The 53,786-nt window shown below is 61.5% G+C and carries 49 protein-coding genes, 1 tRNA gene, 1 rRNA gene and 1 riboswitch (1 of these 52 running past the window's edge); of the genes, 24 read left to right on the forward strand and 27 right to left on the reverse strand.

Features of this window, described 5'->3' with window-relative positions; genetic code table 11:
• The 9 genes from RLEG4DRAFT_RS30230 to RLEG4DRAFT_RS30270 form a co-directional block, all read right to left on the reverse strand.
• A protein-coding gene (locus RLEG4DRAFT_RS30230) for an efflux RND transporter permease subunit (protein WP_003582474.1) crosses the window boundary here: on the reverse strand, window positions 1–1,430 show its beginning. 1,717 nt of this gene lie to the left of the window's left edge; the window shows 1,430 of its 3,147 coding nt (coding positions 1–1,430); it begins with the start codon at window positions 1,428–1,430; the stop codon falls past the left edge of the window.
• 23 nt (window positions 1,431–1,453) lie between these two features.
• Window positions 1,454–2,593, reverse strand: coding sequence for an efflux RND transporter periplasmic adaptor subunit (locus tag RLEG4DRAFT_RS30235; protein ID WP_003582475.1), 1,140 nt, complete (start codon window positions 2,591–2,593; stop codon window positions 1,454–1,456).
• A gap of 49 nt (window positions 2,594–2,642) precedes the next feature.
• Window positions 2,643–3,251, reverse strand: coding sequence for a TetR family transcriptional regulator (locus RLEG4DRAFT_RS30240; RefSeq protein WP_003582476.1), 609 nt, complete (start codon window positions 3,249–3,251; stop codon window positions 2,643–2,645).
• A 220-nt stretch (window positions 3,252–3,471) separates the two neighbouring features.
• Window positions 3,472–3,903 carry an OsmC family protein gene (locus RLEG4DRAFT_RS30245; protein WP_003582477.1) on the reverse strand — a complete coding sequence of 144 codons (432 nt, stop codon included), beginning with the start codon at window positions 3,901–3,903 and terminating at the stop codon, window positions 3,472–3,474.
• Between the two features lie 208 nt (window positions 3,904–4,111).
• Entirely contained in the window at window positions 4,112–4,891 is a 780-nt protein-coding gene (locus tag RLEG4DRAFT_RS30250) for an SDR family oxidoreductase (RefSeq protein WP_003582478.1), read from the reverse strand.
• A 3-nt stretch (window positions 4,892–4,894) separates the two neighbouring features.
• Window positions 4,895–5,782, reverse strand: coding sequence for an aldose 1-epimerase (locus tag RLEG4DRAFT_RS30255; RefSeq protein WP_003582480.1), 888 nt, complete (start codon window positions 5,780–5,782; stop codon window positions 4,895–4,897).
• Window positions 5,779–6,729, reverse strand: coding sequence for an L-arabinose ABC transporter permease AraH (gene araH / locus RLEG4DRAFT_RS30260; RefSeq protein ID WP_003582482.1), 951 nt, complete (start codon window positions 6,727–6,729; stop codon window positions 5,779–5,781). The genes RLEG4DRAFT_RS30255 and araH overlap by 4 nt, the downstream gene beginning before the upstream one ends.
• 17 nt (window positions 6,730–6,746) lie before the next feature.
• Complete coding sequence (gene araG, locus RLEG4DRAFT_RS30265; RefSeq protein ID WP_003582483.1) at window positions 6,747–8,252, reverse strand: L-arabinose ABC transporter ATP-binding protein AraG; 1,506 nt, start codon at window positions 8,250–8,252, stop codon at window positions 6,747–6,749.
• 64 nt (window positions 8,253–8,316) lie between these two features.
• The gene (locus tag RLEG4DRAFT_RS30270; protein ID WP_003582485.1) at window positions 8,317–9,300 is read right to left on the reverse strand and encodes an arabinose ABC transporter substrate-binding protein; all 984 of its coding nucleotides are present in this window, start codon (window positions 9,298–9,300) and stop codon (window positions 8,317–8,319) included.
• Between the two features lie 208 nt (window positions 9,301–9,508).
• Here RLEG4DRAFT_RS30270 and RLEG4DRAFT_RS30275 point away from each other — a divergent pair, with 208 nt between their 5' ends.
• The 4 genes from RLEG4DRAFT_RS30275 (at window position 9,509) to RLEG4DRAFT_RS30290 (ending at window position 12,845) form a co-directional block, all read left to right on the forward strand.
• Window positions 9,509–10,264, forward strand: a complete 756-nt coding sequence (locus RLEG4DRAFT_RS30275) for a FadR/GntR family transcriptional regulator (protein WP_003582487.1) — start codon at window positions 9,509–9,511, stop codon at window positions 10,262–10,264.
• A 65-nt stretch (window positions 10,265–10,329) separates the two neighbouring features.
• Window positions 10,330–11,478 carry a galactonate dehydratase gene (dgoD, locus tag RLEG4DRAFT_RS30280; RefSeq protein ID WP_003582488.1) on the forward strand — a complete coding sequence of 383 codons (1,149 nt, stop codon included), beginning with the start codon at window positions 10,330–10,332 and terminating at the stop codon, window positions 11,476–11,478.
• A 110-nt stretch (window positions 11,479–11,588) separates the two neighbouring features.
• Window positions 11,589–11,984: a DoxX family protein gene (locus tag RLEG4DRAFT_RS30285; protein ID WP_003582489.1), complete on the forward strand. Its 396-nt coding sequence runs from the start codon at window positions 11,589–11,591 to the stop codon at window positions 11,982–11,984.
• Between the two features lie 81 nt (window positions 11,985–12,065).
• The gene (locus RLEG4DRAFT_RS30290) at window positions 12,066–12,845 is read left to right on the forward strand and encodes an SDR family oxidoreductase (RefSeq protein ID WP_003582490.1); all 780 of its coding nucleotides are present in this window, start codon (window positions 12,066–12,068) and stop codon (window positions 12,843–12,845) included.
• An 18-nt stretch (window positions 12,846–12,863) separates the two neighbouring features.
• On the opposite strand, the gene RLEG4DRAFT_RS30295 is transcribed toward RLEG4DRAFT_RS30290, so the two are convergent.
• Both RLEG4DRAFT_RS30295 and RLEG4DRAFT_RS30300 read right to left on the reverse strand, forming a co-directional pair.
• The gene (locus RLEG4DRAFT_RS30295; RefSeq protein ID WP_003582491.1) at window positions 12,864–14,081 is read right to left on the reverse strand and encodes an adenylate/guanylate cyclase domain-containing protein; all 1,218 of its coding nucleotides are present in this window, start codon (window positions 14,079–14,081) and stop codon (window positions 12,864–12,866) included.
• Window positions 14,082–14,146: 65 nt separating this feature from the next.
• Window positions 14,147–15,172: a LacI family DNA-binding transcriptional regulator gene (locus RLEG4DRAFT_RS30300; protein ID WP_003582492.1), complete on the reverse strand. Its 1,026-nt coding sequence runs from the start codon at window positions 15,170–15,172 to the stop codon at window positions 14,147–14,149.
• A 93-nt stretch (window positions 15,173–15,265) separates the two neighbouring features.
• On the opposite strand from RLEG4DRAFT_RS30300, the gene RLEG4DRAFT_RS30305 reads away from it, so the two are divergent.
• The 4 genes from RLEG4DRAFT_RS30305 (at window position 15,266) to RLEG4DRAFT_RS30320 (ending at window position 21,024) form a co-directional block, all read left to right on the forward strand.
• The gene (locus RLEG4DRAFT_RS30305; protein ID WP_003582493.1) at window positions 15,266–16,453 is read left to right on the forward strand and encodes a phytanoyl-CoA dioxygenase family protein; all 1,188 of its coding nucleotides are present in this window, start codon (window positions 15,266–15,268) and stop codon (window positions 16,451–16,453) included.
• Between the two features lie 220 nt (window positions 16,454–16,673).
• Complete coding sequence (locus tag RLEG4DRAFT_RS30310) at window positions 16,674–17,495, forward strand: SDR family oxidoreductase (protein WP_003582496.1); 822 nt, start codon at window positions 16,674–16,676, stop codon at window positions 17,493–17,495.
• A 93-nt stretch (window positions 17,496–17,588) separates the two neighbouring features.
• Window positions 17,589–18,500, forward strand: a complete 912-nt coding sequence (locus RLEG4DRAFT_RS30315) for an SMP-30/gluconolactonase/LRE family protein (protein WP_003582498.1) — start codon at window positions 17,589–17,591, stop codon at window positions 18,498–18,500.
• Window positions 18,501–18,777: 277 nt separating this feature from the next.
• Window positions 18,778–21,024 (forward strand): glycoside hydrolase family 2 protein, encoded by a 2,247-nt coding sequence (locus RLEG4DRAFT_RS30320; protein ID WP_003582499.1) that lies wholly within the window; start codon window positions 18,778–18,780, stop codon window positions 21,022–21,024.
• 55 nt (window positions 21,025–21,079) lie between these two features.
• On the opposite strand, the gene RLEG4DRAFT_RS30325 is transcribed toward RLEG4DRAFT_RS30320, so the two are convergent.
• The 4 genes from RLEG4DRAFT_RS30325 to RLEG4DRAFT_RS30340 all read right to left on the reverse strand — a co-directional run bounded on the left by RLEG4DRAFT_RS30325 (window position 21,080) and on the right by RLEG4DRAFT_RS30340 (window position 25,532).
• The gene (locus RLEG4DRAFT_RS30325; RefSeq protein ID WP_003582500.1) at window positions 21,080–22,195 is read right to left on the reverse strand and encodes an ABC transporter ATP-binding protein; all 1,116 of its coding nucleotides are present in this window, start codon (window positions 22,193–22,195) and stop codon (window positions 21,080–21,082) included.
• Between the two features lie 3 nt (window positions 22,196–22,198).
• Window positions 22,199–23,170 (reverse strand): carbohydrate ABC transporter permease, encoded by a 972-nt coding sequence (locus tag RLEG4DRAFT_RS30330; RefSeq protein ID WP_003582501.1) that lies wholly within the window; start codon window positions 23,168–23,170, stop codon window positions 22,199–22,201.
• On the reverse strand, window positions 23,167–24,120 hold the full coding sequence (locus RLEG4DRAFT_RS30335; protein ID WP_003582502.1) for a carbohydrate ABC transporter permease: 954 nt from the start codon (window positions 24,118–24,120) through the stop codon (window positions 23,167–23,169). Before RLEG4DRAFT_RS30335 ends, RLEG4DRAFT_RS30330 begins: the two co-directional genes overlap by 4 nt.
• Window positions 24,121–24,272: 152 nt before the next feature.
• Window positions 24,273–25,532 (reverse strand): ABC transporter substrate-binding protein, encoded by a 1,260-nt coding sequence (locus RLEG4DRAFT_RS30340; RefSeq protein ID WP_003582503.1) that lies wholly within the window; start codon window positions 25,530–25,532, stop codon window positions 24,273–24,275.
• 428 nt (window positions 25,533–25,960) lie between these two features.
• Between RLEG4DRAFT_RS30340 and queC the strand changes: the two genes are divergently transcribed.
• From queC to queE, 3 genes are read left to right on the forward strand one after another with little or no spacing between them, the layout of a single operon-like run.
• Window positions 25,961–26,671: a 7-cyano-7-deazaguanine synthase QueC gene (gene queC / locus RLEG4DRAFT_RS30345; protein WP_003582504.1), complete on the forward strand. Its 711-nt coding sequence runs from the start codon at window positions 25,961–25,963 to the stop codon at window positions 26,669–26,671.
• Window positions 26,671–27,027, forward strand: a complete 357-nt coding sequence (gene queD, locus RLEG4DRAFT_RS30350) for a 6-carboxytetrahydropterin synthase QueD (RefSeq protein ID WP_003582505.1) — start codon at window positions 26,671–26,673, stop codon at window positions 27,025–27,027. Before queC ends, queD begins: the two co-directional genes overlap by 1 nt.
• Window positions 27,024–27,752, forward strand: coding sequence for a 7-carboxy-7-deazaguanine synthase QueE (queE, locus tag RLEG4DRAFT_RS30355; RefSeq protein WP_003582506.1), 729 nt, complete (start codon window positions 27,024–27,026; stop codon window positions 27,750–27,752). The genes queD and queE overlap by 4 nt, the downstream gene beginning before the upstream one ends.
• Window positions 27,753–27,764: 12 nt before the next feature.
• On the opposite strand, the gene RLEG4DRAFT_RS30360 is transcribed toward queE, so the two are convergent.
• The 6 genes from RLEG4DRAFT_RS30360 to RLEG4DRAFT_RS30385 form a co-directional block, all read right to left on the reverse strand.
• On the reverse strand, window positions 27,765–28,988 hold the full coding sequence (locus tag RLEG4DRAFT_RS30360; RefSeq protein ID WP_003582508.1) for an adenylate/guanylate cyclase domain-containing protein: 1,224 nt from the start codon (window positions 28,986–28,988) through the stop codon (window positions 27,765–27,767).
• A 103-nt stretch (window positions 28,989–29,091) separates the two neighbouring features.
• Entirely contained in the window at window positions 29,092–30,066 is a 975-nt protein-coding gene (nrdF, locus tag RLEG4DRAFT_RS30365) for a class 1b ribonucleoside-diphosphate reductase subunit beta (protein ID WP_003582509.1), read from the reverse strand.
• Window positions 30,067–30,260: 194 nt separating this feature from the next.
• Entirely contained in the window at window positions 30,261–32,465 is a 2,205-nt protein-coding gene (nrdE, locus tag RLEG4DRAFT_RS30370; RefSeq protein WP_003582510.1) for a class 1b ribonucleoside-diphosphate reductase subunit alpha, read from the reverse strand.
• Entirely contained in the window at window positions 32,444–32,860 is a 417-nt protein-coding gene (gene nrdI / locus RLEG4DRAFT_RS30375; protein ID WP_003582511.1) for a class Ib ribonucleoside-diphosphate reductase assembly flavoprotein NrdI, read from the reverse strand. The genes nrdE and nrdI overlap by 22 nt, the downstream gene beginning before the upstream one ends.
• A 12-nt stretch (window positions 32,861–32,872) precedes the next feature.
• Window positions 32,873–33,094, reverse strand: a complete 222-nt coding sequence (nrdH, locus tag RLEG4DRAFT_RS30380) for a glutaredoxin-like protein NrdH (protein ID WP_003582512.1) — start codon at window positions 33,092–33,094, stop codon at window positions 32,873–32,875.
• A gap of 264 nt (window positions 33,095–33,358) precedes the next feature.
• Window positions 33,359–33,581, reverse strand: a riboswitch (cobalamin riboswitch).
• A 216-nt stretch (window positions 33,582–33,797) separates the two neighbouring features.
• Complete coding sequence (locus RLEG4DRAFT_RS30385) at window positions 33,798–36,056, reverse strand: heavy metal translocating P-type ATPase (protein ID WP_003582513.1); 2,259 nt, start codon at window positions 36,054–36,056, stop codon at window positions 33,798–33,800.
• 72 nt (window positions 36,057–36,128) lie between these two features.
• On the opposite strand from RLEG4DRAFT_RS30385, the gene RLEG4DRAFT_RS30390 reads away from it, so the two are divergent.
• Together RLEG4DRAFT_RS30390 and RLEG4DRAFT_RS30395 are read left to right on the forward strand one after the other, a co-directional pair.
• On the forward strand, window positions 36,129–36,551 hold the full coding sequence (locus RLEG4DRAFT_RS30390; RefSeq protein ID WP_003582514.1) for a MerR family transcriptional regulator: 423 nt from the start codon (window positions 36,129–36,131) through the stop codon (window positions 36,549–36,551).
• Window positions 36,552–36,620: 69 nt separating this feature from the next.
• Complete coding sequence (locus tag RLEG4DRAFT_RS30395) at window positions 36,621–37,829, forward strand: TIGR03862 family flavoprotein (protein WP_003582515.1); 1,209 nt, start codon at window positions 36,621–36,623, stop codon at window positions 37,827–37,829.
• Here the strand turns inward: RLEG4DRAFT_RS30395 and msrB are convergent.
• Window positions 37,826–38,311, reverse strand: a complete 486-nt coding sequence (gene msrB / locus RLEG4DRAFT_RS30400) for a peptide-methionine (R)-S-oxide reductase MsrB (RefSeq protein ID WP_003582516.1) — start codon at window positions 38,309–38,311, stop codon at window positions 37,826–37,828. The genes RLEG4DRAFT_RS30395 and msrB overlap by 4 nt on opposite strands.
• A gap of 209 nt (window positions 38,312–38,520) precedes the next feature.
• Between msrB and RLEG4DRAFT_RS30405 the strand changes: the two genes are divergently transcribed.
• From RLEG4DRAFT_RS30405 to RLEG4DRAFT_RS30450, 10 genes are all read left to right on the forward strand, one after another.
• The gene (locus tag RLEG4DRAFT_RS30405) at window positions 38,521–39,480 is read left to right on the forward strand and encodes a helix-turn-helix domain-containing protein (protein ID WP_003582518.1); all 960 of its coding nucleotides are present in this window, start codon (window positions 38,521–38,523) and stop codon (window positions 39,478–39,480) included.
• Window positions 39,481–39,645: 165 nt separating this feature from the next.
• Window positions 39,646–41,154, forward strand: a complete 1,509-nt coding sequence (adh, locus tag RLEG4DRAFT_RS30410; RefSeq protein WP_003582520.1) for an aldehyde dehydrogenase — start codon at window positions 39,646–39,648, stop codon at window positions 41,152–41,154.
• Between the two features lie 222 nt (window positions 41,155–41,376).
• Window positions 41,377–41,769, forward strand: a complete 393-nt coding sequence (locus tag RLEG4DRAFT_RS30415) for a DUF779 domain-containing protein (RefSeq protein ID WP_003582523.1) — start codon at window positions 41,377–41,379, stop codon at window positions 41,767–41,769.
• An 88-nt stretch (window positions 41,770–41,857) separates the two neighbouring features.
• Window positions 41,858–42,454, forward strand: coding sequence for a DJ-1/PfpI family protein (locus tag RLEG4DRAFT_RS30420; protein ID WP_003582524.1), 597 nt, complete (start codon window positions 41,858–41,860; stop codon window positions 42,452–42,454).
• 24 nt (window positions 42,455–42,478) lie between these two features.
• Entirely contained in the window at window positions 42,479–42,829 is a 351-nt protein-coding gene (locus RLEG4DRAFT_RS30425) for a ribbon-helix-helix domain-containing protein (protein WP_003582526.1), read from the forward strand.
• A 275-nt stretch (window positions 42,830–43,104) separates the two neighbouring features.
• Window positions 43,105–43,812, forward strand: coding sequence for an SDR family NAD(P)-dependent oxidoreductase (locus RLEG4DRAFT_RS30430; protein ID WP_037094929.1), 708 nt, complete (start codon window positions 43,105–43,107; stop codon window positions 43,810–43,812).
• A 224-nt stretch (window positions 43,813–44,036) separates the two neighbouring features.
• Window positions 44,037–45,170, forward strand: coding sequence for a calcium:proton antiporter (locus RLEG4DRAFT_RS30435; RefSeq protein ID WP_003582529.1), 1,134 nt, complete (start codon window positions 44,037–44,039; stop codon window positions 45,168–45,170).
• Between the two features lie 131 nt (window positions 45,171–45,301).
• A complete protein-coding gene (locus tag RLEG4DRAFT_RS30440) occupies window positions 45,302–46,066 on the forward strand; it encodes a DUF4239 domain-containing protein (RefSeq protein ID WP_003582531.1) in 765 nt (254 codons plus the stop codon).
• A 157-nt stretch (window positions 46,067–46,223) separates the two neighbouring features.
• Window positions 46,224–47,420, forward strand: coding sequence for an efflux RND transporter periplasmic adaptor subunit (locus tag RLEG4DRAFT_RS30445; RefSeq protein WP_003582533.1), 1,197 nt, complete (start codon window positions 46,224–46,226; stop codon window positions 47,418–47,420).
• 41 nt (window positions 47,421–47,461) lie between these two features.
• Window positions 47,462–50,650, forward strand: a complete 3,189-nt coding sequence (locus RLEG4DRAFT_RS30450; protein ID WP_003582535.1) for an efflux RND transporter permease subunit — start codon at window positions 47,462–47,464, stop codon at window positions 50,648–50,650.
• A gap of 14 nt (window positions 50,651–50,664) precedes the next feature.
• Here RLEG4DRAFT_RS30450 and RLEG4DRAFT_RS30455 read toward each other — a convergent pair whose 3' ends face one another.
• Together RLEG4DRAFT_RS30455 and RLEG4DRAFT_RS30460 are read right to left on the reverse strand one after the other, a co-directional pair.
• Window positions 50,665–50,994: a hypothetical protein gene (locus RLEG4DRAFT_RS30455; protein WP_003582536.1), complete on the reverse strand. Its 330-nt coding sequence runs from the start codon at window positions 50,992–50,994 to the stop codon at window positions 50,665–50,667.
• The gene (locus RLEG4DRAFT_RS30460) at window positions 50,991–51,629 is read right to left on the reverse strand and encodes a DUF2092 domain-containing protein (protein WP_245277995.1); all 639 of its coding nucleotides are present in this window, start codon (window positions 51,627–51,629) and stop codon (window positions 50,991–50,993) included. The genes RLEG4DRAFT_RS30455 and RLEG4DRAFT_RS30460 overlap by 4 nt, the downstream gene beginning before the upstream one ends.
• Between RLEG4DRAFT_RS30460 and RLEG4DRAFT_RS47310 the strand changes: the two genes are divergently transcribed.
• The gene (locus RLEG4DRAFT_RS47310; protein ID WP_245277996.1) at window positions 51,619–51,861 is read left to right on the forward strand and encodes a hypothetical protein; all 243 of its coding nucleotides are present in this window, start codon (window positions 51,619–51,621) and stop codon (window positions 51,859–51,861) included. The two genes, RLEG4DRAFT_RS30460 and RLEG4DRAFT_RS47310, sit on opposite strands and share 11 nt — an antisense overlap.
• Before the next feature lie 125 nt (window positions 51,862–51,986).
• Here RLEG4DRAFT_RS47310 and RLEG4DRAFT_RS30465 read toward each other — a convergent pair whose 3' ends face one another.
• The 3 genes from RLEG4DRAFT_RS30465 to rrf all read right to left on the reverse strand — a co-directional run bounded on the left by RLEG4DRAFT_RS30465 (window position 51,987) and on the right by rrf (window position 53,466).
• On the reverse strand, window positions 51,987–52,781 hold the full coding sequence (locus tag RLEG4DRAFT_RS30465; RefSeq protein WP_003582540.1) for a hypothetical protein: 795 nt from the start codon (window positions 52,779–52,781) through the stop codon (window positions 51,987–51,989).
• A gap of 387 nt (window positions 52,782–53,168) precedes the next feature.
• A tRNA-Met gene (locus tag RLEG4DRAFT_RS30470) sits at window positions 53,169–53,245 on the reverse strand.
• 106 nt (window positions 53,246–53,351) lie between these two features.
• Window positions 53,352–53,466, reverse strand: a 5S ribosomal RNA gene (gene rrf / locus RLEG4DRAFT_RS30475).
• Between the last annotated feature and the right edge of the window lie 320 nt (window positions 53,467–53,786).

A 53,786-nucleotide genomic window follows, 5' to 3' on the forward strand; every position in this document is an offset into this window, starting at 1 on the left:
CCGACGACGTAGAACAGCGAACGCACATACTCGCCGGCCGTCGATGCGGCGAAGCCGACGGGAATGAAGCCGGCCGTGGTGATCAGCGTGCCCGTCAGCATCGGGAAGGCGGTCGAGGAATAGGCAAAGCTTGCCGCTTCGATCTTGACCAGCCCCTCCTCCAGCTTTCGCTCCATCATCTCGACGACGATCATCGCATCGTCGACCAGCAGGCCGAGCGCGATGATCAGCGCGCCAAGCGAGATGCGCTGCAGGTCGATGCCGAGTTCATACATCAGCGCGAAGGTGGCGGCGAGCACCAGCGGAATGGCGATGGCGATGACGAGGCCCGAGCGCCAGCCGATCGACAGGAACGAGACCACAAGCACGATGACAAGCGCTTCGCCGAGCGCATGCATGAATTCGCTGACCGCATCCGTCACCACGTCGGGCTGGTTGGCGATCTGGTCAACGGCGACGCCATAAGGCAGTGCTTCTTCGAAGCGCTGGTAGGTTGCCTCGACGCCCTTGCCGACATCGGTCACATTGAAGCCCTTGGCCATCACGACGCCGACCTGAACGCTGTCATGGCCGTTGAAACGATATTTGCGCTGATAGGGATCTTCGAGCCCGGAACTGACGGTGGCGATATCGCCGAGCCGTGTCACCTGGCCGCCGGCGCGAAGGCGCAACTCGCGGATATCCTCCGCCTTCTTGACGTCGCCTTCGACGGAGATGCGCACCGAACGCAGGCCGGTATCGACGGAGCCTGCCGGATCGATAGCGTTCTGGCCCTTGATGGCGTTTTGCAGATCGAGGATCGTCAGGCCGCGCTCGGCGAGCGCCTTGGACGAGACGTCGATATAGATCTTCTCAGGCTGGTCGCCGATGATCACGGCTTTCTCGACGCCCGGTGTCGTCAACAGCATGTCGCGCGCCTGGATCGCGAATTTCTTCAGTTCCGGATAGGAATAACCGTCGCCGCTGATCGAATGCAGCGTGATGAAGGTATCGCCGAATTCATCGTTGAAATAGGGGCCCAGCAGGCCCTGCGGCAGCTCGCTGGAGATGTCGCCGACCTTCTTGCGCACCTGGTAGAAGGCATCCGCCACATCCTTCGAATTGGTGTCGCCCTTGACCTGCAGGGTGATGATCGCGCTGCCGGCCCTTGTATAGGATTTGACCCAGTCGATATGCGGGGTTTCCTGCAGTTTGCGCTCGATCTTGTTGACGACCTGGTCTTCCATTTCCTGGATGGAAGCGCCCGGCCAGATCGCCTGCACGACCATGACGCGGAAGGTGAATTCGGGATCCTCACGCTGGCCCATGCGCATCAGACCGAGCACGCCGGTGATGATGATCAGCCCGAAGAGGAAGCGGGCAATGCTCGGGTGACCGATCGCCCAGCGCGACAGATTGAAGGGCCGCTTTTCGGTGGTGTTGGCGTCCATGGTTTTCTTCCTTTGCGACGCAATCAGCGGACGGTCTGGTCCGTGTCGGCCAGCGCCGACTGCTGGTCCGGCACCTTCACCTTCAGGTTTTCGCTCATGAACTGCGTGCCGGCGGAAACGACGAGATCGCCGATATCGAGGCCGTCGGTCACGTGCACGCCGTCACCGGTGAAATCGGCAACCTTGATGTCGCGGCCGTGCACGGTCGCCGTATCGCGGTCGACGGTCCAGACCATCTGCTTGCCGTCCTTCTCAGCCAGAGCGCTGAGCGGGATCGAGACATAGCTGTTGGCGTTGCTGACATCGGCTTCGATCGTCGCCGTCATGCCGAGCAATACCTGCGGATCGTTCGGCAGACTCACCCGAACTGCAAAGGTACGCGACTGCTGGTCGGCGCTGCCTGAAACCTCACGCACCTTGCCGTCGAGCACCAATTTGTCGTCGGCCCAGAAACTTGCCCTGACTGTCTTGCCAGGCTTGAATTCGGCGATATCGTTTTCCGGAACCGCAATCTGCACTTCTTTCTCACCGTCGACGGCGACGGTGACGACCGGAGTGCCTGACGCAACGACCTGGCCGACATCGGCATTGATCGTCGTGACAATCCCGTTGTAGTCGGCCTTCAGCTCCGCATAGCTCACCTGGTTCTTCGCCTGATCGAGCGCCGAGGCGGCGGCATCGCGGCTTGAAACGGCCTGATCGTAACTGAGCGACGCCTGTTCGAGCTGAGATTTCGGCGAAACATTCTTGTCGAAGAGCTGCTGATTGCGCTTGTTGACCAGATCGGCGGTTTCGACGCCCTTTTCAGCGGCTGCGAGATTGGCTTCCGCCGTCTTGACGGCGAGCTGGTAATCGGTGGAGTCCATCCGGGCGAGCACGTCGCCCGGCTTCACCTTGTCGCCGATATCGACGAGGCGCTCGGTGATCTTGCCGGCGACGCGAAACCCGAGGTTCATCTCCGTGCGCGCCTTGACCGAGCCCGAGTAGTCGAGCTTGCGCGTGTCGCCGGCCTTGGCGATCTCGACGACCTTCACCGGCCGGATGACTTGTTTGACCTCAGCCTTCTCTTCCGAGCAGGCGGAAACGCCGATGCCGATGGCGCCGACAAGCGCTAGGGTGGTGACGGACGGCATGCGATGGCTGAGGGTCTTGAGCGAAAACATCGTCCGCACTCCTGGAACGTTTCGGGGGGTCGACGGCGGCGGCCGTCCGTTATTTCTTCAGCGCCCTGATCACGTAGTCGATCAGTTCGTCGACGCTGGCGCGGTTGGTTTTGGCAAGACATTGCGCCACCATCTGCGGGTGGCAGAGATTGATCGTCGCCGCGCCGAAGCAACGCGAGGCAACGACCGGGTCCTGCTCGGCGAATTCTCCGGCTGCAATGCCTTCGGCGATGATTTCGGCAATCAGATCATGAACCCGATCGATATGTTTCTCGATGACGTGCCAGTCGCGTTCGATCGCGACGATGATCATCTCGTGCACCTTCATCTCGTCGAGCATCAGATCGAGCGTCAACTGATGCTGGGTCGCGACATAGCGACGCAACCTCTCCTCGGCGCTGACCGGCTGGTGACGAATGTCGTAGGCGATCTGATAGGCTGTGGCGAGCATGCGGCCGCAAAGCGCCTGGTGGATTTCCACCTTGGAGGCGAAGAAACGATAAATATTGGCTGGCGACATGCCGAGATCGCGGGCGATGTCGGCCACCGTCGTCTTGCTGTAGCCGTAGTGACGGAACAGCCGCTCGGCCGCATCGAGAATGCGTGTGACATTCTCCTGCCGGGTGACGTCGAGCGTGTTTTCCGCGATGTCGTTCATGAGTTTGATGCCTCGAATTACGACTGACGATTTTTGAATTTCGTCAGTCGTAAATTATCAGGCGTCATTTGTCAACACGCCGCGGAGCGGCATCAGCGCTCGGCAGAGACGATCCTGTACGTCCATCTACACGATATGAGGGATTTTCCGAAGCAATAAACGCAATTAAAAAGTGCCGCGACGAAAATTGCGCGCGGCACTTCTTCGGCGGCAGATGAGATCAGGCGAGCTTGACGTCGAGCGTGATCGGAACGGCAGCGAGCGCCTTGGAAATCGGGCAGCCGGCCTTCGCCTTGTTGGCAAGTTCGGTGAAGGTCGCCTCATCGGCGCCGGGAATGCGGCCGGAGAGCGAAAGATGGATGGCGGTGATGGCGAAGCCGCCCTCGACGCTTTCCAGCGTCACCTTGGCAGAGGTTTCCATATGCTCGGCGGTAAAGCCGGCTTCACCGAGGATCAAAGACAGCGCCATGGTGAAGCAGCCGGCATGGGCAGCACCGATCAATTCTTCCGGGTTGGTGCCGGGAATGCCTTCGAAGCGGCTTGCAAAGCCGTAGGGATAATCCTTCAGGGCGCCGCTCTGTGTCGAGATCAGCCCCTTGCCGTCTTTGAGGCCACCGGTCCAATGGGCCGAAGCCGTACGATTGATCTGCATGCCGTCCTCCTGTTTCGATTGTGCTCTCAGGGCATGATGCCGAAAAATGTCAGCGGTTTTCGGAGAGCATCATGCCTCACTATTTCCAGCAAGCGGCAGGGCGCCGCTCCATGCCTGCGGGAGATGTCTTAGCCTCCCGACAGGCAATATAATGCTCTATCCCGAGAAGACGACAGGCTTGTAAAAATCTGCTGTAATGCGGGTCTCGTCAGGCGGGATGCTGCAGTACGCTGAGACCGCCGTCGATCGTCAGGCAGGTGGCATTCATGAACGGACACTCGTCCGAGATCATGAATACCGCCGCCATGGCGATCTCCTCCGGCGCCGCGATCCGTCCGCCGGGATGCAGTTTCAACGTTTCGGCCTTTGCCGCCTCCGGATCGGCGAAGCCGGCCCAGTAGTCGATCACCTTCTGTGTCGAGACATAGCCCGGCGCCAGCGCATTCACGCGGATATTGCGGGCCGCATATTCGAGACCGAGCGATTTCGTCATCCCGAGCAGCGCGTGTTTTGCCAGCGGATAGGGAAAGGTGTGCGGGATAATGGTGAAGGCATGCGTCGAGGCGATGTTGAGGATGACGCCGCCGCCCTGTTCGATCAAGCCGGGCAGCACCGCCTTGCAACAGTTCCACGCACCCTTGAGATTGATGTCGAAGCAGCGGTGCCATTCGTCGTCCGTCGTCTCGAGCGGATCGGCAAAGACGTTGACCCCGGCATTGTTGACGAGCGCGTTCAGCTGCCCGATCTCTTTGCTTGCTCGCGCCACCGCCGTCGCGATCGTTCCGGCATCGGTAATATCGGCCGGCAGATAACCAAGCCGTCCGCCGCTGCTCTCAAGCTTTTTCGCCGCCTCCGCCAGCAGCGCGCCGTCACGGTCGATGAGAAAGACAGCGGCATTTTCCCGCAGGAAAGCCTCCGCGATCGCAAGGCCGATACCCTGCGCGGCGCCGGTTATCAGGATGTTCTTGCCCTGCAGGCGGTCGCCCATCTTTCACCCCTCCGGTTGAGCCGGCAGCGCCGACATCTGGACCGTCACCTTGCCGGCAAGAACGTCCCCCGGCGCAAGCGGCGTGAGCCCACCGAAACCAGGCAGGTGGTGGCCGTTCGGCAGGTGGCTCATCGGCTCGAGACAGAAGAAGTCGCTGCGGTCGACCGGCATGTAGAGCATGAAGCGATCGAGCGCGCCGTCGGCTTCCAACGCCGCCTGAATTCCGAGTTCCGGCCAGGCGATGGCAGCCCGCCCATTCCAGCCCTCGAATGCATTGTTCATCCATTTCTGCGGCAACAGCTTGCCGGACTTGAAGTCGAAATCGCCGGGCACAGGGCCGGGCTTTTCAGGGAGATGGTCCGGCCGCTCGCTCCAATAACGATCGGCCGCAATCGTCAGTCGCGTCTTTGGCGTCCGGACGAAGAAAGGGTGTTGACCGAGCCCGAAGGGAAGCGCCGCTTCGCCGCGGTTTTCGACGGAAAGCGTCAGCACCAGTGCATCGCCGGCGAGACGGATCTCCTGCCGGGTCAGGTAGGCATAGGGTGAAACCTCGTCGGCGCTACGGGAAAAGCAGAACTGCGCATGCTCCGCGCTGGCCTCTTCAAGCTGCCAGAGGCCGAGCCAGCCGTCGCCGTGCCGATAGAGCGGATCGGACGTATTCGGCTGGAAGACATAGTCGCGTCCGGCAAAGGACATGGCGTTGCCTTCGACGCGATTGCCGAACGGCACCATCGCAAAATTCGCCATCGCACCAACCGGCCCGCCGGCCGCCACGAGAAAGGGCGTGTCCCGATAGGTCGCGGCGGTGACGGCAGCACCCCGTCGGCTCACCCGAACGGCGAGCTCGCCGTGCCTGAGTTCGATGTCGCTCCCGGTTCGTTCTTGGTTCATCCACGTCGTCCCGCAGCCGAAGATCTCAAATTGTCGAGCAGCACGGCGATCAGCAGGATCAACCCGCGCACGACATACTGATAGAATGCCTGGATATTCAGCAGATTCATAACGTTTTCGGCAATGCCCATGATCAGCACGCCGACGATGACGCCGCTCATCGCCGCCCGGCCTCCGGCAAGCGAAACGCCGCCGAGAACGCAGGCCGAAATGACCGAAAGCTCAAGTCCGGTCGCCGCATTCGGCTGGCCGGAGGTGATGCGCGAGGCAAGCAGGATGCCGGCAATGCCGCAGACGAGCCCCTGCAGCGCAAAGATCCAGATGCGCATGTTGACGACGTTGACGCCGGCAAGCCGCGACGCCTCGGGATTGCCGCCGATCGCCAGCGTGTTCTTGCCGAAAACGGTGCGATTGAGCACGAAACCGAAGAGCAGAAAAAGCATCAGCATGATCCAGATCGGCGTCGGCACGGTCAGGAAGCGCGACAGGGCAAGCTGGTAGAAGGCAGGATCGTTGATGCCGACGGCGCGGCCGTCCGAGGCGATCAGCGCCAGGCCGCGCACGATCTGCATGGTTGCAAGCGTGGTGATCAGCGCATTGATCCGGAACCGGGCAATGACGATGCCGTTGACGAAGCCGACGATAGCGCCGCAGAGCAGCGCGGCCAGCAGCCCGACGGGAATGGAGCCCGTCGCATTCGAGACCATCACGGCGATCATGCCGGAGAAGGCGACGATCGATCCGACCGAAAGGTCGAAATCGCGGGAGGCCAGGCAGAACATCATCGTGCAGGCGACGATGCCGATCGTCACGACCGATTGCAGCAGCCCCAGCATGTTTCGCTCGGTCAGAAAATTCGGAACGAAAAGCGAGACGATCACGAAAGCAGCAGCGAAGATCACCACCAGCCCCTGTTCGCCGAGAAGGATTTTTTTCAACGAATTCATCGCTTGTATTCCTGATCCTAGATGGTGCCTGCGACATTCTTGTCGGGCAGTGCTGCCGTCAGGATGGCGCGTTCGTCGAAATCCCGGCGGACGACATTGGCCGCTACCCTGCCCTGGCACATCACAATGATGCGATCGGAGATGCCCATGACCTCAGGCAGCTCGCTTGATATCACCACAATCGCCATGCCTCCTGCCGCCAGCTCATAGAGGATTTCGTAGATTTCCGATTTCGCCCCGACATCGATGCCGCGTGTCGGCTCGTCGATCACGAGAACCTTGATCCCCTGCTCGGAGAGCCAGCGGCCGAGAATGACCTTCTGCTGGTTGCCGCCGGAGAGATTGATGATGTCCTGCTTGCGCGATGGCGTTCGCACCCGAAGTCGGGCAATGAACCGATCCGCCAGCGCCGCCTCTTGTCTCGGGCTCAGAATACCGAAGGGCGAGAAATGCCGGCGCGACGAAATGGCGATATTCTCTTCGATCGATCGGCCCTGAACGATACCGTCGAATTTGCGGTCCTCGGGGCAGAGCACCATGCCGGCATTGATCGCAGCCTTCGGATTGTTCGGCGAAACCGCAACGCCGTCGATCGTGACCTGACCCTGATGCCTGGTATCGGCGCCGTAAAGCAGCCGCGCCATTTCGCTGCGGCCGGCGCCGATCAGGCCGAAGAAGCCGAGGATCTCACCCTGGCGCACGGAGAAGCTGATCGGATTGCGCAGCCGTGAGCCGGATAGGCCCTTGACCTCCAGCCTGATGTCGCCGAGCGGACGTTCGCGCCAGCCCCAGACATTGCTGATCTCGCGTCCGACCATTTCCGAGATGATCTGCTCGCGCGTCGTTTCAGCGATGTCGGGATGGTGGGCGGCAAGCTTGCCGTCGCGCAGCACCGTCAGGCTGTCGCAAAGCCGAAAAATCTCGTCGAAGCGATGCGAGACGTAGAGAATGACCGTTCCCTTCGCCTTCAGCCTGTCGATGAGTGAAAACAGGATCTCGCTTTCGCGCGAGGACAGCGACGAGGTCGGCTCATCGAGCGCGATCACCCGCGCGTCGATCATGACGGCCTTGGCGATCTCGACCATCTGCCGCGCCCCGATCGAAAGCGAGGCGACCTTGGCCGAGGGATCGACATCGATGCCGATCTCGTCGAGCTTCGCCCGCACCGTCTCGATCAGCGTCTTCGAATGGATGACGCCGCCCTTGGCCGGGAAACGCCCGAGCCAGAGATTTTCGGCGACCGTCAACTCCGGAACGAGCTGCAGTTCCTGATGGATGACGATGACGCCGGCATGGAAGGCGTCGCGAACGGAGCCGTATTTCTGCTCCTCGCCGTCGATCAGGATACGGCCGTCATCGGCCGCCTGATCGCCTGATAGCACGCGGATCAGCGTCGATTTGCCGGCGCCGTTTTCGCCCATCAGCCCGTGAACGGCGCCCTTCTCAACCGTGAAGGACACGTTCGCCAGCGCCTGTACGCCGGGATAACCCTTGGAGATATCGTTGAATTCGAGGAAAGCCATCATCGCTCCGTCGAGAAGGACCCGGCGGCGTGGCCGCCAGGCTTACATCATCCTGGGAGGATGATCATTCGATGCCAAGATCCTTGCGGACCTTCTCGTAATCGCCGCGCAGCGCCAGCGAACCGGAGGTCAGAGTCAGCTTTGCCGGCTCCTTGCCGTTGGCGATCCAGTCGTACATGTTGAGCGCCGTCTCGTAGCCGTGACGCTTCGGCGAGATGATGACCGTGCCGAAAAAGCCCGTCGCCGCCGGCTTCTTGAATTCGTTGATCGCCGATTCTGCACCGCCGATGCCGACGCCGATCACGTTGGCAGCCGGGATACCGACCGACTCGGAAGCGCGGACGGCGCCGAGAACGGCCTCATCGTTGAGACCGAAAGCGACCCAGTATTTAACATCGGCATGTTTGTTGAGAACGGTGGTTGCCGCATTGAGTGCTGCTTCCGTATCCGTCTTCGCCTGCGGCGCGTCATAGATGTTTTCGGCCGGGAAGCCGGCCGACTTCAGCACCGACATCGCGCCCTCGACGCGGTCGACGGCGGTCGGCAGCTGATCGTAGGAGATACGGACCGCGCCGACATTCTTCATGTCCCAGCCGCGCTTCTTGATCTCGTCGACGATCGCCTGGCCGACGGTCTCGCCGATCTTGGTGGCCGAGATGCCCATATGCGGCACTTCTTCCAGCGGCTTGCCATCGGCGCTGACGAGGCGGTCGTCGACCGTCATCAGCTTCAACTGGTTGGCTTCGGCCTTGGCGACGATGCCGGGACCGAGCTTGACGTCGGGCGTGCAGATGATGAAGCCCTGCGCACCCTGGGCGCCGAGATTGTCGATCGCCGACTGAACCTTCTCGCCGTCTTCGGCGCCGATCTTGACGACGGTGAAGCCTTTTTCCCTCGCGGCCTGATCGGCGAATTTCCATTCGTCCTGGAACCACGGTTCTTCGGGCTGCTTGACGATGAACCCTATCTTGACGTCTGCGGAAAATGCGGAGCCGGCTGCCAAAATGGCAAAAGTGCCAGCCAGGATGGCTGCTTTGAACAAGCGCATATCTCTCTCCCTAAACTCTAAAATCGAGCAACTGCCTCCCAGGCAGCATTCAATGAATTATGACAAATCATCATACCAGTCAATTGCCAATGTATGATGATTGGAATAATAGGATTATCGAGGAGCCCGGGAGGAACGTCGCAAAGCGAACCGAATTCGGATAATGAGATTCGATTGCCTGGCGCCGGACATAGAGCGGAGAGGTGAGTTGGAAACAATCGAGCCACAGAGCGGGGCAGCAAGCCCCGGCATCGAGCGGCGCCCGCGCGTACGCCGCAACGTCACGGCAGCGATCGCTGAGGATATCTGCGCGGACCGTTATCCCTCGGGCTCACCGTTGCCCCGCGAGAACGACCTCTGCGAACTCTACGGCGTCAGCCGAACCGTCATCCGCGAATCGCTGAAAGTGCTGGAATCAAAGGGCCTCGTCCGCGGCAAACCGCGGGTCGGGACCACCGTCTGCGACAAGGACGACTGGAATATCCTCGACGCCGACGTGCTGGAATGGATCGGCCCCTACATTAAGGATTTCGACCTGCTCGGCTGCATTCTCGAAGCCCGCCGCACGATCGAGCCGGCTGCGGCCGAATATGCCGCCGAGCGCGCCAGCGCCCAGGAGATCGCCGATCTCGACCATGCCTGGCGGCAGATGCGCGACAGTGCCGGCGATCCGGAAGGTTTTACCGATGCCGACGTCCTGTTCCACACCGTCCTGCTCACCGCCAGCCACAACCAGGTCTTCCGCCGCCTGTCGAGCGCCATCCATGCTGCCCTGAAATATGCTCTGCATGCCTCCAACATCGGCGTCGAGAATCGCGAGGATGCGGTGCTCGTTCACGGCCAGTTGGTCGAGGCCCTGCGCATGCGCGACAAGGCTGGCGCCCGCGAATGCGCCAACCGCATGCTGGATCTTGCGGTGCGCGATCTTGCCGCCGCTGAAAAGGCGATCGGCAGAACGAAATGATGAACCATCGGAAATCTGCCGACGTGCCGTCGATCGCAAACCCGAGAAGAGACTGAAGAACAGCGATGAAGATCACCAAACTCACCACCTATATCGTTCCGCCGCGCTGGCTGTTTTTGAAGGTCGAGACCGACGAAGGCATCGTCGGCTGGGGCGAACCGGTTGTCGAAGGCCGGGCGCTGACCGTCGAAGCCGCCGTCCACGAATTGGAAGACTATCTGATCGGCAAGGATCCCTTCCTGATCGAGGATCACTGGACCGTGATGTATCGCGGCGGCTTCTATCGCGGTGGCGCTGCCCATATGAGCGCGATCTCGGGCATCGACCAGGCGCTGTGGGACATCAAGGGCAAGGCACTCGGCCAGCCGATCCATTCCCTGCTCGGCGGTCAGCTGCGCGACCGCATCAAGGTCTATTCCTGGATCGGCGGCGACCGTCCTTCCGATGTCGCCAACAATGCCAGGGAGGTGGTTGCCCGCGGTTTCAAGGCGATCAAGCTCAATGGCTGCGAGGAAATGCAGATCGTCGACACCAACGAGAAGGTGGAAAAGGCGGTCGAGACCATCGCCGCCATCCGCGAGGCGATCGGCCCGCATATCGGCATCGGGGTCGATTTCCACGGCCGCGTGCACAAGCCGATGGCCAAGGTTCTTGCCAAGGAGCTCGACCCGTACAAGCTGATGTTCATCGAGGAGCCGGTGCTTTCCGAAAACAAGGAAGCGCTGCGCGATATCGTCAACCATACATCGACGCCGATCGCGCTCGGCGAACGGCTGTTTTCCCGCTGGGACTTCAAGCAGGTGCTGTCGGACGGCTATGTCGACATCATCCAGCCGGATCTTTCCCACGCCGGCGGCATCACCGAATGCCGCAAGATCGCGTCGATGGCCGAGGCCTATGATGTGGCGCTGGCGCCGCATTGCCCGCTGGGCCCGATCGCGCTCGCCGCCTGCCTGCAGGTCGATGCCGTCAGCTACAATGCCTTCATCCAGGAACAGAGCCTCGGCATCCATTACAACAAAGGCAACGATATCCTCGACTACATCTCCAACAAGGAGGTGTTCCAATATGCCGACGGTTTTGTCTCGATCCCTCAAGGGCCCGGTCTCGGCGTCGAGGTCGACGAGGCCTATGTCATCGAGCGCGCCAAGGAGGGCCATCGCTGGCGCAACCCGATCTGGCGCCATGCCGACGGCAGCTTTGCCGAGTGGTAAGAGGAAAGTGGTAAGAGGAAAGGGTCGCGCAAGCGGCCCTTTTTCATGCATCCTGTCGGGTATCGACCATCTCATCCGTCATAGGGAAAGCTCAAAGAGGAGATTTCAGAATGGCCAGAGCAATCGCAATCATTGTCGCCCGCATCATTTTCAGTTTCGTCTTCTTCATGGCCGCCGGTTTCAAGTTCGCCGATATCGGCGCGACGGCAGCCTACATCACCGCCGCCGGCTTTCCGATGGCGACATTCCTGACCTGGGTCGCCGCCTTCTTCGAGATCGCCCTGGCGCTCGCCTTCATATCGGGAGCCTTCTTCACCGAGGCCAGCCTGCTGGCGGGCATCTACGTAATCTTCCTCGCCTTCGCCTTCCACGGACCATCCCATTGGCAGCAGAACCAGGCCGAGTTCGGCTTTTTCATCGATCACTTCACCTTTCTCGCCGGCCTGCTCTTTGCCGCCGTCCATGGGCCGGAGAAATGGGCAATTCGGCATAGCCTTCTCAAATAGCGCCACCGATGCGCGCTCCTTCCGGAACCAAGAGCCGTGCCGCACATTGGCTTACCGGCAAACGGCGAGGAGAGCCCGCTGATGGAGCTCAAGGGAAAGATCGCATTGGTGACAGGTGCCGGTTCCGGCATCGGCAAGGCGGCAGCACTCAGGCTCGCCTCCGAAGGAGCAAAGGTCGCCGCGCTCAGCCGCACTGCCGACGAGGTCGAAAAGACCTGCGCCGAGATCAAGGCGGCGGGCGGTGAATCGATCGCGCTGACGGCCGACACCAGCGACGAGGCTCAAATGCGCAGTGCCGTGGAACAGCTGACCGATACGTTCCACGGCATCGACATCGTTGTCGCCAATGCGGGGATCAACGGCGTCTGGGCACCGATCGACGATCTGAAGCCGGAGGAATGGGATAAGACCATCGCCGTCAATCTGCGTGGCACCTATTTGACCCTGCATCTGACCGTGCCCTATCTGAAGCGCAACGGCGGCTCGATCGTCGTCGTCTCCTCGATCAATGGCACCCGCACGTTTACCACGCCCGGCGCCACCGCCTACACCGCAACCAAGGCCGGCCAGGTTGCCATGGTTCAGCAGCTCGCACTCGAACTCGGCCGCCATGGCATCCGCGTCAATGCCGTCTGCCCCGGCGAGATCGAGACCAATATCAGCGCCAATACCGACAGCCGCCACCGTGAGGAGACGGAGGTTCCGGTCATCTGGCCGCAAGGCGATATCCCAATAGCCGGCGGCAAGGCGGGCAAGAGTGAGGATGTCGCCGAAACCATTCTGTTCCTCGCCTCCGACCGGGCTCGACACATTACCGGGACGCCGATCTGGATCGACGGCGGCCAGGGGCTGTTGCGATAGCGCCGGATCGTGCGACGATCAGGCGTTCAGCCGGGCGCCGTCGAGCGTATAGAGTTCCTGCGCGCGCTGCACGCCGCGCAGCGCATAGCGCCCGACACAGGCAATTGCCCCGCGCTGTTCCTCCGGTATCGCCGCGGCGAAATCGGAGGAGATCAGCAGGTTGAGGTCGACCGAACGGCACATCGAGGCAATGCGGCTGACTTCGTTGACGGCAGGACCGATGACCGTGAAGTCCAGCCGGTCCTGGCTGCCGATATTGCCGTAGAACACGTCACCGATATGCAGGCCGATATAGACATCCGTCGTTGGCCGATCGCCGGCCTTGCGTTCGGCGTTCAGCTCGCCGAGTTTTTGCCGCAGAAGCGCTTCGGCCTTGAGCGCCGCCCGGCAGGTCTCCGCCGGCACCTCGCCCTTGAAGATGGCGAGCACGCCGTCGCCGATCAGCTTCAGCACGTTGCCGCCGGCCTCGTGGATCGCCGAAATGACCACCTCGCTGTAATCGTTGAGCAGCGGGATGATTTCCTCGGGTGGTACACGGTCGGAAATCTTGGTGTAGTTCAGAAGATCGGAAAACCAGAGTGCCGCCGAAATCCGCTCCGATTTGCCGCGGCTGATCTTGCCTTCCATCACTTGGCGCGCCGCATCCTCGCCAAGATAGACTTCGGCGATGGTGCGGGCGATGCGCCCGAGCGCGATGCATTTGATCGCCAGCCCCAGCACCGGCACCAGCTTGCGCAGGATGGCGAGGTCGTGGTCGGAAAACCCCTCGGGGTGCTTCGTCGAGAAATTCGAGAAGAAACAATCCATCTCGCCGATCGTGCCGGCCTCGGCGAAGCGATGCATGATCGCAATGTAATCGGTATGGCCGGCCTCGGCGATCTTGTCGAGTTGGCTGAAATCGATCGGATCGCCGAAGCCGATGCGGCGGCGCACCTCCCGCTCATTACCCGACCAGAGATAATAGAAGGACGAACGCTGCCAACTCGCAGCCGCCTCGCCCGTACCCGACGGGCCATATTCGAATTCCGTCTCGACGATTTCCTCGCTGTCCCAGCGGAAGGCGCGGCCTTCATGCACCGGATGCAGCGTATCCATCAGTGCCAGGCCGCGGTCGATCCGCAGGCCGGCGTTCCGGCAGGCCGAGCAGAACCCGGTCATGAGTTCGGATTCCGAAGCACCTTTCAGTCCCTGTTCGGTAACCCAGGCCGCAATCGTGCTGACGTCGCTGTAATCCATACCGATCAACCCTTGCTCGTATTGAAGCTGTAGCCCGAAGTCGGCATCGAAGAAAGCCAATTGGCTCAAACGCCTGCCGGCATATTGTAGGGCGTGACAATTTCGACCGATGAAAGCGAGGCCGCAACTGCCCGCCCCGATGAAGCCGTCAGGCTCATGATCGCCCTGAAGGCCGAACGCGCATCGGTTCTGAGATCGTGATGCAGCACGAAACCGATGCGGCGGGCGGCAAGCAGAGCACGATTATCCGCATCGAGATCATGAGCGACGAAAACGCGGACCGGACGTTGGGCCGCATCGAAGGCCGCCAGCACCGCCCGGTTGCCGCCGCCGATCGAATAGACGGCGTTGATGGCGGGATCGGCGGCAAGCGCTGCCGCCGCAAGTATTCCCGTCGCTGCATCGGTACCGTGCCCCTCGCTGATCTCGATGATGCCGATTGCGGGATAATGGGCGCGGATGACGCGGCGAAAGCCGATTTCGCGCTCCTCCTCGCCGCGGAACCGCCCGCTCGACAGCGTCACCAGCACCTTGCCGCCGTGGCTCCCAAGCACTTCGCCGATCAGATAGGCGGCGGTCTCTCCCGCCGCCCGGTTGTCGGCGCCGGCATAGGCGATGCGCGCCGAATGCGGCAGGTCGGTCACCAGCGTCACCACCGGAATGCCGGCCGCATCCGCGCGCGCCACGGCGGCCGCCACCTCGGCGACGTCAGGCGCCTTGAGCACGATACCATCAGTGCCGCGCAGCCGGATGCGATCGAGAAGCTGCACCATCTCGGCCGGCTTCATCACCTCGGCGAAATGGAAGCGGCAGCGGAAGACGCCGGGCAGGAAGGCCGCCATCTCCGCCTCGAAGGCTGTGCGCACCGCATCGCTGAAACGCTGAGGCGTCTCCATGACGATATCGATCGCCAGCGTGCGGCCGCTGCCCATCGCGCCTGCCTGCTGCTTTTCCAGCTCGGCGATCGCCGCCTTCACCCGCACTTCCGTCTGCTGGCGCACTCCAGGCCGGCCGTTCAGCACCCGGTCGACGGTCGCGGTGCTCAATCCTGCCTGGAAGGCAATGTCCTTGACGAGAAAGCGATGGGCCATGAAATCGATCTGATGGTTTTTTGATGGATTCCTGATCTATATCACCCGGCATCGCGGCGTATAGTGCCTTCATTCGAAAGAGGAGGAGCCGCCATGAAAACCGACAACCCGCAGAAACAGCGCGCCGACCGTGTCTGGTTGAGCGAAGACAGCTGCGATCTCGAGGATTTTCGCCGCCTTGCGGAAAAGACCACCGCGCTTGCCGATTATCCCACTGCCTCTGCAGTCGAAAAAAACGTGCTGATCTATGACAGCCGCAAGGTGATGGCGGCAGCCGCGACGCCGGAGGGCCGGCGGGCTGTCCTGGCCGAAATCTGCGAGGCCTTTGGCGAAGGCCCCGGCGTCGTCGTGTTCACGCATGCCTACGAGGATACCGGCATCATCGACCGTGCCAGCGCGATCTTCGACCAGATCATCGAGGAACAGCACCGCACCGCGACCGGCGGCGGCGATCACTTCGCCAAGCCTGGCGCCAACGATCGCATCTGGAACTCACTGGAAAAACATTGCCTCGCCGATCCGGCGAATTTCGCCGAATATTACGGCAACGCCATCGTCGCACTGGCAAGCCAAGCCTGGCTCGGTCCGAGTTACCAGATGACGGCGCAGGTCAACCGCGTCAACCCGGGCGGCGCGGCGCAGTCGGCGCATCGCGACTATCATCTCGGCTTCCAGTCGTCTGAGGTGATCGAGCAGTTTCCGGCGCATGTGCACCGGCTCTCGCCGGTGCTGACGCTACAAGGTGCGGTCGCCCACTGCGACATGCCGCTCGAAAGCGGCCCGACGCTCTTCCTGCCGCACAGCCAGACTTATGTGCCGGGTTACCTCGCGCTCAAGCACCAGGAGTTCCGGAACTATTTCGAAGCCAACCACGTCCAGCTGCCCCTCGAAAAGGGCGATGTCGTGTTCTTCAACCCCGCACTTTTCCATGCTGCCGGCACCAACCGCTCGGCCGGCATCAAACGTGTCGCCAACCTCCTGCAGGTCTCCTCCGCCTTCGGCCGGGCAATGGAAACCGTCAACCGCGAGAGAATGAGCGCCATGCTCTTTCCCGCGTTGAAGACGCTGCAAGATCGGCTCTCGCCTGATGAGATCGCCAACGCCATAGCTGCCTGCGCCGAAGGTTATTCCTTCCCGACCAACCTCGACCGCGACCCGCCGCTCGGCGGCTTGGCGCCGAAGACGCAGGCGCAGCTGATGCACGAGGCGCTCAGGGAAGGCTGGAGCGACGAGGCCTTCACCACAGCGCTTGCAGAGCAGGCGCGGAAGAAGTTGAGCTGACTAAGGAGTTGGAGCACGCTCATCCGCTTTACGGGCACGATGTCTGGGCCGAGCCACGGGTCTCGACCCGTCCTGCGAACCCAGAGGTCTCCACTTGTCCCTTCGCCCCGCAAGCGGGAGAAGGTGGCGGCAGCCGGATGAGGGGCGCCCCACGCACTGACATAATAGCCTCCCGCACCCGCGGGAGGCTATTCGCAGACCATCACCAAGGAGGAACCACATGAGCACGGACCACGGCCGCCTCGACGGCAAGATCGCCATCGTCACCGGCGGCACACAAGGATTGGGCGCCACCATTGCCCGCCTCTTTGCCGAACGCGGCGCGGAAGGCATCGTCATCTGCGGCCGCAACGAAGCCAAGGGCAAAGCGAAGGCCGCGGAGATTTCGGCCGCGACTGGCGCCAGAGTCGTCTACATCAAGGCCGATCTCGGCAAGGTCGAGGATGCACAAAATGTCGTCCACGCCTGCGATGAGGCCTTCGGCCGGGTGGACGCGCTGGTCAATGCCGCCGCCATCACCGATCGCGGCACCATTCTCGACACCAGCCCCGAGCTCTTCGACGCCATGTTCGCGGTCAATGTGAGAGCGCCGTTTTTCCTGATGCAGGAGACGGTGAAGGTGATGCGCCGCGAAAAGATCGAGGGCACGATCGTCAATATCGGCTCGATGTCGGCCAAGGCAGGCCAGCCCTTCATCGCCGCCTATTGCGCCTCCAAGGGCGCATTGGAAACGCTGACGAAGAACACCGCCTATGCGCTGCTGCGCAACCGCATCCGGGTCAACGGCCTCAACATCGGCTGGATGGCTTCCGAAGGCGAGGATCGCATCCAGCGTGAATATCACGATGCACCCGCCGACTGGCTGGAGAAGGCGGCAGCAGGCCAGCCTTTCGGCCGCCTCGTCGACCCACATGAGGTGGCGCGCGCCTGCGCCTATCTGTCATCTTCAGAATCCGGCCTGATGACCGGCTCGGTCATCTGCTTCGACCAGTCGATCTGGGGCGCGTATGACGGTTCGCCGCACCCTATCGCGGCGCTCTGATAGGTCAGGCGCCCGGCATTTCCCATGCCGGGCTCTGGCACCTCCCAGGATTTGCAGCTAGGAAGGGGCGGCAGCATTCAGGGAGAAACTGGCTTGGCCGACAATCCGCTTTATGACATCCGCGATGAACGTTTTAGCGCTCTGGTCATCGGCAGCGCCGCGCTCGAAGAGCTTTATTCCGGCTGCCGCTGGACGGAAGGCCCGGTCTGGTTTTCCGACCTGAACTGCCTTCTCTGGAGCGATATCCCGAACGAACGCATGATGCGCTGGACACCGGATGGCACGGTCTCCGTCTTCCGCTCGCCCTCCAATTACATCAACGGCAATACCCGCGACCGACAGGGCCGGCTGGTCTCCTGCGAACATGGCGGCCGCCGCGTCAGCCGCACGGAAGTCGACGGCACCATCACCATTCTGGCCGACAGCTACAAGGGCAAGCGGCTGAATTCGCCGAACGATGTCGTCGTGCATTCCGATGGCGGGGTCTGGTTCACCGACCCGACCTACGGCATCCTGTCGGACTACGAGGGCCACAAGGCCGAGCCCGAGCAGCCGACCCGCAATGTCTATCGGATCGATCCTTCAAGCGGCGCGATCGACGCCGTCGTCGAGGATTTCATCCAGCCGAACGGCCTTGCCTTCTCGCCCGACGGGACGAAGCTCTACATCGCCGATTCCGGCTCGGCAAAACATGAAGTACCGCGCCACATCCGGGTTTTCGACGTCGTCGACGGCAGGCGGATCGAAAACAGCCGCTATTTCTGCAGCCTCGATGCCGGCAATCCCGATGGCTTCCGCTTCGACGTTGCCGGCAATCTCTGGACCAGTGCCGGTGACGGCGTGCACTGCTTTTCGCCCGAGGGAACGCTGCTCGGCAAGATCAGGGTGCCGCAGACGGTCTCCAATCTCACCTTCGGCGGCCCGAAGAAGAACCGGCTCTTCATCACCGCGACGCGCTCGGTCTATTCGATCTATACGAAGACCAACGGCGCACAATATCCGTAAGGATCGCGATGCCGCATGCTCGGCAGGCATCTTACAATCACCATCGTCGGCCAAGGCGGTATGGCGCGGGCACCCGCGCTGCGGCTCGGCCGCCGGATACATGTTCCGGATGACGACATGCATGAAAAAAGCTAAAGCGCGTCCCATGAATCAAATTCAATGTGAGCGCTTGCGCGGCTCGCATCCTATTGCATCAAGGAGGAATACAAGATGACCCGATTTTCACGCGCCGAACAGCGCCGCACCGCTCCTGATGCCATGACTAGGAGGGCCTGAGATGCGGTCCGTCGTTTCCTTCAACGAAGGCTGGAGTTTCCACGAGGGTTTCGGCCAGCGCCTCCTTGAGAGCTTCGACCCCGCCAGGTCGGTCAGCCTGCCCCATACCGCCGTCGAACTGCCCTTCAACTACTTCGACGAGACCAGCTATCAGCGCGCCTTCACCTATCAGAAGGTGCTGCGCTGGCTGCCGGAATTCGAGGGCCGTGAAGTCTCGCTCGTTTTCGACGCCGCCATGGCCGACAGCGTGGTCTATCTGAACGGCGAGGAAATTATCGCCCATAAGGACGGCTACACCCCTTTCGAAGCCCGCCTCACCGGCAACCTCGTCAAGGGCGAGAACCTCGTAACGGTGAAGATCGACGGCAGCGAAAACCCCGCCATTCCGCCCTTCGGCGGCCGCATTGATTATCTCACCTATGCCGGCATCTACCGCGACGTCTGGCTGAAGGTCACCGATCCGGTGTCGATCCGCAATCTCAAGATCGAAACTGCAGACGTTCTTGCCCCGGAAAAATCGGCGACCATCCGCGTCGATATTGCCAATCCTGAGGGCCGCAGCTTCTCGGCAACCGTCACTGCCACGCTGAAGCAGGCAGACGGCACGGTGATCGCCACCGCAGCGACCGAGACGATCGGCGACCGCACCAGGCTTTCCTTCGGCGGCCTCACCGGCATCACGCTTTGGGACATCACCGATCCGACGCTCTACGAGGTCACCGTCGAGCTCAGGACCGAACACGGCTCCGACCGTATCTCCACCCGCTTCGGCTTCCGCACCGCCGAATTCACCCCGGAAGGTTTCCTCCTCAACGGCAAGCCGCTGAAACTGCGCGGCCTCAACCGCCACCAGTCCTTCCCCTATGTCGGTTATGCCGCCGGCCGCTCCGCCCAGGAGCGCGACGCCGACATCATGAAGACGGTGCTGAAGTGCAATATCGTCCGCACCTCGCATTATCCGCAGTCGAAATGGTTCCTCGATCGCTGCGACGCCATCGGCCTGCTGGTTTTCGAGGAAATCCCCGGCTGGCAGCATATCGGCGATGCCGACTGGCAGAAGGAATCGATCGAAAACGTCCGCCGCATGATCGAGCGCGACTGGAACCATCCCTCGATCATCATCTGGGGCGTGCGCATCAACGAGTCGCAGGACAATCACGATTTCTATGTCGAGACCAATCGCCTCGCCCGCGAACTCGACAGCACCCGCCAGACTGGCGGCGTGCGTTACATCACCGAAAGCGAACTCCTCGAAGACGTCTACACGATGAACGACTTCATCCTCGGCAATGAGGAACTGCCGGGCGCCAACCGCCCGCGCACCGCATTGCGCAGTCAGGAGGAAAATACCGGCCTGTCCCGGAAGGTGCCGTACCTCATCACCGAGTTCAACGGCCACATGCACCCGACGAAAATCTATGACCAGGAGCAGCGTCAGGCCGAGCACGTGCGCCGTCACCTCGAAGTGCTGAACGCCGCCTATGGCGACCCCGATATCTCGGGCGCCATCGGCTGGTGCATGTTCGATTACAATACCCATAAGGATTTCGGCTCCGGCGACCGCATCTGCTATCACGGCGTCATGGACATGTTCCGCGAGCCGAAATTCGCGGCCTATGCCTATATCAGCCAGTGCGATCCCTCCGACGAGATCGTCATGAAGCCGGTGACCTTCTGGGCGCGCGGCGAACGCAACATCGGCGGCGTGCTGCCGCTGATCGTCCTGACCAATTGCGACGAGGTAGAGCTGCAATATGGCGGGCTCAGCAAGCGCATCGGCCCGGACCGCGAGAATTATCCGCATCTGCCGCATCCGCCCGTCGTGCTCGATCATCGCCACTTCACCGCCGACGAACTCGGCACCTGGGGTCTGGAATGGATCGACGGCACCTTGACCGGCTATATTGGCGGCGAGCCGGTGGCGAGCCTGACGTTTGCGGCGGATCCGCTGCCGACGACGCTGGAAATCGTCGCCGACAGCCAGACGCTGAAGGCGCGCGAACGCGACAGCACCCGGGTCATCATCCGCGCCCTCGACCAGTGCGGCCAGCGCCTGCCCTTCATGAACGACAGTATTTCGCTGAAGGTGCATGGACCCGCAAGGATCGTCGGCCCGGCCACTGTGCCGCTGCAGGGCGGCACATCAGGCTTCTGGCTGGAGGCGACAGGTCTGGTTGGCGAGATCACCGTCGAAGCGATCTCGTCGCGGTTCGCGCCGGTGACGCTCAGCGTCACGGCCGCCGCCTAACGCATCGTGTTAGAGCGCCTCGCGTCTTACCACACGCGCGGCGCTCTGATGGCCGTCACGAAATCCGCATCTGGCTCTTGGGATCGAAGAACACGGCCTTGTCGAGATTGAAGGCAAGGCGTGTGCTTTGTCCGGGAGCAATGCCGGCATCGGCGCGCAGGCGGGCGACGACGGATTTGCCGCCGAGCTTGGTGACGGCGAAGGTATCGGAGCCGGCCGGTTCGACCACCTCGATCAGGCAGTCGCCTTCGGTCAGCGAACGCGCCTTGCGGTCGGCGCCGTCGGGATCAGTCAGCGCCTCGGGGCGGATGCCGAAGATCACCTGCTTGCCGGCATAGGAGGACAGGCCGTGATTGCCTGAGACCACCGGCAGCCGGAGCGGCGCGGCATTGGCCCGCTCCAGCGAGACCTCCAGCCCGCTGGTGCCGGTCTCGACGGTGGCGTTGAGCAGGTTCATTGCCGGCGATCCCATGAAGTCGGCAACGAAGAGATTGGCCGGGCTGTTATAGATCTCGGCCGGGGTGCCGAACTGCTGCAGCACCCCGTCTTTCAGCACGGCGATCTTGGTCGCCAGCGTCATCGCCTCGATCTGGTCGTGGGTGACATAGACGAAGGTGGTGCCCATGCGCTGGTGCAGCCGCTTGATCTCGGTGCGCATGTCGACACGCAGCTTGGCGTCGAGATTGGAGAGCGGCTCGTCGAACAGGAAGACCTGCGGATTGCGCACCAGCGCCCGGCCCATGGCGACACGCTGGCGCTGGCCGCCGGAGAGCTGGGACGGCTTGCGGTCGAGCAGATGGCCGATCTGCAGCATGTCGGAGACCTGTTTGATCGCCTTGGCGCGCTCCTCCTTCGGAACGCCGCGGATCTCCATGCCGAAGGCGATGTTGCCCGCCACCGTCATGTTCGGATAGAGCGCATAGGACTGGAACACCATGGCGATGTCGCGCTTGGAGGGATGCAGCCCGCTGATGTCGCGGCCGTCGATCCTGATATCGCCAGAGGTGATCGTCTCCAGCCCGGCAATGGTGTTGAGCAGGGTCGACTTGCCGCAGCCGGACGGGCCGACCAGCACGAGAAAGCCGCCCTTTTCGAGTTCGAGGTCGATCCCCTTGAGAATGTCGACGGCGCCGAAACGCTTTCTGAGACCGGAGATTTCGAGGAAGGCCATGGCTTACCCTTTGACTGCCCCCGCCATCAGACCGCGCACGAAGTAGCGGCCGGCGAGGATATAGACGATGAGCGTCGGAACGGCCGCGATCATCGCCGCAGCCATGTTGACATTGTATTCGACCACACCGGTCGAGGTGTTGACGACATTGTTGAGCGCCACCGTCATCGGCATGGAGTCGCCGGTGCCGGCATAGGCCGAGGCAAACAGGAAGTCGTTCCAGATATTGGTGAACTGGTAGATCACCGTGACGACGATGATCGGCAGCGAGTTCGGCAGCATGATGCGGCGGAAGATCTGGAAGAAGCTGGCGCCGTCGACCTGGGCGGCGCGCACCAGTTCGGTCGGAAAGGCCTCGTAGAAATTGCGGAAGAACAGCGTCGTGAAGCCGAGGCCGTAGACGACATGGACGAAGACCAGATTGACCGTCGGATTGCCGAAGCCGAAGCTAAAGCCGGTGGCGTTCTGCAGCGTCATGCCGAAGCGGCCGAGCGAGCCCAGGATCGTTGCCATCGGCAAGAGCACCGACTGGAACGGGATGAAGCAGGCAAACAGCATCAGCCCGAACACCAGCGTATGGCCGGGGAAGCGCCATTTGGTCAGGACATAACCGTTCAGCGCCCCCATGATGGTGGAGATTGCCACCGCCGGCACCACCATCTTGATCGAGTTCCAGAAGTAACCCTTGATGCCGGCGCAGGTCAGCCCGACGCAGGTCTCGCCCCAGGCCTTCACCCAGGGATCGAAGGTCGGTGACTGCGGCAGCGCCAGCATGTTGCCGCCCTGGATCTCGTCCATCGTCTTGAACGAGGTGGTGAGCATGACGAAGAGCGGCATCAGGTAGAGGACGGCGAAGATCGCCAGCAGGCCGTAGATGATCAGGCGGCCGATCCAGCGGCTGTTGTTATTCCGGCTGTCGCCGCTTTGCGAAAGCGTTGCGGTCGAGGCGGCAATCGGAGAGCTTACGCTGCTCATCGGGCCTTCTCCTTCAGTTCGGAATAGAGATAGGGAACGATGATGGCCGAGATCGTCATCAGCATGATGATGGCGCTGGCCGAACCGACGGCCATCTCGTTGCGTTTGAAGGTATATTCATACATGAAGTTGGACGGCAGCCAGGCCGAGCCGCCCGGCCCGCCCGAGGTCAGCGCCACCACCAGGTCGTAGGACTTGATCGCCATATGGGCGAGCACGATGAAGGCCGACAGGAAGATCGGCCGCAACAGCGGAATGACGATGCGGCGGTAGAGCTGTAAGGCGGAAGCGCCGTCGATCTGGGCGGCCTTCATGATCTCGCCGTCGATACCGCGCAGGCCGGCCAGGAACATCGCCATGACGAAGCCCGAGGCCTGCCAGACACCGGCGATGACGACGGTGTAGATGACGAAGTCCTTGTTCTTGATCCAGTCGAAGTGGAAGCTCGTCCAGCCGAAGTGGTGCAGCGTCTGCTCCAGCCCGAGGCCGGGGTCGAGGAACCATTTCCAGGCAACCCCGGTGACGATGAAGGAGAGCGCCATCGGATAGAGGAAGATCGGTCGGAGCAAGCCCTCGCCGCGGATCTTCTGGTCGAGCAGGATCGCCAGGAACAGACCGAGTGCCAGGCAGATGCCGACATAGAGGAAGCCGAAGATCGCCATGTTGGTGATCGACGTATACCAGGAGGACGGCGGATCGCTCTCGAAGGTCCAGCGCCACAGCCGCTGATAGGCGCGCGCCCCGGTCAGCGCATAGGACGGAAAGGTCTTGGAATTGGTGAACGACAGATAGGCCGTCCAGACGATGAAGCCGTAGACGAAGATGAGCGTGATGACGAAGCTCGGCGCCAGCACGATCTTCGGCAGCGCATCCTGCAGCCGGCCCCTCAGCGAGATCGCCGTCGCTTGCCGCGGCGTCAGAACCGGATCGGTGGTCGCAACTGTGCTCATGGAATGTCATCTCCTCCCCTGCATCATAGGGCCTGCATCATAGGGCCTGATGACCCTGCATGATGGTCCGCGCGTCATGTCGCACATGATCGGCGCGGAGCCTGAAGCCTCCCCGCGAAGTGCGCGGGGAAGCGTTGTCATCGGCAGCAATCTCAGCGGGCGTCGTCGATTGCCTGGACGAGCTGGGTGACGGCTTCGTCGGAGCTCTTGATCTGACCGTGGACGAACTTCGAGACGACGTCCTTATAGGCATTGGCGATTGCCGGAGGCGCGCCGTAACCTTGAGCCAGCGAACCGAACAGCGTGCCGCCCTCATTGGCGGCCTTCAGATCGGCGATGCCCTTCTTGCCGCAGGCGTCGAAGTCGGTATCGGGAACGTCGGTACGAGCAGGAACCGAACCCTTGACGACGTTGAAGGCCGACTGGAAGCTCTTCGACAGCGTGGCGGTTGCCAGTGCTGCCTGCGCCGCCTTGCGGTCGTCGGGAACATTGAACATGCCGAACATGTCGGAGTTGTAGATGACGCTGCCTTCAGTGCCGGGGAAGCGGTAGCACAGGAAGTCGGTATCCGGGGTCTTCTTGGCGGCGACGAATTCGCCCTTGGCCCAGTCGCCCATCACCTGCACCAGCGCATCGCCCTTGATCACCATGGCGGTCGCCAGGTTCCAGTCGCGGCCGGAGAAGTTCGGATCGACATATTTGACGATCTTCGCCAGGTTATCGAAGGACTTCTTCATCGTGTCGGACTTCAGCGACGCCTCGTCGAGGTCGTTGAAGGCCTTCTTGTAGAATTCCGGTCCGCCGGTCGACAGCACGATGGAATCGAACATCGTCGCTTCCTGCCAGTTCTGGCCGCCGAGCGCCAACGGGATGACGCCTGCAGCCTTCGCCTTGTCGAGCAGGGCGATCAGATCGTCGAAGGTCTTCGGCTGGGTGCCGCCGATCTTGTCCATCACCGCCTTGTTGATCCACAGCCAGTTGACCGAATGGACGTTGACCGGGGCTGCGACCCACTTGCCGTCATAGACCGAGAACTTCTGCAGCGCCGCCGGCACCGACTTGTCCCAGCCTTCCTTCTTCGCCGTCTCGGTGAGGTCACCCATGACGCCGGCCTGGGCATAATCGAGCACGGTGTAACCGAGCATCTGCGAGGCCGTCGGATAGGTGCCGGCTGCCACCATCGCCTTCAGCGCCGTCATCGCCGCATCGCCGCCACCGCCGGCAACCGGCACGTCCTTCCAGGCAAAACCTTCCTTCGACAGATCCTCTTTCAGAACGTTCAGTGCCGCAGCCTCGCCGCCTGACGTCCACCAGTGCAGCATCTGCACTTCCTTCACGTCGGCAGCCTGCGCCGCACCGAGGCCAGCCATCATCACGACGGCAATCGCCGCCGAGCTCAAAAACTTGCGCATGAATTTCCTCCCATTTGAAAATCGGCGGCGGGCCCTCCCTGCCGCCCGATGTTTTCCGCCGTTGCGGCGGTCGACATACGACCGCGCTCCTCCGCACGGTTGCTAATTTAAAACGTTATAAGACACCGATCGTCAAGCCCTTTCTCGACTCCCGAGAAAAATATGGTTACTTCGTTATACCATTGATTATTATTGATATTCTTGATTTTGCCAATAGATCGTCAAAAGGGCGGGCGAGGATCTCGGCCGCATGCTGCCGCAGGCATCATCAACCCCAACGCCGAGGACCTGCACCTGCTGCTGCTGCCGCAGATCAGCTTCCCGATCGACTAACCCCTCTGAAGCCTATTCCCAACACGCGTAATTTGTCCTAGAAGCACGCCGTAATCCGGTCGCAGCCCACCCGGTCAAAACAAGGGATCCAAAATATGAAGACTATTGTCGTCTGCTCCGGCGGACTCGACTCCGTTTCGCTTGCCCACAAGATAGCAGCGGAGCAACAGCTCATCGGCCTCGTCTCCTTCGACTACGGCCAGCGGCATCGCAAGGAACTCGACTTCGCCGCCCGGTGCGCCGCGCGCCTCGCCGTTCCCCACCATATCATCGACATCGCCGCCATCGGCGGCCATCTCAGCGGATCGGCCTTGACCGATGATATCGAGGTTCCCGACGGCCACTATGCCGAGGAGACCATGAAGGCCACCGTGGTGCCGAACCGCAATGCCATCATGCTGGCGATCGCATTCGGCTTGGCGGCCGCTCAGAAAGCGGACGCCGTTGCCGTCGCCGTGCATGGCGGCGACCACTTCATCTACCCCGACTGCCGGCCGGGCTTCATCGACGCCTTCCAGCGCATGCAGAACGAGGCGCTGGACGGTTATGCCAGCGTCAAACTGCTTGCACCCTATGTCGAGGTTTCCAAAGCAGCGATCGTCACCGACGGCGCGAAACACGCGACGCCGTTTGCAGAAACATGGTCCTGCTACAAGGGCGGCAGGCTGCACTGCGGACGCTGCGGAACCTGCGTGGAACGCCGCGAAGCTTTCCATCTTGCCGATGTTTTCGATCCCACCGAATACGAAGACCAGGATTTCTGGAAAGCGGCGGTGTCGCAATATTCAGCCGCGGAGGTGCGTTGATGTACCGCATCACCAAGGAGTTTCATCTCTCCGCCTCGCACCAGTTGAATCACCTCGCCCCCGACCATCAATGCGCCCGGTTGCACGGTCACAACTATATCGTGGTCGTCGAGCTTTCTGCCGAAAGCCTGAACGATGACGGTTTCGTTCGCGACTATCACGACCTCTCGCCGCTCAAGCGCTATATCGACGAGGCTCTCGATCATCGCCATCTGAACGACGTCTTCGGCCATTCGAAGGTCACCTCCGAATTCCTGGCCAAGCATTTCTACGACTGGTGCAAAGAGCGCTTCCCCGAGACATCGTCCGTCCGCGTCAGCGAGACGCCGAAGACCTGGGCGGAGTACCGGCCATGAGCGCAGAGACGATTCGCGTCAGCGAGATCTTCGGCCCGACCATCCAGGGCGAAGGCGCTCTGATCGGGCTGCCGACGGTTTTTGTCCGAACAGGCGGCTGTGACTACCGCTGTTCCTGGTGCGACAGCCTGCACGCGGTTGACAGCGCCTACCGCGATCAATGGATTCCGATGGCGGTCGATGCGATCTGGCAGGAGGTGACGAAGCTTTCCGGAGGCAGGCCGATGACCGTTTCGCTGTCCGGAGGCAATCCGGCGATCCAGCCTCTGGGGCCGCTGATCGAGCTCGGCCATTCCCAGGGATACCGCTTCGCGCTGGAAACGCAGGGAAGTGTGGCTCGGGACTGGTTTCGCGATCTCGACGTCCTGGTCCTGAGCCCCAAGCCGCCTTCAAGCGGAATGCTGACCGATTGGGGTGAGATCGACAACTGTCTTCGGCTCACTGCCGGCGGTCCGGAGATCGCCTTGAAAATCGTCGTCTTCGACGATGCCGACTACGCATTCGCTCAACAGGCGGGTGAGCGTTATCCCTATATTCCGTTGTTCCTCCAGCCGGGAAACCATACGCCGCCGCCGCCCGATGACGACGACGCCTGTATCGATATCGACGGCGTGATGGACCGGATGCACTGGCTCGTCGAGAAGGTGACGGCCGACCGATGGTTTGCCGCGCGCGTGCTGCCGCAACTGCATGTCTTGCTCTGGGGCAACAAACGAGGCGTCTGAGTCTGCCTGAACCTACTGCTCCGGAAAGGCGAAGACATCGACAGGCTCTCCGAGCCCGCGCAGCGGGAAGGTGCCGAGACTGTCCATGTCTTTCGCGCAGCTCGCCATTTCGACGAAGGCTCGGGACAGCAGCACCGGACGCTTGACCTCCTTGGTCAGGCTCTCCAGCCGCGATGCGACGTTGACTGCCGGGCCGATGACGGTGAAATCGAGCCGCCGGCGAGAACCGATATTGCCGTACATGACATCGCCGACATGCACGCCGACGCCGTAGCGCAGCGGATCGCGCCCCATGCGCACATGCTCCGCGTTCAGCTCGGCCATCGACGCCTGCCCTTCGCGGATCGCCTGCAGCAGATCGGCGCAGGCCGTTTCCTTGGTCAGCGGAAAGATCGCCAGCAATCCATCGCCCATAAACTTCAGAATCTCACCGCCATACCGTTCGATCGGATCGGACATGGCATCGAAATAATCGTTGAGCAGGTGGATGACATCGTCGCGCGGCCAGAGATCGGAAATCGCCGTAAAGTCGCGCAGGTCGCAGATCATGATCGCCGCGCCGACGGTGGCGCCGCTGCCGCGCGTCGTCACCCCCGACAGGATCTGCTCGCTCGCATGCGGCCCGACATAAGTCTGCAGCAGCGTGCGCGCCATGATGTTCTTCAGCCTGATTTCGCTGACAAGGGTCAGCGCCGGCAGGAGATCGCGCAGGAAATCGACATGGTCGCGCTCGAAGCCGCCCGGGCGGCTTGTGGAAAATGTCACGACATGCCGTTTGCCCAACGTATGCTCGACCGGCCAGGCGATATATTCGGTCAGGCCATCATCATGCAGTTCCTGATAGAATGCATCCAAGTCGCCGTCGGCTGTGCCTTCCAGCTGTTTGCGCACCTCCTCCGCACCCTGATGAATGGCGTTGAGGGGACTGTTCAGAAACTCCGGCGTGTTTTCGACACCATAGGCGAATGTGTTGATCTTCGCCTCCGCCAGCCCTTCCTTCCAGAGGATACGGGCACCGATCCATTGCGGATGGTTCGTCCGGAAATGCAGGGTCGCGCGTGCCACCGGCACCCCCGCCGCAAGCAGCTTCTCGCACATCTCCACCAGGATATTGTCGATGAAGCGCTCGCCGCGCGTCCCATTCACCAGCCAGTCGAGAATCCGTCGCCTGCGGATCGGCCAGATGCCCTCCTCCGCGTCGACGACAGCCCCGGCCTTGTTTGCAAAAGACGACATTAAAAAACTCCGCTGCGCCACATCATCGGCGAGGATCGAATTCGGTTTCCGCTGAATGTGGGCGATGGGGAAGCAAATGATAAGGGCCGACGGCGATAAAGCCTCAGAAATCCCAATCCTCGTCTTCGGTCGCCACCGCCTTGCCGATGACATAGGAGGAACCGGAGCCGGAGAAGAAGTCATGGTTTTCGTCGGCATTCGGCGACAGCGCAGACAGGATCGCCGGATTGACCTTGCAGGCCTCAGTCGGGAAAAGTGCCTCGTAGCCGAGATTCATCAGCGCCTTGTTGGCATTGTAATGCAGGAATTTTTTGACGTCCTCGGTCAGTCCGACACCGTCATAAAGCGCCTCGGTATATCTGGCCTCGTTGTCGTAGAGTTCGAGCAGCAGGTCGAAGGCGAAATCCTTGATCTCCTGCCGACGCTCTTCGGGAAACCGTTCCAGTCCGCGCTGGAACTTGTAGCCGATATAATAGCCGTGCACCGCCTCGTCGCGGATGATCAGCCGGATCATGTCGGCCGTGTTGGTGAGCTTGGCGCGGCTCGACCAGTACATCGGCAGGTAAAAGCCGGAATAGAACAAGAAGCTTTCGAGGAAGACGCTGGCGACTTTCTTCTTCAACGGATCGCCGGATCGATACTGCTCCATGATCAGCGCCGATTTGCGCTGCAGGAATTCGTTCTCCTCCGACCAGCGATAGGCGTCGTCGACATCAACAGTCGAGCACAGCGTCGAAAAGATCGAGGAATAGGAGCGCGCATGCACCGCCTCCATGAAGGAGACATTGGAAAGCACCGCCTCCTCATGCGGGGTGACCGCATCCTCCATCAGCCTGACGGAACCGACGCCGTTCTGGATCGTGTCGAGCAATGTCAACCCGGTGAAGACGCGAATGGTGAGCTGCTGTTCGGCCGGCGTCAGCGTCGCCCAAGAGGGGATGTCGTTGGACAGCGGCACCTTTTCCGGCAGCCAGAAATTGCCGGTGAGGCGGTTCCAGACTTCGAGATCCTTATCGTCCTCGATGCGGTTCCAGTTGATGGCGCGTACGCGGGATGCCGGTTTGATTTGTATGTTCATAGTCGTCCCTCTTGAGGAATATGTATGGATTCGCCCCTCATCCGCCTGCCGGCACCTTCTCCCCGCCTGCGGGGCGAAGGGGATATGCCGCACCCTTTCCGTCTTTATTGCCGGTTCGTGTGGCAAGTCCCCTCTCCCCGTCAAAACGGGGAGAGGGTTAGGGTGAGGGGCAAATGCTCGCGGCCGAAATCAACTCACAGCGTACAAGACACGCAGCCCTGCACCTCGGTGCCGGACAGCGCCATCTGGCGAAGGCGGATGTAGTAGATCGTCTTGATACCCTTCTTCCAGGCGTGGATCTGCGCCTTGTTGATATCGCGCGTCGTTGCCGTGTCGCGGAAGAACAAGGTCAGTGACAGGCCCTGATCGACATGCTGGGTTGCCGCCGCATAGGTGTCGATGATCTTCTCGGGCCCGATCTCATAGGCGTCCTGATAATAATCGAGATTGTCGTTGGTCATGAACGGCGCGGGATAGTAGACGCGGCCGATCTTGCCTTCCTTGCGGATCTCGATCTTCGAGACGATCGGGTGGATCGACGAGGTCGAGTGGTTGATATAGGAGATCGACCCTGTCGGCGGCACCGCCTGCAAGTTCTGGTTATAGAGGCCGGAGGTCATCACCGCCTTCTTCAGCGCCACCCAGTCTTCCTGCGTCGGAATATGAATGCGCGCTGCATCGAACAGTGTCTTCACTTTCTCAGTCGCCGGCAGCCAGAGCTGGTCGATATATTTGTCGAAATAATCGCCGGAGGCATATTTTGAATTCTCGAAGCCTTTGAAGCTCGTGCCGCGTTCGCCCGCCAAGAGGTTCGAGGCGCGGATCGCGTGATAGGTCACCGTGTAGAAGTAGATATTGGTGAAATCGACGCCTTCTTCGGAGCCGTAGAAAATGCGTTCGCGGGCGAGATAACCATGCAGGTTCATCTGGCCGAGGCCGATCGCATGGCTCTCGTCATTGCCCTTCTCGATCGAGGGAACCGAGGCGATGTGGCTCATGTCGGAGACCGCCGTCAGTGCCCGGATCGAGGTTTCGATCGTCTTGCCGAAATCGGAGGAATCCATGGCCGCGGCGATGTTCAGCGAGCCGAGATTGCAGGAAATGTCCTTGCCGAGATGTTTGTAGGAGAGGTCGTCGTTGTATTCGCTCGCCTCGCTCACCTGCAGGATTTCGGAGCAGAGATTGCTCATCGAAATGCGCCCGGCGATCGAGTTCGCCCGGTTCACCGTATCCTCGAACATGATGTAGGGATAACCGCTCTCGAACTGGATTTCGGCGAGCACCTGGAAAAACTCGCGCGCCTTGATCTTCTTCTTCGAGATGCGGGCGTCCGCTACCATCTCCCGATAGTTTTCCGTCACCGAAATCTCGGTGAAGGGCACGCCGTAGACCCGCTCCACATCGTATGGCGAGAACAGGTACATGTCCTCGTTGTTCCTCGCGAGTTCGAAGGTGATGTCGGGTACGACTACGCCGAGCGACAGCGTCTTGATGCGGATCTTCTCATCGGCATTCTCGCGCTTGGTATCGAGAAAGCGCATGATGTCGGGGTGATGGGCGTTGAGATAGACGGCGCCCGCGCCCTGGCGCGCGCCAAGCTGGTTGGCATAGGAGAAACTGTCTTCGAGCAGCTTCATCACCGGGATGATGCCCGACGACTGATTTTCGATCTGTTTGATCGGCGCGCCGGCCTCGCGGATATTGGTCAGCGACAGCGCCACCCCGCCGCCGCGCTTCGACAATTGCAGCGCCGAATTGATCGACCGGCCGATCGATTCCATATTGTCCTCGACACGCAGCAGGAAGCAGGAAACGAGCTCGCCGCGCTGTTTCTTGCCGGCATTGAGAAAGGTCGGCGTCGCCGGTTGGAAACGGCCGGAAATGATCTCGTCGACCATATCGCGGGCAAGGGCCTCGTCGCCACTCGCCAAAGCCAGCGCCACCATGCAGATGCGGTCCTCGTAGCGCTCGAGATAACGCTTTCCGTCGAAGGTCTTTAGTGTGTAGCTGGTGTAATATTTGAAGGCGCTGAGGAAGGTCGGGAAACGAAACTTCCTGGCATAGGCCTGGTCGAACAGGTCGCGGACGAAATTGAAGGAATACTGGTCGGGAACCTCCTGCTCGTAATAGCCCTCGGTCACGAGGTAATCGAGCTTTTCCCTGAGATTGTGAAAGAACACCGTGTTCTGGTTCACATGCTGCAGGAAATACTGCTTCGCCGCCATGCGGTCCTTGTCGAGCTGGATCCTGCCCTCATCGTCGTAGAGGTTCAGCATCGCGTTCAGCGCGTGGTAGTCGAGCGTTTCCGCCGCTTTCAAAGGGCGTTCGCCGGCGGGATGAGCAAAAGTGTTATGCGGTTTTGCGCCCGCATCCCGCGTCAGAGTCGTTCCCGTGTCCAAAACCGTTCCATTCCGTGTTTGACGTTGGCGACATCCGCTTCGGTGCCAAGCAGCTCGAATCTGTAGAGATACGGCACCTGGCATTTCTGCGAGATCACGTCGCCGGCGAGCCCGTATGTCTCGCCGAAATTGCTGTTGCCCGCTGCAATCACGCCCCGGATGTGTCCTCGGTTTTCCGCCTCGTTCAAGAAACGGATCACCCGCTTGGGAACGGCCCCCTTTACGATCCCTGGGCCGCCGTCGCCGCTATAGGTCGGCACAACAAGCACGAAAGGTTCGCGGATATGGAACACCTCTGCGCCGCCTGCCGGAATGCGCGCCGCGCGCAGTCCAAGCTTGGCGACGAAGCGATGGGTATTCTCGGACCGGCTGGAATAATAGACGATCAGTCCCATCGCCTGTCTCGATCAGGAAAGCGCGCTGATCATATCGGGACGGAACCCCGCCCAATGCCGCTCGCCGGCAATGACGACGGGCGCCTGCATATAGCCAAGGCTTCGGACGCGATCGAGCGCTTCGGCATCTTCGGAAATATCGACGATGTCATAATCGACGCCCAGCCGGTCGAGGGCGCGGTAGGTGGCGGTGCACTGAACGCAGGCAGGCTTGCTGTAGACGGTAATGGTCATGATATTCCTCGTAACAACGCGATGGGACGCAGGACATCGATCGGAAACCTGTCGATCTCCGTTGAAAATGCTCTGATGGTTTGCAGCTATGCGGCTGTTCAGCCGCCGGGCGTGATCCGCCCTCCACTTCCCGCGGGTGGCGGCCTGAACTGAAATACTGACATGACTTCACCCCGAAGTGGCTGATGCGGAGGTTCGGGCCGTGCGAAACGCGATGCGGATTGATCCGCAGTCATGCAACGCGACCCTCCGGTCACCCCGCCCGTGGACATCTAGTTCGAGGCAGGTCTCCTGGCTTGCGGGTCGCAGCACCTGCCCAGCCTTCCCGGAGCATCATGCTCCAGTGACCTGAAATCGGACAGTTGCTCGCCGCTTACAGTTGCGGGGGCAGCTCCGGCCTTGTTGCGCCGTCATGGCGAACGCACCGTATTCCCGTCTTAGCCCGCGATCCTGACGAATCGAGGGAACCTTGAACACTAGATATAGTACGCGAATCCAAAATCGCGTCAACGGATGGTTTGTGCATTGCGCTAGGGCAGCTTTGAAAGCACTGCGTTCCTGTGAAAAATATGGATAATAAAAAGTTAAAGAAACAGTCTGTGGGGAAGGTGCCGATGTCGAGAGCCTGCCTATAGCCGGCTCCGTGTTTTCGATTTCAGGTCAGGCCCGCATCGTCGACCTTGAGGCCATCGTCGGGAAAGATTCACACCTTTGCTCGAAGCAGCCTGAGCGCGTTGATCGTCACCAGCACGGTGGCGCCGGTATCGGCGAGGATGGCCGGCCAGAGCCCGGTGATGCCGGCAATGGTCGTCACCAGGAAGACCGCCTTCAGCCCGAGCGCGATGGTGATGTTCTGCAGAATATTCCGCATTGTCCGCTTGGAAAGTTCGATCATCCGTGCCACATCGCCGACACGTCCGTGCAGCACGGCGGCATCGGCGGTCTCCAGCGCCACATCGGTGCCGCCTCCCATGGCGATGCCGACATCGGCGGCAGCGAGCGCCGGTGCGTCGTTGATGCCGTCGCCGACCTTGGCGACGATGAAGCCCTGGCGCTTCAATTCGCCGACGACCCGCTGCTTATCCTCAGGCATCATCTCGCCGCGCCAATCGATGCCGAGCATGCCGGCAACGGCTGCCGCCGTACGTTTGTTGTCGCCCGTCAGCATCATCGCCTTGACGCCCGCTGATTTGAGCGCGGAGAGCCCGGCCCCGGCATCCTCGCGCGGCTCGTCGCGCATGGCGATCAGGCCGGCCGTCACTCCGTTGACGAGCAGCACCGACACGCTCTTGCCCTCGTCGTTCAGAACAGTGATGCGTGCATCCTGTTCCGCGCCGAGCGTCCCGCGCTCGCGGGCGGCGGACGGCGACAAAAGCTCCAGCGTCTCGCCGCCGACTTTGCCGCTGACCCCCTTGCCCGGCAGCGCCTCCAGTTCGAAAGCCGGCGGCACGGGAACGCCGTCGGCCTTGGCGCGGTTAAGGATCGCCAGCGCCAAGGGATGGCTGGAACCCTGCTCCAGCACCGCCGCGCGCGACAAGAGCTGCGCCTCGTTCAATCCGAAGGAAACGATATCGGTCACCTCTGGCTTGCCTTCTGTCAGCGTGCCTGTCTTGTCGAAGGCGACCATCGTCACCTTGCCGAGCGTTTCCAGCACCGCCCCGCCCTTCATCAGCAGCCCGCGCCGCGCGCCTGATGAAAGCGAGGCGGCAATCGCCGCCGGCGTCGAGATGACAAGCGCGCACGGGCAGCCGATCAGCAGAATGGCAAGGCCCTTATAGACCCATTCGCTCCACGCTCCGCCGAAGAGAAGCGGCGGTAAGACCGCGACCAATGCTGCGACCAGCACCACGCCGGGCGTGTAATAGCGCGAAAACCGATCGATAAAGCGTTCCGTCGGCGCCTTCGATTCCTGCGCTTCCTCCACCAGCTTGACGACGCGGGCGATGGTATTGTCGGCGGCCGCCGCCGTGACGCGAACCCTGAGCACCGCATCGCCATTCACCGTTCCGGCAAAGACGACGGCATCGACGCCCTTGCGCGCCGGCGTACTCTCGCCGGTCACCGGGGCCTCGTCGATCGCGCTCTCGCCTGAGATAATGATGCCGTCCGCCGAAATACGATCACCGGGACGGACCATTATGATGGCGCCGACGGCGAGGCTTTCAGCCGGCACTTCCCGCGTCTGACCATTGTCTTCGAGCAGTGCAGTCTTCGGCACCAGCGTCGTCAGCGACTGGATGCTTTCGCGCGCCTTGCCGGCCGCCACGCCCTCCAGCAGTTCGCCGACGAGGAACAGGAACACGACGGTGGCGGCCTCCTCGCCGGCATTGATGATGACGGCGCCGACGGCGGCAATCGTCATCAGCATCTCGATCGAGAACGGTGTGCCGGAGAGAGCCGCCATGACCGCCCGCCGCGCGATCGGCACCAGTCCGACCAGCATGGCGATGATGAAGGCATAGGAGGCGATCGCCGGAACCAGATGGCCGATGGCATAGGCGGCAACGAGTGCCGCACCCGAAAGGATGGTCAGCCGGCCCTTTTTGCTCTGCCACCAGGGACCGGTCATCGGCGCATGGTCGTGCCCGTGCAGCCCCTCGATTTCCTTCTCGCCACCTGCATGGTCATGATCGTGATCATGGCTGGCATGATCGTGATCTGCATGGTCATGGCCCGCGTGATCGCCGTGATCATGGTCGTGATGATCGTGCGAGCCGTGGCCACGCGCCGGCGCCGCGCTTCCGGCAAAGGGCGAGACGGAATATCCGAGCCCAGTCACCTTCTTCTCGATCGCCTTGAGGTCGCTGCTGTCGTCATGCCGGACGGTCATCGTGCCTGCCATTACCGAGACGGAAACATCGGCGACACCCGCCACGCGCCTGACCGCCGTATCGATCTTGCTTGCACAGGAGGCGCAATCCATGCCGCCGACCCGGTATCGTGTCTCGCTCGTTTCAGCCATGATCCGCTTCCTTGTCAAACAGAAGCATCTCTCCTACATCCTCTAGCGACTAGAGGTGCAAGAGAAAAAATCATGAAAAAGATCACGATCGGTGAAGCGGCGCGCCAGAGCGGCGTCAAGGTGCCGACAGTGCGTTATTACGAGAGTATCGGCCTGCTGGCGGCGCCGAGCCGCAGCGAAGGCAACCAGCGCTCCTTCGAACCCGCCGATATCAGCCGTCTCGCCTTCATCCGCCATGCCCGCGAACTCGGTTTCGAGATCGAGGCGATCCGCACGCTGCTCACCCTGCAGGATGATCCGCACCAATCCTGCGCCTCGGCCGATGCCATCGCCAAGGCCCGTCTCGTCGAGGTCGAGCAGCGCATCCGCAGCCTGATGGCTTTAAAGGCCGAACTGGAAACCATGGTGGAAGGCTGCGGCCACGGCCGCGTCGACCAATGCCGCGTCATCGAAGTTCTCGCCGATCACGGCCAATGCACGCATCCGCAGCATTGATCCCTGCCCTTGCGGGCGATCCGCGCCCGCGTCAAAACTGCGGGCAGAAAGAATCGGGCGAAGACATCCATGAACCAGAAGCAGATTGCGATCATCGGCGGCGGCCCGGCGGGCCTTGCGGCCGCCGAACTGCTTTCGCTCTCCGGCCATGCGGTGACGGTCTACGACGCCATGCCGACCTTCGCCCGCAAATTTCTGCTGGCCGGCAAGTCGGGTCTCAATATTACCCATTCCGAAGATTATGCCCGCTTCACCACGCACTTCGGCGCCGCTACCGCCCGGCTGCGTCCCGCTCTTGAGGCCTTTACCCCCGATGACATCAGGAAGTGGACCGCAGGACTCGGAACCGAGACCTTCATCGGCTCGTCCGGTCGGGTTTTCCCGACGGTGATGAAGGCCTCCCCTCTGCTGCGCGCCTGGCTCAAGCGACTGGAAGGCCAAGGCGTTGCACTGCGCACCCGCCACCGCTGGACCGGTTTTGCCGACAAGGGCTATGTTTTCGAAACGCCCAACGGGCGCAGCATAGTCCATTGCGACGCCGCCCTGCTGGCGCTCGGCGGCGCAAGCTGGCCGCGCCTCGGCTCCGATGCGCGCTGGCTGCCGCGGTTGTCGGAGCGGGGCGTTGAAATCGACGCCTTCCGGCCCGCCAATTGCGGCTTCGTCGTCGGCTGGAGCGAAAACTTCAGCGAGCGTTTCGCCGGCGCGCCGGTGAAGTCGGTCACCGCCACATCCGAAGCCGGCACCTTTCCCGGCGAATTCGTCATCACCGGAAGCGGCATCGAAGGCAGTCTCGTCTACGCCAATGCCGCCAGCCTCCGCGACCGGCTGCTGACCCACGGCAGCGCTGCCCTGACGCTCGACCTCACGCCGGGCCGGACGACCGAAAGGCTGGCGCGCGACCTTGCGCGGCAGGACGCCAAATCGAGCTTTTCCAACCGCCTGCGCAAGGGCGCCGGCCTCGACGGCGTCAAGGCGGCGTTGCTGCGCGAACTTGTTTCCGATCGCGACCGGACGGATCCCGAACGTCTGGCCGGCAAGATCAAGGCCCTGCCGATCCCGGTTCTCGAAACCCGGCCGATCGGCGAAGCGATTTCCTCGGCCGGCGGCATCCGCTGGAGCGGCATCGACGACGGCTTCATGTTGAAGGCGCTGCCGGGCATCTTCGTCGCCGGCGAGATGCTCGACTGGGAGGCGCCGACCGGCGGTTACCTTCTCACCGCTTGTCTGGCGACCGGCCGGGCGGCCGCGCGTGGCATCGAAGCCTGGCTGCAGCGCTAGGCCGAGGCCGGATGGAATGTCATGGCAACGCCGTTCATGCAGTAGCGAAGCCCTGTCGGCTTCGGGCCGTCATCGAAGACATGGCCGAGATGGCCGCCGCAACGGCTGCAGTGCACAGCGGTCCGCGTCATGCCGAAGGTGGTGTCATTCTGCGTGCCGACGGCATCCTTCAGCGGCGCCCAGAAACTCGGCCAACCGGTGCCGCTGTCGAATTTGGTCGCCGAGGAAAACAGATCCTGATTGCAGCCGGCGCAAGCGAAATTGCCCTTCCGCTCCTCGTGCAGCAAGGCGCTGGTGAAGGGAGATTCCGTACCCTCCTGGCGCAGGACGGTATATTGATCCGGCGTCAGCAGCTTGCGCCATTCCGCCTCGGTGTGCGTCACCGCAAAACTCTCGCCGGCGATCGCCTTGCCGGCATGGCCAAAGCGAACCGCAAGCGCTCCGAAACCGGCGCCCACCAGCAATAATCGTCTGTTCAACATGGTCGGATCTCCTCGTACGGAAAACTTTGCTTCTGCACGGAACTACGGACCAGAGCGGTCTTTTGTTACAAGATGGAAGCGCGAACACCGAAATGTGATTTCAGCCCTTTCGTCAGCAAGAGCCGCACATGAATGCCAACCGGGCGCCGGCTGATTGCAAACCCACGGCTTTTCAATCAGACTATGCTGAAATTCGGTGGGAGGAGCCGATGCACGAACACTCAGCACATGCCGAGCATGTCTACACGTCTGCTCAGCGCGATTCCGCCGCGGCCAGCTCTCCGGTGGTCGCCTCCTGGCGGCGATGCATGACCATGCACCAGCTCGCCCCCGAGGAAGAACGCACGCCGCTGCGCCTGACCGAAGATGAATTCCGCTATGCGCGCGAGCAGTCCGGACAGCTGATCGCCAGTGCTACGGAAGAGCTCGATCGCCTCTTCAGCACTGTTGGCAAAGCCGGCTGCTGCCTGCTTCTGACCGACAAGAACGGTATCGCCCTGGAGCGCCGGGGAGCTGCCGGCGACGACAAGGAATTCCGCGAACTCGGCCTCTGGACCGGCTCGGTCTGGACCGAGGCGAGCATCGGGACCAACGGCATCGGCACCGCGCTTGCTGACGAACGCGCCGTCGCCATCTTCCGCGATCAGCATTTCTTCTGCTCGAATACCAGCCTCAGCTGCACGACAACACCGATCCGCGACCATCGTGGCCGGCTGGCCGCGGCCCTCGACATCTCCACCTGCCGTGAGGACGTCAACGAGATGACCTTGGCGATCCTGACGCAGACCGTGCGCGATGCGGCGATGCGCATCGAACTCAACCTCTTCCGCTCTGTCTTTGCCGGGGCCCGCTTCCTGATGGTCCCGGCCGGCGCCAATTCCGCCGCTGCCCTGCTTGCCGTCGACCGGCACGATCTCGTGCTCGGCGCGACACGCGCCGCCCGCATTGCGCTGCAGCTGGACGACAAGCGGATTGCTGCCGGCATCCCGGCCGCCGATGCCCTGCATGAGGCCGGCGTCTCTCAGCAGGATGAGATCGTCGAGGCGGAGAAGGCCGCACTGCTTCGTGCGCTGTCGCGCGCCGGCGGCAATGTTTCACAAGCGGCAATCGCGCTCGGCATCAGCCGTGCCACCCTGCACAGGAAGATGAAAAAGCTCGATCTGCACTGATTGAATTAAGGTTCCTCTGTCGCGCCAATCGTGGCCCGATCCTGTCGCATGTCTGCGACACTGTGCACTGCGGTATAGAAGACCCACTCTGTTCCCTTCGACAAAACACGCACATTTTCCTCCCCACTGGTTCGCTTGGAACCTGGACCTTCAAGGGAGGATGACATGCTTCATCAGAAAATCGTCGAGTCGCCGTTCAAGCTGAAATACGGCAACTATATCGGCGGCGAATGGCGCGAGCCGGTCGAGGGCAAATATTTCGAAAACCTCACACCCGTCACCGGCGGCAAGCTCTGCGACATTCCCCGTTCCAATGAAAAGGACATCAATCTGGCGCTCGACGCCGCCCATGCGGCCAAGGAAAAATGGGGCCGCACCTCGGCTGCCGAGCGTTCCAATATCTTGATGAAGATCGCCCAGCGGATGGAAGACAAGCTGGAGTTGCTCGCCCAGGCCGAAACCTGGGACAACGGCAAACCGATCCGCGAGACCATGGCGGCAGATATTCCGCTGGCGATCGACCACTTCCGCTACTTCGCCTCCTGCATCCGCGCGCAGGAAGGTTCGATCGGCGAAATCGACCACGATACCGTCGCCTATCACTTCCACGAGCCGCTCGGCGTCGTCGGCCAGATCATTCCCTGGAATTTCCCCATTCTGATGGCCACCTGGAAGCTGGCGCCGGCACTTGCCGCCGGCAACTGCGTCGTGCTGAAGCCCGCCGAGCAGACCCCGGCCTCGATCCTGCTATGGGCCGAGCTCGTCGGCGATCTGCTGCCGCCCGGCGTGCTCAGCATCGTCAACGGTTTTGGCCTCGAGGCCGGCAAGCCGCTGGCCACCAGCCCCCGCGTCGCCAAGATCGCCTTCACCGGCGAGACGACGACCGGCCGGCTCATCATGCAATATGCCAGCCAGAACCTCATTCCGGTGACGCTGGAACTCGGGGGCAAATCGCCGAATATCTTCTTCGCCGATGTGATGGCCGAAGATGACGATTTCCTCGACAAGGCGCTCGAAGGCTTTGCGATGTTTGCCTTGAACCAAGGCGAAGTCTGCACCTGCCCGAGCCGCGCCCTCGTCCAGGAATCGATCTATGACCGCTTCATGGAAAAGGCCGTCAAACGCGTCGAGGCGATCAAGCAGGGCAACCCGCTCGACAGCGCGACGATGATCGGCGCCCAGGCATCGAGCGAGCAGCTGGAAAAGATCCTCGCCTATCTCGACATCGGCAAACAGGAAGGTGCTGAAGTTCTGGCCGGCGGCGCGCGCAACGATCTCGGCGGTGAACTGGCAAACGGCTACTACGTCAAGCCGACGATCTTCAAGGGCCACAACAAAATGCGTGTGTTCCAGGAAGAGATCTTCGGGCCGGTGGTATCGGTCACGACCTTCAAGGACGAGAAGGAGGCGCTCGAAATCGCCAACGATACGCTCTACGGCCTCGGCGCCGGCGTCTGGAGCCGCGACGCCAACCGCTGCTACCGTTTCGGCCGCGAGATCCAGGCCGGCCGCGTCTGGACGAACTGCTACCACGCCTATCCCGCCCATGCCGCCTTCGGCGGCTACAAGCAGTCCGGCATCGGCCGTGAAACCCACAAGATGATGCTCGAGCACTACCAGCAGACAAAGAACATGCTGGTGAGCTACAGCCCGAAGGCGCTCGGCTTCTTCTGAGAGGTTTTCGCACCGTGGGAAGGAATGTCAAAACCCCTCCCCAACCCCTCCCCACAAGGGGGAGGGGCTTAAGGCGTTGAACCGCCTCGTTCCAGAAATGACCCATCGCCTGGCTGGGACTTGGGCAAGACACGCTGGCCGAGCAGCATAGTTAAGTCCCTCCTCCTTGTGGGGAGGGGTTGGGAAGGGGAATTCCCCTCCAGAAACTTGGGAGGAAGAACCATGGAAACCACCGTCAACGGCGAACCGCGCGTGCTCGCCACCGACGCAGCCCTCGAGCTGATCGCAGAGATCAGGCGGGATCATTCCGACATCCTCTTCCATCAATCCGGCGGCTGCTGCGACGGCTCCTCGCCGATGTGTTATCCCGCCAACGAGTTCATGGTCGGCGACAATGACGTCAAGCTCGGCGAGATCGGCGGCGTGCCGGTCTATATCAGCGCCAGCCAGTTCGGGGCGTGGAAGCATACGCAGCTGATCATCGATGTCGTGCCCGGCCGCGGCGGCATGTTTTCGCTCGACAACGGCCGCGAGAAACGCTTCCTCACCCGCTCCCGCCTCTTCGGCGGCGGCGAGGCCTGCGCCGTCCCGGATGTGAAAGCCCGGCCGCATTAAACGGGAATTTCGCCTGTAGTATTCCCATAGTACCTTCTGCCTGCCGCTGTTTGCTAATCTCCTGCCGTTGGTTTCAAAGGAGGATACGATGCCAGCCTCAAAGATCCTGATGATCACCGGTGATTTCACCGAAGATTACGAAACGATGGTGCCGTTCCAGACGCTGCTCGCCTGCGGTTACACGGTCGATGCCGTCTGCCCCGGCAAGAAGGCCGGCGAGACGGTCGCCACCGCAATCCACGATTTCGAGGGCGACCAGACCTATTCGGAAAAACGCGGTCATAATTTCGCGTTGAACGCCACCTTCGACAGCGTGCGCGCCGAAGATTACGACGCCCTCGTCATTCCCGGCGGCCGTGCGCCCGAATATCTTCGCCTCAATGCCGACGTCATCAAATCCGTCCGGCATTTCTTCGACGCCGGAAAACCCGTCGCCGCCATCTGTCACGGCGCACAACTGCTAGCCGCTGCCGGCGTGCTGAAGGGCCGGACCTGCTCTGCCTATCCGGCCTGCCGGCCTGAGGTCGAGCTTGCCGGCGGCATCTATGCCGATATATCAATCAGCGATGCGGTTTCGGACGGCAACCTGGTCACCGCGCCAGCCTGGCCGGCCCACCCGTCGTGGCTGCGCCAGTTCATGGCCGTGCTCGATGCGGCAGCCCTGCTCGAAACCAACGCCGCCTGAGGAGGCCGGCACCGGGAGAACGACATGTGCGAACTGTTTATCAAGGCGGATGCACGGCTTTGGGAAAGCACCACCCGGTCGCTGCGCATCGACGGCATGGTCACCAGTGTCAGGCTGGAGAATTTCTTCTGGTCGAAGCTCGAGGAGATAGCCCGTCGCGACGGCATGAACGTCGTCCAGCTGATCACCCGGCTGCATCATGAATCGATCGATGCCGGCCATGATCTCGGAAACTTCACCTCCTTCCTGCGAGTCTGCTGCGCCCGTTATCTCGACCTGCAGCTTACCGGCGACATCCCGGCCGATGTCGCCCGTCCGATCTCTGACCTGGACGCACCCGTCATCCTCGGCCGAGAACGGGCGAAGTATCACTGACGGCCGGTCTGGCAGGACCATCAAGCACTGACGGACAACTCCCGCGAATCGCTCCGCGGGAGTTCCGCAAGGTCTCTGATTTTGTCTGGAGCAATTCCAGGCAAAGTGCGAAGTGCCGTTGGCGGGATTTGCACAACAAACAATAGGTTAGAGCGGTTCTGCGCTTCCGTGGAAAACCCAACCGCTGTCGACGGCGGGCTTGCGCTGCCGGGCGGACTGGATCAACTATGCCCGACACCACTCAACACACCACCGTCAGGAGAACGATTGTGATGATGAACGAGCAGAAAGCCGTGATCGTCACGGGAGCCGGCGGTAACCTTGGCAGCGCTGTCGTCCGCGAGCTTGCCGGCGCCGGCGCGAAACTCGTCTGCATGAACCGTTCGAGCCAGGAACTGGAAGCCTTGGCCGGCGACCTTCCCGCCTCCACCGAGTTTCTGTCGATCGCGGGGACGGATCTCACCGATTACGCCTCCTGTGCCGCCGCCGTCGCCCGGGCTGTCAAACGCTTCGGCGGCGTTGGCGCTTTGGTCAATACCGTCGGCGGCTTCCAGATGGGACCGGTCGGCCCGGATGCCCCCGCCCAATGGGACACGATGATGACCGCAAACGCCCGCACGGCGCTGACGATCAGCGCCGCGGTTCTGCCGACCATGAAGGCATCAGGCTACGGCCGCATCGTTCATATCGCTGCCGCACCCGGCCTGAAGGCCGGCCCCAATCAGGCCGCTTATGCTGCCTCGAAAGCCGCCGTCATCCGGCTGACGGAAGCGCTCGCTGCCGAATGCCGCGACGACCGCATCACCGCCAACTGCATCCTGCCCGGGACGATCGACACGCCTGAGAATCGCGCCGCCATGCCCAACGCGAAAACCGACGGCTGGGTATCACCGCAATCGATCGCCCGCCTGATCGCCTTCCTGATTTCGCCGGCCGCAGCCGTCGTCACCGGCGCGGCAATTCCGGCGACCGGACGCGAATAACGCAAGGCGTGGCGTGATCGGCTGCCTCCTTTGCTCGCATCAGTGGGGATGAAACGACAAGCCTGCAAGTTTTGGTCGGTGAAATACGATCTGACTTGAGCTTCTCCTCGCCTTGAGGCAGCCTCATCTCTGCCTGCTCAGGTGGCCGGCAGGAGATAGCGGGCGGACACGATGGTGTTGATGATCGCATTGCGGCGGCATTTGCCGGAAAGCGGGTGGTTTCGATGACGGACGGTCCCGCATTGGGCGCCGTCAGCGTCACCAGCCTGGTGCGCGAGGAATGGTTTCTCGCCGTCAGCATCGCGACGAGCTTGGCATTTCTTGTTTTCCAGGAGCAGCTCTTTGCACAGCTTTCCGATCCGCTTTGGTTCACTGTCGTTTTCGGTTGGCTGTTTGCTGTGGTGCTTGGCTCGGCTCTGTCGGTCGTGCGGCACGCAGACCACCTGGCGGAGCGGCTGAAGGAGCCCTACGGCACGCTCATTCTCACGCTTGCCATCACCTCGATTGAGGTGATGGCCATATCGGCCGTCATGCTTCATGGCGAAAACAATCCGACGCTTGCTCGCGACACGCTCTTTGCAGTCGTGATGATCATCCTGAACGGCATGGTCGGGCTGTCATTGCTGCTGGGCGCGTGGCGGCGGCCGGAACAGCAGCATAACCTGCAGGGCGCCAACGCCTATCTCGGGGTGATCGTGCCGCTGGCGACGCTCAGCCTGGTCATGCCGACATTTCTTGCAGGCCCGGGCGGACAGCATCCATCGGCAGCGAGACAACTAATACTGGGCATCATATCGGTCGGCCTTTATGCCACATTCCTGTCTCTCCAGGCTGGCCGTCATCACGATTATTTCACCACCGATGGCAAGCGCGATCAGCATCCCGGAGAACGCGCTCTTCCCAGCGGGCAGGTTTGGCCCCATACCGTCCTGCTCTTCGCCTATATGGGACCGGTCGTCTTTCTGGTCGAACAGCTTGCGCGGCCGATCGACTACATCATCGAAACCCTGCATGCGCCGACCGCATTCGGCGGCGTTGTCATGGCCATCCTTGTCGCGACGCCCGAGGCGATCAGCGCCGTGCGCGCATCCATCGCCGATAACCTTCAGCGCTCCGTCAATATCTTTTTGGGTTCGGTCTTGTCGACGATCGGGCTGACTGTGCCGGCGATGCTCGTCGTCAGCCGTCTTTACGGGCACCCGGTCACGCTCGGCCTGGAACACGGCGATCTGGTGATGCTCGTGCTCACCCTTGCCGTCAGCATTATTACCTTTGCCAGCGGCCGCACGCATCTGATGCAGGGTGCGGTCCATTTGGTGCTTTTCCTGGCTTACGTGCTGCTCATTTTCCAGCAATGATCCCCTCGCAAGAATAAAAAAGTAAAGAACTCCACGCTCCGCCGGTATTCCGCTATGATGGGGGCCGTTGTTGAACAGCTTGCAAGCATCGCACCGCTTGCAGGGTTGAAGTGACGATACGGAGACCGAACTTGAACTCGCTGTTGCTTGGCGGACTTGTATTTGTTTTTCTGTCGGCGGCAACATCGATAGGCATGACGGTGCGCGGCCGGTTGCCCGATCATCATCTCAGCTCGGAATCCAAAGACGTCATCAGGCTCGCGACCGCGGTGGTGGGGACGTTGTCTGCCTTGGCACTCGGCCTGCTGATTGCATCCGCCAAATCGGCCTATGACAATGCCGAAGTGGAAATGAGAACGGCGGCGGCGCGGGTCCTCCTGCTGGACCGCGTCATGGCGCAATACGGCCCGGAAACCGACAATGCGCGCCGGCTGCTGCGCCAACTCATCGAAAGACGGCTGAGCCACGGCTGGACTGCCGAAACCACCGACGCGGCGTCCGGCAAGGCGCTCGGAGAATATCAGGACATCGAGGCGGTTCAGGGCGACCTTCGATCCCTGTCGCCAAAGGATGCCGTGCAGCACGCTTTGCAGACACGCGCTCTCGATGTCGGCGGCATGGTGGCGGAAACCCACTGGCTGCTGGTCGAATCCGGCAGCGAGGGTCTGCCCTGGGCGTTCCTCGCGGTGCTCGTCTGTTGGCTCTCGCTGCTTTTTGCGACCTTCGGACTGCAGGCGCCGCTCAACCCGACGGTGCTATCCATTCTGTTTGTTTGCGCGCTCTCCGTGGCAGGCGCGGTCTTCCTGATCTCGGATATGGCCAATCCGTACATCGGGCTGGTCCGCGTTTCGGACGCACCCTTGCAGTCCGCTTTGGAACGGCTCGGGAAACCATAGCTGGCGCCAACCCAGTTCAATTGTGCACCAAGGCTATTGCAATTTTTTGGAATGCCGCGACATAATATCGCATGCCTTGAACCTCGGCAGGCCGATTGGGGGCCGCCGTCGAGGCACGTATGCAAACTGTGACTCTTGACCTGTCGAGGCGGCGGCAATGCGTGGGAGACTGCATCAGGCTCTGCGACTTTTTTTGACATTTGTCGGTATGGCGTTTCTTGGCGGCTGCGGGGAGAGCGGCAACAGCTATGTTCCCCCTCCGCCACCGCCGGTTCGGGTCGCGCAGCCGGTCCAGCAGCCAGTGACGCTCTATTTCGAACTCACCGGCAATACGGCGCCGCTCAATGCCGTCGATATCGAGGCGCGCGTACAGGGCTATATCCAATCCATCGACTACCAGGACGGCATGCTGGTGAAGAAGGGCACCAAGCTTTTCGGCATCGAGCGCGACACCTACCAGGCGCAATTGGATCAGGCCAAGGCATCGCTCGCCTCGCAGCAGGCCTCCCAGGTCGGCGCAAAGCAGGAATATGACCGGCAGCTCAATCTGTCGAAGCAACAGGTCACGACGCAGACCGCGGTCGACAGCGCCAAGGCGACGCTCGACGAGGCGAATGCCGCCATTCTCAACGCCCAGGCCAATGTCGAACTCGCGACGATCAATCTTGGCTATACCGAAGTGCTTGCCCCCTTCGACGGCATCGTCACGGATCACCTCGTCGATATCGGCACGCTGGTCGGCGTGTCCGGCCCCACCAAACTCGCCAGCATCGTCCAGACCGACCCGCTTTATGCCTATTTCAACGTCAGCGAAACGCAGGTGCTGATGATCAAGCAAGCCATGGCAAAGCAGGGACATACCTTCAGGCAGACGGACCTTCCGAACATACCGGCGGAGATCGGTTTGCAGACGGAAGAAGGTTACCCCCACAAAGGAAAACTCGACTACGCATCGCCTCAGCTCGACGCCTCCACCGGCACGCTTCAGGTCCGCGCCCTGTTCGACAACAAGGATCACGCCATGTTGCCCGGCCTCTTCGTCAGGGTTCGGGTGCCGGTCGGTCATGACGACAAGGCTGTGCTGGTGCGCGACGATGCGATCGGAACGAACCAGCTCGGCAGCTACGTGCTCGTTCTCGGCAAGGACGACGTCATCGAACAGAAGCAGATCAAGACGGGCCAGCGTGAAGGTTCGCTCCGGGTCATCCAATCCGGCCTCGATCCCGCCGATTGGGTGGTGACCCAGGGTATCCAGCAGGCCATTCCCGGCAGCAAGGTCACGCCCGAGAAAATGGAAATGAACCCGACGGCGAACGCTGCCGGCGATGCCAAGGCCAAAACCACCACGCAATGAATTCGCCACCACGCTTCATCTGAACGTCTGAGGACAACAGCATGATCTCGCGTTTCTTCATCGAGCGACCGGTACTCGCCAACGTCCTGGCGTTGGTCTTCGTGCTCGTCGGCGCGGTCGCCCTGTTCCAGTTGCCCGTGGCGCAATATCCGAATGTCGTCCCGCCGACGGTGCAGGTGACGACGCGCTTTCCCGGCGCCAGCGCACAGACCCTCATCGACACCGTGGCGCTGCCGATCGAGCAGCAGGTCAACGGCGTGCAGGACATGCTCTATATGCAGTCGACCAGCGCCAGCGACGGCACCTATGCGCTGACCGTAACCTTTGCGATCGGCACGGATCCGGATCAGGCGCAGGTTCTGGTGCAGAACCGTGTCGCCATCGCCATGTCGTCGCTTCCCGAAGCGGTGCAGCTTCAGGGTGTGACGACGCAGAAGAAATCGACGGCGATCCTCGGCTTCGTCAGCCTGACCTCGCCCGACAGCCGCTATGACAGCCTGTTCCTGTCGAACTACGCCGTCATCAATCTGCAGAACGAGCTCGCCCGCCTGCCCGGCGTCGGTAACGTCACCGTGTTCGGCGCCGGACAATATGCCATGCGGATCTGGATGGATCCGAACCTGCTGCAGGCACGCGGCCTGACGCCGCAGGATGTCGTCAATGTCGTGCGGCAGCAGAGCCAGGAGGTCACCGCCGGCCAGATCGGCATTCCGCCGGTACCGAAAGGCCAGGTCTTCCAATACACGCTGAACGTCAACGGCCGGCTGAATGAGGCCGCCGACTACGAGAATATCGTCGTCAAGGTCGAAAGCGGACAGGGTGGCCGCATCACCCGCGTCCGCGATATCGGCCGCGTCGAGCTCGGTGCCCAGACCTACAGCCAGTCCTTCACGCAAAACGGCCGGCCGGCCGCCGGCATCGGCATCTTCCAGCTGCCGGAAGCAAACGCCATTGCCGTGGCACAGGCGGTGAATGCGAAGATGGAGGAGCTCTCGAAGAGCTTCCCGCAGGGCCTCGAATATCATCTGCCGTTCGATACGACGAAATTCGTCAAAGCTTCCATCGACGAGGTTTACGTCACCCTGATCGAGGCGGGCGTGCTCGTTCTCATCGTCATTCTCGTTTTCCTGCAGGACTGGCGGGCAATGCTCGTGCCGGCGACCACCGTTCCCGTCACCATCATCGGCGCCTTCGCGGCCATGGCGGCCCTGGGCTTCACCGTCAATCTGTCGACGCTGTTTGCCATCGTTCTCGCCATCGGCATCGTCGTCGATGATGCCATCGTCATCGTCGAAGGCGTCGCCCGGCACATCGAGGCCGGCATGTCGGGCCGAAAGGCCGCCGAGAAGGCGATGGAGGAACTGCTCGGCCCGGTCATCGGCATCACGCTGGTGCTGATGGCCGTTTTCATTCCGGCCGCCTTCCTGCCCGGCCTGACCGGCCAGCTCTATCGGCAATTCGCCCTCGTCATCGCCGCGACCGCGCTGATCAGCGCCGTCAATGCCGTGACACTGAAACCGACGCAATGCGCCCTTTGGCTGCGAACGCCGGTGCCGCCCGAGAAACGCAATCTCTTCTATCGCGGCTTCAACAGGGGCTATGATTGGGGCGAACGCCACTATGCCGGATTGATCGGATCGATGACCCGCCACAGCGGCATGATGGCGATCGCAGCACTTGCGCTGATCGGCGTCGCCGTCTGGGGGCTGACGCGCCTGCCGACCGCATTCCTGCCCCTCGAGGATCAGGGTTATGTGCTGATCAGCGCTCAATTGCCCGACGGCGCCTCGAAGGAACGGACGGATGCTGTCATGGAGGAGGTCGGCAAGATTGCCGAGGCGGCACCCGGGGTCGATCAAGTGCTGACCATCAGCGGCCTTTCCGTCCTCGACAACAATGCCAGCCTGCAGAATGCCGGCGTCGCCTACGTCGTCCTCAAGGATTGGGACGAGCGCGGCAAGGAAAAGGGCCAGGATCTGCTGTCGATCTACCAGCATTTGAACGGCGCGCTGCAATATGTGCTGACTGCCAAAACACTGGTGGTCGTACCGCCGCCGATCCAGGGCGTCGGCAATGCCAACGGCTTTACCATGCAGGTGGAGCTCCGGAATGGCGTAGCCGACTATCCGCTGCTGCAATCGCTTGCCGACACGATCGTCAAGAACGGCAATGCCCAATCGTCGCTGCAGAGGCTGAGCACGCCATTTCGCTCGAACGTGCCGCAGCTCGCAGTCTCCGTCGATCGCATCAAGGCGGAGACCCTGGGGATTACCGTGGGGCAGGTCTTCTCCGCTCTCTCCGGCTATGTCGGATCGAGCTATGTGACCCAGTTCAATAAATTCGGCCGCACCTTCCAGGTCTATGCGCAAGCCGCTTCCGACTTCCGGGTCAGTCCTGACGACATCCGCAATCTGAAGGTCAAGGCCGGCGACGGGACGATGGTGCCGCTCGGCACGGTCGTCGACGTCACCACCACACAAGGCCCCTCGCTGATCAGCCTCTACAATCTCTATCCCACAGCCACCATCGTCGGCGGACCGGCCGCCGGCTTCAGCTCCGGCCAGTCGCTTGACGTCATGGAGCAGATTGCCGACCGGACATTGCCGCCAGGCGCCGGCTTCGAGTGGACGGCGCTGTCCTATCAGGAAAAGGCCGTGGGCGGGCAGATTTACTTCGTCTTCGCGCTCGCCATGCTGCTCGTCTATTTCGTGCTCGCCGGCCAATATGAAAGCTGGATCCTGCCGCTGGCGGTCATATCAGCCGTGCCGCTTGCCCTGCTCGGCACGGTGGCGGCGCTGATGGCAGCCGGAGTGGCCAACAATCTCTATACCCAGATCGGCCTTATCTTGCTGATTGCGCTGGCAGCCAAGAACGCCATCCTCATCGTCGAATATGCCCGCGAAATGCGGGCGGAAGGCATGGAAATTCTGGATGCGGCCGTCGAGGCAGCCCGCCTCCGTTTCCGGCCGATCCTGATGACATCCTTCGCCTTCATTCTCGGCGTCCTGCCGCTCGTGCTGGCGACGGGCGCCGGCGCATCGGCCCGCAAGTCGATCGGCATCTCGGTCTTCAGCGGCATGATCGCCTCGACCTGCCTCGCCGTCCTGTTCGTGCCGGCCTTCTACGTCCTGCTGCAGCGCCTCGAGGAATACTGGAAGCGGCGTGGAGCGACCGCAAGCACGGCCGCAATCGTGGCGGAGACGGAGCCAGAGATATCGAAAGTCAGGTAAGGCGATCGTAGCACTTACTGCACAATCACCTGCACATAGACACTCCCGCTCTTGGCGTAGTAAAGGCCCCCGCACCTGTAGTAATAGCCGCCATAATAGGAACCGTAGAGGCACCCTGAGGGGAGCACGGCAATGGTCGTCGCCGTCCGCGTGACGACCCGTCGCGTCGTCCTGCGGGCAACGCCCGCATAAGAGAGCGGCGTCAACGGCCTGCCGATGACGGCGCCAGCCGGCGTGGCGAAGCCGACCGACAGCGGCATGGAACCTTGGCCCTCGACGCGAAAATCGCTGAATGTCAGGACACCGGCCAGGCCGAGGACAAACAGCAGCTTATTATAGGTCATTTCGCCTCTCCCGCATCGGCAGCCGCCGGAAGCTCATCGAGCGATTGCAGCTCGCTGAGATCGACCGTCTTCGCACTGCCGGGAATCTCGATGTTGTAGGAAACCGCCGCGACATCTGCTCCACTCTTGAAATCGCTGATCTCAAGCGTGTACTGCGGCGCTTGGACGACATGTTTGCTGGTGATGACGTAGCGGCGCGGTATGGGTTGCGAGCCGGCCTGTATCCAGATCTGCCAGTCGATCTCGGGCGTCCGGAAGGCCAGATAATCGCATTCGACGCCATTCACAAAAGCGCTGGAAATGTGTTTGGCCTCGGTCACATCGGTCATCAACACGTCGTAGACGTTGGAAGACAACAGATCGGCGCCGGGAGCCTCAACGCCGGCGGTCATCAGCCTGTCGATCAGCTCGTCGAGCGAACCCTTGCCATCGATCTTGGCATAGGCGTCGAGGTTCTTGCCGTGCACTGTCAGCGACGAACCGTCGAAACTCACGTCGAGGTCGGCGAAGCCGCCGGTCCTGGTGACGCGCAGCTTGTCGGGTCGCGTCAGGTTGGCCGTCCCCGAGCTGACGAACTGGAGTTTCTCGAAGTCAGGCGTTACCGCTTCGAGCGACGATTGGTAGGTGAAGGACATCGTCTTCTGCGCCGTCAGAAAATCGGACATCGTCTTTACAAGTGCTTTCGCATCATCTGCCCATGCACTGGTCGGCGGCGCGAGGCTGGCGGCAAGCGAAGCGTATAGGAGGATCCGCTTCAATCGCGGCAAAGAGAAAGTCGATGACATGGCAATGCCTTTCGTTGGTGTCGTCATTGATTTTCATCGAATTGCAAATGGCGGCTGCCAGACCTACCGCAGCCGAACATGAAATGTGAGAAACGCAATGCATGCATGTGGACAGACGGCCGGCAGCCGGCCTTTACGGGATCGCACGCACCGAATTTCTCGCTGGCGCGCCGCGACCTTTCTCCGAGAGCAAGTTTCAAACGGGCGCTACAATCCCGAGGTCAACACGCGATGACAGGCCGGTGACACCCGCTGCAGATTGTCGCCCAGGCAGGCAATGCCCCGGCCTCCCCCCAAAGGCACCATGCGGCACAAGGCCCGGAAGTCCGCTCCGCAGGTTTCCCGCAGGATCATCACTTCCTCACGCGGGGAAAAGGCTGGCATCATCGGCTGAGGGGCCGGCGTGATCGCACCGGTGGCAGCCGCACCGCCGGGCGCAGCTCCGCTGGGTGCCCCCAATGCCGCAACGGCTTGCTGACATGGGGCCGATAAGGCGGCGTTATGCTGTTGCAGACAGCTGAGCGCCGCAGTACCGCCCGGCGAGACACCCGAACATTGCGCCATGAAATCACGCTGGCAGGCCGATTTGACCGCATTGCGCTGCGCCTGGGTCGGCTGATGCGCCGGCGTGCCGGTCGTAGGCGCCGGAGCGGCCGCCGCGGTATTTGCAGCTGGAGCTGGGGTTGGCTCCGCCGATGTCGATTTCGGTTTGACGTTCACCGCCGAAACCGCTTTCTGGCAGCCGGCCGAAAGCGTAGCGCTATGCTGCTGCAGGCAGGTGAGCGCCTCGATACCTCCCGGCGTCACCCCGGAGCATTTCGCGATAAAATCGGAGCGGCACTCTGCCCTGATCGCATCGCGCTGCTCTTCGGTCGGCGCTTGCGCTGCGGCCACCCCGGCGAAGAACACCACCGCGCAGAACGCGGACAACCCGGAGATGACCGATAGAAGACGACGCCTCCGAGACGGAGACGGCAGTAGAGAAGATCCCCATTTTCGCATGATTCCCCCCTATAAATCGCTGATCTACTTCATGAAATCGAACTACCCTCTGAATAGGATAATAGGCGCCGCCGAATGGACGGACGTTGCTTACCGCTATAGAAATATAAAAAGCACCCTGGTCTACGTATATTAGAATATTATCTCTTTAGCAACTATCTAGTCGCCGCTCGTATCGACCGCAACATCGTTCTGACGCCCAGAAACGCCAAAAGCCCCTTGCGGGGCTTTTTGGAATAAGGAAGGAAAGTTTGGTTTCTGGTTCAGGGTTTGGAGTTTTCTGTCCCGCTGCGTCGGCTTTGCCTGCTTGCGGGCCCCTGAGGAGGCGTTAAATTCTCGACCCGTTACCAAATACAAAAAGCCCGCACGAGGCGGGCTTTTTGTATTTGGTTGCGGGGGCAGGATTTGAACCTGCGGCCTTCAGGTTATGAGCCTGACGAGCTACCGGGCTGCTCCACCCCGCGATATTATTTTACAGCAGAAAGGGCCGCTTGCGCGACCCTTTTGTATCGGCATGGGCCGTAGAGTTTTGTGATGAGAAGATTGTTTTATTTCAGTTGCGTTTTGCAGACCTGGCAGCGACCTACTCTCCCGCGTCTTAAGACGAAGTACCATGGGCGCAGGGGCGTTTCACGGCCGTGTTCGGAAAGGGAACGGGTGCAGCCACCCCGCCATAACCACCAGGTCGGCAAAGCGCAACTTTAATGTTTGAGAAGCTGGCAGGCGTTAGCCTGTTTTCTTTTTGAACACGTCTTCGATCTTTTCCACCCGAGGGCGCTTGTGGCACCCATACAGGCCAGAGGCCGTCGCGCCTGGTGGCGCGGGCCGTCCGCAGCGCCATTGGCGCGTCAGGACAAAGGTCTGATCATCGTCCGGACAAACGCTAAGCGTTTGCCGGGGGATGAGCATAGTCAATGAGAACGATCAAGCCGATCGAGCTATTAGTACCGGTAAGCTTCATGCGTTGCCGCACTTCCACACCCGGCCTATCAACGTGGTCGTCTT

This window comes from Rhizobium leguminosarum bv. trifolii WSM2297 (genome assembly GCF_000271845.1).

Excerpts from the sequence above, each read along its gene's own strand:
- dgoD (WP_003582488.1), top strand. The coding sequence starts at position 10,330 with ATGAAGATCACCAAACTCACCACCTATATCGTTCCGCCGCGCTGGCTG.
- RLEG4DRAFT_RS30325 (WP_003582500.1), bottom strand. The coding sequence starts at position 22,195 with ATGGCCTTCCTCGAAATCTCCGGTCTCAGAAAGCGTTTCGGCGCCGTC.
- msrB (WP_003582516.1), bottom strand. The coding sequence starts at position 38,311 with ATGTTGAACAGACGATTATTGCTGGTGGGCGCCGGTTTCGGAGCGCTT.
- RLEG4DRAFT_RS30270 (WP_003582485.1), bottom strand. The coding sequence starts at position 9,300 with ATGCGCTTGTTCAAAGCAGCCATCCTGGCTGGCACTTTTGCCATTTTG.
- RLEG4DRAFT_RS30285 (WP_003582489.1), top strand. The coding sequence starts at position 11,589 with ATGGCCAGAGCAATCGCAATCATTGTCGCCCGCATCATTTTCAGTTTC.
- adh (WP_003582520.1), top strand. The coding sequence starts at position 39,646 with ATGCTTCATCAGAAAATCGTCGAGTCGCCGTTCAAGCTGAAATACGGC.
- RLEG4DRAFT_RS30240 (WP_003582476.1), bottom strand. The coding sequence starts at position 3,251 with ATGAACGACATCGCGGAAAACACGCTCGACGTCACCCGGCAGGAGAAT.
- queD (WP_003582505.1), top strand. The coding sequence starts at position 26,671 with ATGTACCGCATCACCAAGGAGTTTCATCTCTCCGCCTCGCACCAGTTG.
- RLEG4DRAFT_RS30335 (WP_003582502.1), bottom strand. The coding sequence starts at position 24,120 with ATGAGCACAGTTGCGACCACCGATCCGGTTCTGACGCCGCGGCAAGCG.
- RLEG4DRAFT_RS30450 (WP_003582535.1), top strand. The coding sequence starts at position 47,462 with ATGATCTCGCGTTTCTTCATCGAGCGACCGGTACTCGCCAACGTCCTG.
- RLEG4DRAFT_RS30330 (WP_003582501.1), bottom strand. The coding sequence starts at position 23,170 with ATGAGCAGCGTAAGCTCTCCGATTGCCGCCTCGACCGCAACGCTTTCG.
- RLEG4DRAFT_RS30435 (WP_003582529.1), top strand. The coding sequence starts at position 44,037 with ATGACGGACGGTCCCGCATTGGGCGCCGTCAGCGTCACCAGCCTGGTG.
- queE (WP_003582506.1), top strand. The coding sequence starts at position 27,024 with ATGAGCGCAGAGACGATTCGCGTCAGCGAGATCTTCGGCCCGACCATC.
- nrdH (WP_003582512.1), bottom strand. The coding sequence starts at position 33,094 with ATGACCATTACCGTCTACAGCAAGCCTGCCTGCGTTCAGTGCACCGCC.
- nrdI (WP_003582511.1), bottom strand. The coding sequence starts at position 32,860 with ATGGGACTGATCGTCTATTATTCCAGCCGGTCCGAGAATACCCATCGC.
- RLEG4DRAFT_RS30390 (WP_003582514.1), top strand. The coding sequence starts at position 36,129 with ATGAAAAAGATCACGATCGGTGAAGCGGCGCGCCAGAGCGGCGTCAAG.
- RLEG4DRAFT_RS30245 (WP_003582477.1), bottom strand. The coding sequence starts at position 3,903 with ATGCAGATCAATCGTACGGCTTCGGCCCATTGGACCGGTGGCCTCAAA.
- RLEG4DRAFT_RS30305 (WP_003582493.1), top strand. The coding sequence starts at position 15,266 with ATGAAAACCGACAACCCGCAGAAACAGCGCGCCGACCGTGTCTGGTTG.
- RLEG4DRAFT_RS30405 (WP_003582518.1), top strand. The coding sequence starts at position 38,521 with ATGCACGAACACTCAGCACATGCCGAGCATGTCTACACGTCTGCTCAG.
- RLEG4DRAFT_RS30295 (WP_003582491.1), bottom strand. The coding sequence starts at position 14,081 with ATGGATTACAGCGACGTCAGCACGATTGCGGCCTGGGTTACCGAACAG.
- RLEG4DRAFT_RS30415 (WP_003582523.1), top strand. The coding sequence starts at position 41,377 with ATGGAAACCACCGTCAACGGCGAACCGCGCGTGCTCGCCACCGACGCA.
- RLEG4DRAFT_RS30395 (WP_003582515.1), top strand. The coding sequence starts at position 36,621 with ATGAACCAGAAGCAGATTGCGATCATCGGCGGCGGCCCGGCGGGCCTT.
- queC (WP_003582504.1), top strand. The coding sequence starts at position 25,961 with ATGAAGACTATTGTCGTCTGCTCCGGCGGACTCGACTCCGTTTCGCTT.
- RLEG4DRAFT_RS30340 (WP_003582503.1), bottom strand. The coding sequence starts at position 25,532 with ATGCGCAAGTTTTTGAGCTCGGCGGCGATTGCCGTCGTGATGATGGCT.
- RLEG4DRAFT_RS30465 (WP_003582540.1), bottom strand. The coding sequence starts at position 52,781 with ATGCGAAAATGGGGATCTTCTCTACTGCCGTCTCCGTCTCGGAGGCGT.
- RLEG4DRAFT_RS30310 (WP_003582496.1), top strand. The coding sequence starts at position 16,674 with ATGAGCACGGACCACGGCCGCCTCGACGGCAAGATCGCCATCGTCACC.
- RLEG4DRAFT_RS30250 (WP_003582478.1), bottom strand. The coding sequence starts at position 4,891 with ATGGGCGACCGCCTGCAGGGCAAGAACATCCTGATAACCGGCGCCGCG.
- RLEG4DRAFT_RS30300 (WP_003582492.1), bottom strand. The coding sequence starts at position 15,172 with ATGGCCCATCGCTTTCTCGTCAAGGACATTGCCTTCCAGGCAGGATTG.
- RLEG4DRAFT_RS30455 (WP_003582536.1), bottom strand. The coding sequence starts at position 50,994 with ATGACCTATAATAAGCTGCTGTTTGTCCTCGGCCTGGCCGGTGTCCTG.
- RLEG4DRAFT_RS30255 (WP_003582480.1), bottom strand. The coding sequence starts at position 5,782 with ATGAACCAAGAACGAACCGGGAGCGACATCGAACTCAGGCACGGCGAG.
- RLEG4DRAFT_RS30425 (WP_003582526.1), top strand. The coding sequence starts at position 42,479 with ATGTGCGAACTGTTTATCAAGGCGGATGCACGGCTTTGGGAAAGCACC.
- RLEG4DRAFT_RS30460 (WP_245277995.1), bottom strand. The coding sequence starts at position 51,629 with ATGTCCTTCACCTACCAATCGTCGCTCGAAGCGGTAACGCCTGACTTC.
- RLEG4DRAFT_RS30420 (WP_003582524.1), top strand. The coding sequence starts at position 41,858 with ATGCCAGCCTCAAAGATCCTGATGATCACCGGTGATTTCACCGAAGAT.
- RLEG4DRAFT_RS30445 (WP_003582533.1), top strand. The coding sequence starts at position 46,224 with ATGCGTGGGAGACTGCATCAGGCTCTGCGACTTTTTTTGACATTTGTC.
- araG (WP_003582483.1), bottom strand. The coding sequence starts at position 8,252 with ATGGCTTTCCTCGAATTCAACGATATCTCCAAGGGTTATCCCGGCGTA.
- nrdF (WP_003582509.1), bottom strand. The coding sequence starts at position 30,066 with ATGAACATACAAATCAAACCGGCATCCCGCGTACGCGCCATCAACTGG.
- RLEG4DRAFT_RS30385 (WP_003582513.1), bottom strand. The coding sequence starts at position 36,056 with ATGGCTGAAACGAGCGAGACACGATACCGGGTCGGCGGCATGGATTGC.
- araH (WP_003582482.1), bottom strand. The coding sequence starts at position 6,729 with ATGAATTCGTTGAAAAAAATCCTTCTCGGCGAACAGGGGCTGGTGGTG.
- RLEG4DRAFT_RS30360 (WP_003582508.1), bottom strand. The coding sequence starts at position 28,988 with ATGTCGTCTTTTGCAAACAAGGCCGGGGCTGTCGTCGACGCGGAGGAG.
- RLEG4DRAFT_RS30235 (WP_003582475.1), bottom strand. The coding sequence starts at position 2,593 with ATGTTTTCGCTCAAGACCCTCAGCCATCGCATGCCGTCCGTCACCACC.
- RLEG4DRAFT_RS30290 (WP_003582490.1), top strand. The coding sequence starts at position 12,066 with ATGGAGCTCAAGGGAAAGATCGCATTGGTGACAGGTGCCGGTTCCGGC.
- RLEG4DRAFT_RS30430 (WP_037094929.1), top strand. The coding sequence starts at position 43,105 with ATGAACGAGCAGAAAGCCGTGATCGTCACGGGAGCCGGCGGTAACCTT.
- RLEG4DRAFT_RS30320 (WP_003582499.1), top strand. The coding sequence starts at position 18,778 with ATGCGGTCCGTCGTTTCCTTCAACGAAGGCTGGAGTTTCCACGAGGGT.